57 protein-coding genes (1 of these 57 only partly in view) are annotated in these 55,602 nt (G+C 73.0%); 13 read left to right on the plus strand and 44 right to left on the minus strand.

What is annotated here, in order from left to right; genetic code table 11:
- From AC54T2_RS14480 to carA, 15 genes are all read right to left on the minus strand, one after another.
- Positions 1-474: methionyl-tRNA formyltransferase (locus tag AC54T2_RS14480; protein ID WP_496666537.1), on the minus strand; the 474-nt coding region annotated here is incomplete at its 3' end.
- Entirely contained in the window at positions 474-1,019 is a 546-nt protein-coding gene (def, locus tag AC54T2_RS14485) for a peptide deformylase (protein WP_496666538.1), read from the minus strand. The genes AC54T2_RS14480 and def, both read right to left, overlap by 1 nt.
- A 109-nt stretch (positions 1,020-1,128) precedes the next feature.
- Positions 1,129-3,138 carry a primosomal protein N' gene (locus tag AC54T2_RS14490; protein ID WP_496666539.1) on the minus strand — a complete coding sequence of 670 codons (2,010 nt, stop codon included), beginning with the start codon at positions 3,136-3,138 and terminating at the stop codon, positions 1,129-1,131.
- Between the two features lie 157 nt (positions 3,139-3,295).
- On the minus strand, positions 3,296-4,498 hold the full coding sequence (gene metK / locus AC54T2_RS14495; protein ID WP_186342120.1) for a methionine adenosyltransferase: 1,203 nt from the start codon (positions 4,496-4,498) through the stop codon (positions 3,296-3,298).
- Between the two features lie 70 nt (positions 4,499-4,568).
- Positions 4,569-5,786 (minus strand): bifunctional phosphopantothenoylcysteine decarboxylase/phosphopantothenate--cysteine ligase CoaBC, encoded by a 1,218-nt coding sequence (coaBC, locus tag AC54T2_RS14500; RefSeq protein ID WP_496666540.1) that lies wholly within the window; start codon positions 5,784-5,786, stop codon positions 4,569-4,571.
- 13 nt (positions 5,787-5,799) lie between these two features.
- A complete protein-coding gene (gene rpoZ, locus AC54T2_RS14505; RefSeq protein WP_172261153.1) occupies positions 5,800-6,111 on the minus strand; it encodes a DNA-directed RNA polymerase subunit omega in 312 nt (103 codons plus the stop codon).
- Positions 6,112-6,126: 15 nt separating this feature from the next.
- Positions 6,127-6,759 (minus strand): guanylate kinase, encoded by a 633-nt coding sequence (gene gmk / locus AC54T2_RS14510; RefSeq protein WP_186342118.1) that lies wholly within the window; start codon positions 6,757-6,759, stop codon positions 6,127-6,129.
- Positions 6,756-7,079, minus strand: a complete 324-nt coding sequence (gene mihF / locus AC54T2_RS14515; RefSeq protein ID WP_186342117.1) for an integration host factor, actinobacterial type — start codon at positions 7,077-7,079, stop codon at positions 6,756-6,758. The genes gmk and mihF overlap by 4 nt, the downstream gene beginning before the upstream one ends.
- A 158-nt stretch (positions 7,080-7,237) precedes the next feature.
- Positions 7,238-7,675 carry a hypothetical protein gene (locus AC54T2_RS14520; RefSeq protein WP_186342116.1) on the minus strand — a complete coding sequence of 146 codons (438 nt, stop codon included), beginning with the start codon at positions 7,673-7,675 and terminating at the stop codon, positions 7,238-7,240.
- Entirely contained in the window at positions 7,672-8,496 is an 825-nt protein-coding gene (gene pyrF, locus AC54T2_RS14525; protein WP_186342115.1) for an orotidine-5'-phosphate decarboxylase, read from the minus strand. The genes AC54T2_RS14520 and pyrF overlap by 4 nt, the downstream gene beginning before the upstream one ends.
- Complete coding sequence (locus AC54T2_RS14530; RefSeq protein ID WP_186342114.1) at positions 8,493-9,365, minus strand: tRNA-dihydrouridine synthase; 873 nt, start codon at positions 9,363-9,365, stop codon at positions 8,493-8,495. The genes pyrF and AC54T2_RS14530 overlap by 4 nt, the downstream gene beginning before the upstream one ends.
- Positions 9,362-10,240 (minus strand): iron-sulfur cluster-binding protein, encoded by an 879-nt coding sequence (locus AC54T2_RS14535; RefSeq protein WP_489976021.1) that lies wholly within the window; start codon positions 10,238-10,240, stop codon positions 9,362-9,364. The genes AC54T2_RS14530 and AC54T2_RS14535 overlap by 4 nt, the downstream gene beginning before the upstream one ends.
- Positions 10,233-11,264: a quinone-dependent dihydroorotate dehydrogenase gene (locus tag AC54T2_RS14540; RefSeq protein ID WP_496666541.1), complete on the minus strand. Its 1,032-nt coding sequence runs from the start codon at positions 11,262-11,264 to the stop codon at positions 10,233-10,235. Before AC54T2_RS14540 ends, AC54T2_RS14535 begins: the two co-directional genes overlap by 8 nt.
- A gap of 2 nt (positions 11,265-11,266) precedes the next feature.
- Positions 11,267-14,590: a carbamoyl-phosphate synthase large subunit gene (gene carB / locus AC54T2_RS14545; protein ID WP_186342111.1), complete on the minus strand. Its 3,324-nt coding sequence runs from the start codon at positions 14,588-14,590 to the stop codon at positions 11,267-11,269.
- A gap of 1 nt (position 14,591) precedes the next feature.
- On the minus strand, positions 14,592-15,746 hold the full coding sequence (gene carA / locus AC54T2_RS14550; RefSeq protein WP_186342110.1) for a glutamine-hydrolyzing carbamoyl-phosphate synthase small subunit: 1,155 nt from the start codon (positions 15,744-15,746) through the stop codon (positions 14,592-14,594).
- Between the two features lie 247 nt (positions 15,747-15,993).
- Between carA and AC54T2_RS14555 the strand changes: the two genes are divergently transcribed.
- Positions 15,994-17,229, plus strand: coding sequence for an acetyl-CoA hydrolase/transferase family protein (locus AC54T2_RS14555; RefSeq protein ID WP_496666542.1), 1,236 nt, complete (start codon positions 15,994-15,996; stop codon positions 17,227-17,229).
- Positions 17,230-17,321: 92 nt separating this feature from the next.
- Here the strand turns inward: AC54T2_RS14555 and AC54T2_RS14560 are convergent, their stop codons facing one another.
- Complete coding sequence (locus AC54T2_RS14560; RefSeq protein ID WP_186342108.1) at positions 17,322-17,747, minus strand: VOC family protein; 426 nt, start codon at positions 17,745-17,747, stop codon at positions 17,322-17,324.
- Positions 17,747-18,400: an MSMEG_1061 family FMN-dependent PPOX-type flavoprotein gene (locus AC54T2_RS14565; protein WP_496666543.1), complete on the minus strand. Its 654-nt coding sequence runs from the start codon at positions 18,398-18,400 to the stop codon at positions 17,747-17,749. The genes AC54T2_RS14560 and AC54T2_RS14565 overlap by 1 nt, the downstream gene beginning before the upstream one ends.
- Before the next feature lie 40 nt (positions 18,401-18,440).
- Here AC54T2_RS14565 and AC54T2_RS14570 point away from each other — a divergent pair, with 40 nt between their 5' ends.
- A complete protein-coding gene (locus AC54T2_RS14570; RefSeq protein WP_496666544.1) occupies positions 18,441-19,157 on the plus strand; it encodes a VOC family protein in 717 nt (238 codons plus the stop codon).
- A gap of 9 nt (positions 19,158-19,166) precedes the next feature.
- On the opposite strand, the gene AC54T2_RS14575 is transcribed toward AC54T2_RS14570, so the two are convergent.
- Genes AC54T2_RS14575 through pyrR form a run of 3 tightly spaced genes read right to left on the minus strand, consistent with a single transcriptional unit; the run spans position 19,167 to position 21,966 of the window.
- Positions 19,167-20,435, minus strand: coding sequence for a dihydroorotase (locus AC54T2_RS14575; protein ID WP_496666545.1), 1,269 nt, complete (start codon positions 20,433-20,435; stop codon positions 19,167-19,169).
- Positions 20,435-21,373: an aspartate carbamoyltransferase catalytic subunit gene (locus AC54T2_RS14580; protein ID WP_496666546.1), complete on the minus strand. Its 939-nt coding sequence runs from the start codon at positions 21,371-21,373 to the stop codon at positions 20,435-20,437. Before AC54T2_RS14580 ends, AC54T2_RS14575 begins: the two co-directional genes overlap by 1 nt.
- Positions 21,370-21,966, minus strand: coding sequence for a bifunctional pyr operon transcriptional regulator/uracil phosphoribosyltransferase PyrR (gene pyrR, locus AC54T2_RS14585; RefSeq protein ID WP_489976026.1), 597 nt, complete (start codon positions 21,964-21,966; stop codon positions 21,370-21,372). Before pyrR ends, AC54T2_RS14580 begins: the two co-directional genes overlap by 4 nt.
- A gap of 152 nt (positions 21,967-22,118) precedes the next feature.
- Between pyrR and AC54T2_RS14590 the strand changes: the two genes are divergently transcribed.
- Entirely contained in the window at positions 22,119-22,730 is a 612-nt protein-coding gene (locus tag AC54T2_RS14590; RefSeq protein WP_186342102.1) for a class I SAM-dependent methyltransferase, read from the plus strand.
- Between the two features lie 159 nt (positions 22,731-22,889).
- Here AC54T2_RS14590 and AC54T2_RS14595 read toward each other — a convergent pair whose 3' ends face one another.
- A complete protein-coding gene (locus AC54T2_RS14595) occupies positions 22,890-24,170 on the minus strand; it encodes an acetyl-CoA C-acetyltransferase (protein ID WP_496666547.1) in 1,281 nt (426 codons plus the stop codon).
- A 118-nt stretch (positions 24,171-24,288) separates the two neighbouring features.
- Between AC54T2_RS14595 and AC54T2_RS14600 the strand changes: the two genes are divergently transcribed.
- Both AC54T2_RS14600 and AC54T2_RS14605 read left to right on the plus strand, forming a co-directional pair.
- A complete protein-coding gene (locus tag AC54T2_RS14600; protein ID WP_496666548.1) occupies positions 24,289-25,626 on the plus strand; it encodes a 3-oxoacyl-ACP reductase in 1,338 nt (445 codons plus the stop codon).
- Positions 25,626-26,483, plus strand: coding sequence for a MaoC/PaaZ C-terminal domain-containing protein (locus AC54T2_RS14605; RefSeq protein WP_496666710.1), 858 nt, complete (start codon positions 25,626-25,628; stop codon positions 26,481-26,483). The genes AC54T2_RS14600 and AC54T2_RS14605 overlap by 1 nt, the downstream gene beginning before the upstream one ends.
- Before the next feature lie 119 nt (positions 26,484-26,602).
- Here AC54T2_RS14605 and AC54T2_RS14610 read toward each other — a convergent pair whose 3' ends face one another.
- Both AC54T2_RS14610 and AC54T2_RS14615 read right to left on the minus strand, forming a co-directional pair.
- Positions 26,603-27,469: an acyl-CoA thioesterase gene (locus AC54T2_RS14610; RefSeq protein ID WP_186342099.1), complete on the minus strand. Its 867-nt coding sequence runs from the start codon at positions 27,467-27,469 to the stop codon at positions 26,603-26,605.
- Positions 27,469-28,431, minus strand: a complete 963-nt coding sequence (locus tag AC54T2_RS14615; protein WP_186342098.1) for a PAC2 family protein — start codon at positions 28,429-28,431, stop codon at positions 27,469-27,471. The genes AC54T2_RS14610 and AC54T2_RS14615 overlap by 1 nt, the downstream gene beginning before the upstream one ends.
- A gap of 120 nt (positions 28,432-28,551) precedes the next feature.
- Between AC54T2_RS14615 and AC54T2_RS14620 the strand changes: the two genes are divergently transcribed.
- Both AC54T2_RS14620 and AC54T2_RS14625 read left to right on the plus strand, forming a co-directional pair.
- On the plus strand, positions 28,552-29,781 hold the full coding sequence (locus AC54T2_RS14620; protein ID WP_496666549.1) for a thiolase family protein: 1,230 nt from the start codon (positions 28,552-28,554) through the stop codon (positions 29,779-29,781).
- Positions 29,778-31,862, plus strand: coding sequence for a 3-hydroxyacyl-CoA dehydrogenase NAD-binding domain-containing protein (locus AC54T2_RS14625; protein ID WP_496666550.1), 2,085 nt, complete (start codon positions 29,778-29,780; stop codon positions 31,860-31,862). The genes AC54T2_RS14620 and AC54T2_RS14625 overlap by 4 nt, the downstream gene beginning before the upstream one ends.
- Before the next feature lie 144 nt (positions 31,863-32,006).
- Here the strand turns inward: AC54T2_RS14625 and AC54T2_RS14630 are convergent, their stop codons facing one another.
- The 11 genes from AC54T2_RS14630 to AC54T2_RS14680 form a co-directional block, all read right to left on the minus strand.
- Positions 32,007-33,521, minus strand: coding sequence for an amino acid permease (locus tag AC54T2_RS14630; protein WP_186342095.1), 1,515 nt, complete (start codon positions 33,519-33,521; stop codon positions 32,007-32,009).
- A gap of 80 nt (positions 33,522-33,601) precedes the next feature.
- Positions 33,602-35,506 carry a 1-deoxy-D-xylulose-5-phosphate synthase gene (dxs, locus tag AC54T2_RS14635; protein WP_186342094.1) on the minus strand — a complete coding sequence of 635 codons (1,905 nt, stop codon included), beginning with the start codon at positions 35,504-35,506 and terminating at the stop codon, positions 33,602-33,604.
- Positions 35,507-35,522: 16 nt separating this feature from the next.
- Positions 35,523-36,458, minus strand: coding sequence for an SMP-30/gluconolactonase/LRE family protein (locus AC54T2_RS14640; protein ID WP_496666551.1), 936 nt, complete (start codon positions 36,456-36,458; stop codon positions 35,523-35,525).
- Entirely contained in the window at positions 36,455-37,732 is a 1,278-nt protein-coding gene (locus AC54T2_RS14645; RefSeq protein ID WP_496666552.1) for an NUDIX domain-containing protein, read from the minus strand. The genes AC54T2_RS14640 and AC54T2_RS14645 overlap by 4 nt, the downstream gene beginning before the upstream one ends.
- 20 nt (positions 37,733-37,752) lie before the next feature.
- Positions 37,753-38,169 (minus strand): hypothetical protein, encoded by a 417-nt coding sequence (locus AC54T2_RS14650; RefSeq protein WP_186342092.1) that lies wholly within the window; start codon positions 38,167-38,169, stop codon positions 37,753-37,755.
- A gap of 30 nt (positions 38,170-38,199) precedes the next feature.
- Positions 38,200-38,808: a GNAT family N-acetyltransferase gene (locus AC54T2_RS14655; RefSeq protein ID WP_496666553.1), complete on the minus strand. Its 609-nt coding sequence runs from the start codon at positions 38,806-38,808 to the stop codon at positions 38,200-38,202.
- Between the two features lie 4 nt (positions 38,809-38,812).
- Positions 38,813-39,217, minus strand: a complete 405-nt coding sequence (locus AC54T2_RS14660; RefSeq protein ID WP_186342090.1) for a YjbQ family protein — start codon at positions 39,215-39,217, stop codon at positions 38,813-38,815.
- Positions 39,207-39,512 carry a thiamine-binding protein gene (locus AC54T2_RS14665; protein ID WP_496666554.1) on the minus strand — a complete coding sequence of 102 codons (306 nt, stop codon included), beginning with the start codon at positions 39,510-39,512 and terminating at the stop codon, positions 39,207-39,209. The genes AC54T2_RS14660 and AC54T2_RS14665 overlap by 11 nt, the downstream gene beginning before the upstream one ends.
- Positions 39,513-39,591: 79 nt before the next feature.
- On the minus strand, positions 39,592-40,311 hold the full coding sequence (locus tag AC54T2_RS14670; protein ID WP_186342088.1) for a thioredoxin-like domain-containing protein: 720 nt from the start codon (positions 40,309-40,311) through the stop codon (positions 39,592-39,594).
- Positions 40,308-40,904 carry a hypothetical protein gene (locus AC54T2_RS14675; RefSeq protein WP_496666555.1) on the minus strand — a complete coding sequence of 199 codons (597 nt, stop codon included), beginning with the start codon at positions 40,902-40,904 and terminating at the stop codon, positions 40,308-40,310. Before AC54T2_RS14675 ends, AC54T2_RS14670 begins: the two co-directional genes overlap by 4 nt.
- Entirely contained in the window at positions 40,901-43,729 is a 2,829-nt protein-coding gene (locus tag AC54T2_RS14680; protein ID WP_496666556.1) for an aconitate hydratase, read from the minus strand. Before AC54T2_RS14680 ends, AC54T2_RS14675 begins: the two co-directional genes overlap by 4 nt.
- Before the next feature lie 178 nt (positions 43,730-43,907).
- Between AC54T2_RS14680 and AC54T2_RS14685 the strand changes: the two genes are divergently transcribed.
- Positions 43,908-44,441 carry an AAA family ATPase gene (locus AC54T2_RS14685; RefSeq protein ID WP_496666557.1) on the plus strand — a complete coding sequence of 178 codons (534 nt, stop codon included), beginning with the start codon at positions 43,908-43,910 and terminating at the stop codon, positions 44,439-44,441.
- Positions 44,442-44,445: 4 nt separating this feature from the next.
- Here AC54T2_RS14685 and AC54T2_RS14690 read toward each other — a convergent pair whose 3' ends face one another.
- From AC54T2_RS14690 to AC54T2_RS14700, 3 genes are read right to left on the minus strand one after another with little or no spacing between them, the layout of a single operon-like run.
- Positions 44,446-44,802, minus strand: coding sequence for a hypothetical protein (locus tag AC54T2_RS14690; RefSeq protein ID WP_496666558.1), 357 nt, complete (start codon positions 44,800-44,802; stop codon positions 44,446-44,448).
- Positions 44,803-44,843: 41 nt separating this feature from the next.
- Positions 44,844-46,061, minus strand: coding sequence for a class I SAM-dependent RNA methyltransferase (locus tag AC54T2_RS14695; RefSeq protein ID WP_496666559.1), 1,218 nt, complete (start codon positions 46,059-46,061; stop codon positions 44,844-44,846).
- Positions 46,058-48,106, minus strand: coding sequence for an APC family permease (locus AC54T2_RS14700; RefSeq protein WP_186342079.1), 2,049 nt, complete (start codon positions 48,104-48,106; stop codon positions 46,058-46,060). The genes AC54T2_RS14695 and AC54T2_RS14700 overlap by 4 nt, the downstream gene beginning before the upstream one ends.
- A gap of 54 nt (positions 48,107-48,160) precedes the next feature.
- Here AC54T2_RS14700 and AC54T2_RS14705 point away from each other — a divergent pair, with 54 nt between their 5' ends.
- Together AC54T2_RS14705 and AC54T2_RS14710 are read left to right on the plus strand one after the other, a co-directional pair.
- On the plus strand, positions 48,161-48,823 hold the full coding sequence (locus AC54T2_RS14705; protein WP_186342078.1) for a potassium channel family protein: 663 nt from the start codon (positions 48,161-48,163) through the stop codon (positions 48,821-48,823).
- Between the two features lie 36 nt (positions 48,824-48,859).
- On the plus strand, positions 48,860-49,528 hold the full coding sequence (locus tag AC54T2_RS14710) for an NAD-binding protein (RefSeq protein ID WP_489976041.1): 669 nt from the start codon (positions 48,860-48,862) through the stop codon (positions 49,526-49,528).
- Between the two features lie 53 nt (positions 49,529-49,581).
- Here AC54T2_RS14710 and AC54T2_RS14715 read toward each other — a convergent pair whose 3' ends face one another.
- From AC54T2_RS14715 to dut, 4 genes are read right to left on the minus strand one after another with little or no spacing between them, the layout of a single operon-like run.
- Complete coding sequence (locus AC54T2_RS14715; RefSeq protein ID WP_496666560.1) at positions 49,582-50,328, minus strand: DUF3159 domain-containing protein; 747 nt, start codon at positions 50,326-50,328, stop codon at positions 49,582-49,584.
- Positions 50,325-50,687 carry an OB-fold nucleic acid binding domain-containing protein gene (locus tag AC54T2_RS14720; RefSeq protein ID WP_186342076.1) on the minus strand — a complete coding sequence of 121 codons (363 nt, stop codon included), beginning with the start codon at positions 50,685-50,687 and terminating at the stop codon, positions 50,325-50,327. The genes AC54T2_RS14715 and AC54T2_RS14720 overlap by 4 nt, the downstream gene beginning before the upstream one ends.
- 3 nt (positions 50,688-50,690) lie before the next feature.
- Complete coding sequence (locus AC54T2_RS14725) at positions 50,691-51,323, minus strand: DUF3710 domain-containing protein (RefSeq protein WP_186342075.1); 633 nt, start codon at positions 51,321-51,323, stop codon at positions 50,691-50,693.
- Positions 51,324-51,366: 43 nt separating this feature from the next.
- Positions 51,367-51,822 carry a dUTP diphosphatase gene (gene dut / locus AC54T2_RS14730; RefSeq protein ID WP_186342317.1) on the minus strand — a complete coding sequence of 152 codons (456 nt, stop codon included), beginning with the start codon at positions 51,820-51,822 and terminating at the stop codon, positions 51,367-51,369.
- Between the two features lie 66 nt (positions 51,823-51,888).
- Between dut and AC54T2_RS14735 the strand changes: the two genes are divergently transcribed.
- From AC54T2_RS14735 to AC54T2_RS14745, 3 genes are all read left to right on the plus strand, one after another.
- Positions 51,889-52,347 (plus strand): DUF3093 domain-containing protein, encoded by a 459-nt coding sequence (locus AC54T2_RS14735; RefSeq protein WP_496666561.1) that lies wholly within the window; start codon positions 51,889-51,891, stop codon positions 52,345-52,347.
- A gap of 9 nt (positions 52,348-52,356) precedes the next feature.
- Entirely contained in the window at positions 52,357-52,689 is a 333-nt protein-coding gene (locus AC54T2_RS14740) for a DUF4235 domain-containing protein (RefSeq protein WP_186342073.1), read from the plus strand.
- Between the two features lie 418 nt (positions 52,690-53,107).
- The gene (locus AC54T2_RS14745) at positions 53,108-53,743 is read left to right on the plus strand and encodes a helix-turn-helix domain-containing protein (protein WP_186342072.1); all 636 of its coding nucleotides are present in this window, start codon (positions 53,108-53,110) and stop codon (positions 53,741-53,743) included.
- A gap of 110 nt (positions 53,744-53,853) precedes the next feature.
- Here AC54T2_RS14745 and AC54T2_RS14750 read toward each other — a convergent pair whose 3' ends face one another.
- The 3 genes from AC54T2_RS14750 to AC54T2_RS14760 form a co-directional block, all read right to left on the minus strand.
- The gene (locus AC54T2_RS14750; RefSeq protein WP_056600397.1) at positions 53,854-54,144 is read right to left on the minus strand and encodes a DUF4193 domain-containing protein; all 291 of its coding nucleotides are present in this window, start codon (positions 54,142-54,144) and stop codon (positions 53,854-53,856) included.
- 282 nt (positions 54,145-54,426) lie between these two features.
- The gene (locus AC54T2_RS14755; RefSeq protein ID WP_489976045.1) at positions 54,427-55,236 is read right to left on the minus strand and encodes an inositol monophosphatase family protein; all 810 of its coding nucleotides are present in this window, start codon (positions 55,234-55,236) and stop codon (positions 54,427-54,429) included.
- Positions 55,233-55,602 carry the end of a ferrochelatase gene (locus AC54T2_RS14760; protein ID WP_496666562.1) on the minus strand. Its footprint extends 749 nt past the window's final position, so the window shows 370 of its 1,119 coding nt (coding positions 750-1,119); the start codon falls outside the window, past its right edge — the gene reads right to left on this strand; its stop codon occupies positions 55,233-55,235. Before AC54T2_RS14760 ends, AC54T2_RS14755 begins: the two co-directional genes overlap by 4 nt.

Raw genomic sequence — 55,602 nt, forward strand, 5'->3', positions numbered from 1 at the left:
GAGGGAACTGGGGTGGAGGTTTTGCAACGGCTCGTCTTGGCCCCCCCCCCTCTTCGAAAACCACCTCTTTGGCCCCCTCTCCACCCACACCCCCCCCCCCCGAACTTTCCCCCCCCCCCCCCCCCCCCCCCCCCAGGACGGGAGCACGGAGAAGTGGAGGTTGATCCACCCGTGCGGCACCAGGTCGAGCGCCGACTGCGGCAGCAGGGCACCGTAGGCCACCACGGGGCACGCGTCGGGGCGCAGCGCGGCGAGCGCCTCCTGGAACTCGGGGTCGCGCGGGTGCTCGGGCTTGAGCACGGGGACGCCGAGCTCCTCGGCACGCTGGGCGACCGGGCTGGCGACCAGCCTGCGACCGCGGCCGCTGGGGGCGTCCGGGCGGGTGACGACGCCGACGAGCTCGTGGCGGCTGTCGGCGATCGCGTCGAGCGCGGGCAGGGCGACCTCGGGGGTGCCGGCGAAGACGACGCGCATCAGAGGCCCAGTCCGTGGGTGGCGTGCGGGCTGACCCGGACGGTCGGTCGCTCGAGGCCGAACCAGTCGGACTCGCGGATCTCCTTCATCGCCGCCTTGCGGGCTGCGGTGTCGAGCTTGTCGATGAACAGGATCCCGTCGAGGTGGTCGGTCTCGTGCTGCATCGCGCGGGCGAGCAGGTCGGAGGCCACGATGCGCTGCGGCTCGCCGTACATGTCGAACCCCGTCGCGACCACCGACAGGGCGCGGATGCAGTCGTAGGTCAGCTCGGGCAGCGACAGGCACCCCTCGGCGCCGTCCTGGGTCTCCTCGGAGAGCTCCAGGGTGGGGTTGACCAGGTGGCCGACCTCGCCGTCGACGTTCCAGGTGAAGACGCGCAGGCCCACGCCGATCTGCGGTGCCGCGAGGCCGGCACCGGGCGCGGCGAGCATGGTGTCGGTGAGGTCGGCGACGAGCTGGCGGACCTCGCGGTCGAAGTCGTCGACCTCGATCGCTCGCTGGCGGAGCACGGGGTCACCGAAGAGGCGGATGGGCTGGACGGCCACGGAGCTCCCTTGGACGAGGTGGACGAGGTGGACGGTGGGGCCTGGGCAGGCGGCGTCAAGTCTAGGGACGCGTCCGTGGCCCCGTCATGGCGGCCGGGTCTGCGCCGCCTCAGACCGTGAGCGGATCGACCTGCACCCGGACGGGGTCGAGCTTGCGGGCCGAGCGGATCCGCTGGAGGTCGCCCAGCGAGCGCGAGAGCGCCTCGCCGCTCCCCCGAGGGACCCGGACCAGCACGCGGTGCTCGTCGTCCACCGGGACGGGGCCCAGCACCTCGGCGCCGTCGGGGAGGTCGAGCAGGTGGAGGACGTCGTCGAGGGCGCCGAGGTCGCCGGTCACGGTCGCCAGGCGCGCGGCCGGGGGCAGGTGGGCCTGGGAGCGCTCCTCGGCCTCGCGCCGCGCGAAGCCGGCCGGGTCCCACCGGACCAGCGCCTGGAGCGCGGGATGGGCCGGGTCACCCACGGCGACGACGTGGCCGCCGACCCGGGCCAGCGCGGCGGCGTTGAGCCAGCGGCGCAGCGCCTCCTCCGCGGCGCGCATGTCGTCGCGGGCCAGGCTCAGCCACGTGTCGAGGACGACGACGGCCGCGTAGCCCCCCTCGGCGACCGGCTCTGCCCCGACCGTCGCGACGACGAGGTCGGCGGCCGCGTCGACCCGGTCGACCACGCGCTCGCCACTGGAGGTGCGGACCGTGGTGCCGGGGAACATCCGCCCCAGCTCCTCGGCGGTGCGGGCCCCGCCCCGCACGGGGGCGCGCAGGCCGTGGCCGCCGCACGTCGGGCACGACCACGGCGCCTCGACGTGCCCGCACCAGCGGCACCGCGGCGGCACCACGGGGCCGTCGACCACCAGCGGGCCGGTGCACGCGGTGCACCGGGCCGGCGTACGACACGTGTCGCAGGCCAGCGAGGCGGCATAGCCGGCGCGCGGCGTCTGCACCAGCACCGGCCCGGCGGTCAGTCCCTGCCGGATCGCGTCGTAGGCGGCCCGCGGGATGCGCGTGCCGACGGAGCGGTCCTCGGCCGGCACCGCCTCGACCCGCACCCGGCGGCGCAGCACCTCGCGGGGCACCGCCAGCTCGTGGGCCCAGCCGCTCGCGACCAGCTGCTGCGCCTCGGGCGTACGGGCGACGCCGCCGAGCAGCGCGGCCGTGCCCTGCTGCTCGGCGCGCAGCAGGAGCACCTCGCGGGTGTGGGGGTAGGGCGCGCGGGGCTCGGCGTGCAGGTCGTCGCCGTCGTCCCACAGCGCCACCAGCCCGAGGTCGTGCACCGGGGCGAACGCGGCGGAGCGGGTGCCGACGACGACCCGCCGAGCGCCGCGCGAGACGGCGAGGAAGTCGCGGTAGCGGGCGGCCGGACCGCCGTCGGCGCTCAGGCAGACGTGGTGGCCCTCCCCCAGCAGCTCGGTGAGCGCCGCGTCGACGCGCGCGACGTCACGGCGGTCGGGCACGCAGACCAGCGCGCCCCGGCCTGCGGCGTAGGTCGCGGCGACGGCCTCGGCGATCATCGCCGGCCAGTCGTCGCCCGGGGCGGCCGACCAGACCGCGCGGGGGGCGCCGCCGGTGGCGACGTGGCTCAGGAACGCGTCGGCGTGGGGCACCTCGGCCCAGGCCGCGGGGACCGGCGGTGACGGCGCGGGCGGCGCGGGCGGGGAGGGCAGCTTCTCGGTGGCGGCGTGGCGGGGCGGCACCGCCAGGCGCAGCACGTCGGAGCGCGCGCCGGCGTACCGGTGGGCGATCGTGGCGCTGAGCTCGGCGATCTCCGGCGCCAGCACCGGCTCGGGGCTCACCACCCGGCGCAGCGGCTGGAGGATGCCAGTGTGGTCGGTGCGGCTCGCCCGCTCGACGACGTAGCCGTCGACGTCCTGGCCGGCGAAGCGGACCTTCACCCGCGCTCCGGGCACGGCCGTCTCGGCCATGGCGAGCGGGACGGCGTAGTCGAAGGGGCGGTCGAGGTGGGCCAGGGCGATGTCGACGAGCACCCGCGCGACGGGATCGACGGCGGCCGGCTCCCACGCGGCGGCCTTCCGGCGCCGCGTCGCGGCCGCCTTGGCGCGAGCGTCGTCCACGGCAGCACGAAGCCCCGGGAGCATGTCTGCTTCCGGGGCTTCGCGTGAGGTCATGCGGGCGATTGTGTCAGCGGCCACCGACCGTCGTACCTGGTGGGGAAGTCTGACACCTGGAGGGGGTTGCAACGGCCTCCAGGTGTCGGAGTCCCCGCTCGAGCGGGGACTCCGACAGCGACAGCGACAGCGACGGCGGACGACGCCCGCCGCGGCGTCAGACGCCCGCGGCGGCCTTCAGCTTGTCGGCGCGGTCGGTGTTCTCCCAGGTGAACTCCGGCAGCTCGCGGCCGAAGTGGCCGTAGGCGGAGGTCTCGGCGTAGATCGGGCGGAGCAGGTCGAGGTCGCGGATGATCGCGGCCGGACGCAGGTCGAAGACCTCGAGGACGGCGTCCTGGATCAACTCGTCGGACACGACGCCGGTGCCGAAGGTCTCGATGAACACGCCGACCGGGGCGGCCTTGCCGATCGCGTAGGCGACCTGGGCCTCGCACCGGCGGGCCAGCCCGGCCGCGACGACGTTCTTCGCGACCCAGCGCATGGCGTAGGCGGCGGAGCGGTCGACCTTCGAGGGGTCCTTGCCGGAGAACGCGCCGCCACCGTGGCGGGCCATCCCGCCGTAGGTGTCGACGATGATCTTGCGACCGGTCAGGCCGGCGTCACCCATCGGGCCGCCGATGACGAAGGTGCCGGTCGGGTTGACCAGCATGCGGTAGCCCTCGGAGGGCAGGTCGACGTCGGCGAGCACGGGGTCGATGACGTGCTGCTTGATCTCGGCCTCGAGCTGGGCGTGCTCGACGCCGGGGTCGTGCTGGGTGGACAGCACGACGGTGTCGACGCGCACCGGGCGGTCGTCCTCGTCGTACTCGATCGTCACCTGGGTCTTGCCGTCGGGACGCAGGTAGCCGAGCGTCCCGCTCTTGCGGACCTGCGTCAGGCGCTGGGCGAGCCGCTGCGCGATGGTGATCGGGAGCGGCATCAGCTGCGGGGTGTCGTCGCAGGCGTAGCCGAACATCAGGCCCTGGTCGCCCGCGCCGCGCTTGTCGAGCTCGTCCTCCGACGAGCCGACGCGCGACTCGTGGCCGGCGTCGACGCCGGCGGCGATGTCGGTCGACTGGGCGCCGATGGCGACCTGGACGCCGCACGTGTGGCCGTCGAAGCCCTTCTCCGAGGAGTCGTAGCCGATCTCGAGGATCGCCCTGCGGACGATGTCGGCGACCGGTGCGTAGGCACCCGTGCGCACCTCGCCGGCGACGACCACGAGTCCGGTGGTCAGCAGCGTCTCGACGGCCACCCGCAGGTTGGCCTTGTCGGGGTCGGTGGCCATGAGGTGGTCGAGCACCGAGTCGCTGATGCGGTCGGCGATCTTGTCGGGGTGCCCCTCGGTCACGGACTCGGAGGTGAACAGGCGTCCAGCCACGTTGCTCTCGATTCTTCTCTGGGTCGGTCGGATGAAACGTACCTGCTGGCCGGCAGCTGGGACGCAGGTCTCAGTCGGCGAATCGCCGGACGACCTCGTCCCAGATCACGTGCGCCAGGGCGGTCTTGGTGCCGCGGGGCACCTCGACGGCCGCGCCGTCGGAGCCGAGCACCACGGCCTCGTTGTCGGCGCTGCCGAAGACCGCTCCGCCGCTGACGTCGTTGACGACGAGCAGGTCGCAGCCCTTGCGCGCGAGCTTGGCCCGACCGAGGTCGAGCACGGAGCCGGTGGCGTCGCCGGTCTCGGCGGCGAAGCCGACGATGACGGCGTCCTCGCGGGCCCGGTCGTGGGAGATCTCGGCCAGGATGTCGGGGTTCTGCTCGAGCGCGATGGCGGGCGCCGAGCCGTCGTCGGCCTTCTTGATCTTCGCCTCGCTCGTCGAGGTGGGCCGGAAGTCGGCGGGAGCCGCCGCCATCACGACCGCGTTGGCCGTGGCGGTCGCGGCGACGACCGCCTCGCGCAGCTGCGCGGTGGTCTCGACGCGTACGACGCTGGCGCCGGCCGGGTCGGCGAGGCTGACGTTGGCGCTGACCAGGGTGACGTGCGCGCCCCGCGCGGCGGCGGCCCGGGCGAGGGCGTAGCCCTGCAGGCCCGAGGACCGGTTGCCGAGGAAGCGGACCGGGTCGAGGTACTCGCGGGTGCCCCCGGCGGACACGACGACCTTGCGCCCGGCGAGGTCCTGCGGGGCGTCGGCGCCGCGGTCGAGGACCTCGCGCACGAGCTCGAAGATCGCACCGGGCTCGGGAAGGCGGCCCTTGCCGGTGTCGGCGCCGGTGAGGCGCCCCACGGCGGGCTCGATGACGACCGCTCCCCGCTGGCGCAGCGTCGCGACGTTGGCCTGGGTCGCGGGGTGCTCCCACATCTCGGTGTGCATCGCCGGGGCGAACACCACCGGGCAGCGGGCCGTGAGCAGGGTGTTGGTGAGGAGGTCGTCCGCAAGGCCGTGCGCTGCTCGCGCGAGCAGGTCGGCGGTCGCCGGAGCGACCACGACCACGTCGGCCTGCTGGCCGATGTGGACGTGGGGCACGGCGTGGACGCCGGTCCACACGTCGGTCGCGACCGGCTTGCCCGAGAGCGCGGCCCACGTGGGCGCGCCGACGAACTCCAGCGCGGAGGCCGTGGGCACGACGGTGACGTCGTGCCCCGACTCGGTGAACCGGCGCAGCAGCTCGCAGGACTTGTAGGCCGCGATCCCGCCGGAGACGCCCAGGACGACCCGTGCGGTCATCGGGAGGCTCGCGTCACTCCGTGGCGTCGCCGGCAGCGGCCTCGGCGGCAGCGGCCTCGGCGGCGGGGTCGATGTCCTCGCAGGTCAGGAGGTCGTCGTTGATCTCGCGGAGCGCGATCGACAGCGGCTTCTCCTGCACGTGGGTGTCGACGAGCGGGCCGACGTACTCCAGCAGGCCCTCGCCGAGCTGGGAGTAGTAGGCGTTGATCTGGCGGGCACGCTGGGCGCTGTAGAGCACCAGCTTGTACTTGCTGTCGGTCTTGGTGAGCAGGTCGTCGATCGAGGGGTTGGTGACGCCCTCGGCGGCGATGGTGGGAGAAGCCACGGTGTGAGTGCCTCGCTAGTCGGTGGTGGAGGGGGTGGACGGAGCGGGTCCAACCATCAAGGCTACCAACTCGTCGGCTGCGGCGTGAACTTCGTGGTTGACGATGGTGACGTCGAACTCACTCTCCGCGGCCAGCTCGGCCCTGGCGGTCTCCAGCCGGCGCTCGCGCTGGGCCTCGGTCTCGGTGCCGCGGCCGACCAGGCGGCGGACGAGCTCCTCCCACGACGGCGGCTTGAGGAACACGAACAGCGCCTCGGGCATCGTCTCGCGCACCTGGCGCGCGCCCTGCAGGTCGATCTCCAGCATCGCCGGGCGACCAGCTGCCAGCGCGGCGTCGACGGGCCCGCGGGGGGTGCCGTAGCGGGCGGCGCCGTGGACGACGGCCCACTCGAGCAGCTCGCCCCTGGCGATCATCGCGTCGAACTCCTCGTCGGAGACGAACCAGTAGTGGACGCCGTGCTCCTCACCCGGGCGCGGGGCGCGGGTGGTGGCGGAGACCGAGATCCACACCTCGGGGTGCGTGTCGCGCACCGCGGCGGCGACCGTCCCCTTGCCGACGGCCGTCGGACCGGCGAGGACGATCAGGCGCGAACGGGACGCCCGGGGGCCGGGCTGGTCGTCGGCGGGCGTCGGAGCGGGGTCGGTCACGACGCGTCGGGGCCGAACTCACGCTCGAGCGCGGCGACCTGCTTGACGCCGAGGCCCCGCACGCGTCGGCTCTCGGCGATGCCGAGGCGCTCCATCACCTGGCGGGCGCGCACCCGCCCCAGGCCGGGCACCGACTGGAGCAGCTCCACGACCCGCATCTTGCCGATGACCTCGTTGGTCTGGCCCTCGTGGAGGACGTCGACGACGGAGCCGCCGGAGTTCTTCAGCCGGTTCTTCACCTCGGCCCGCTCACGTCGGGAGGCCGCAGCCTTGTCGAGGGCTGCCTGGCGCTGCTCGGGCGTCAGAGGGGGCAAGGCCACGGAGGAGATCCTTCGGGGGTCGGGCAGGGGTCGGAAGGGGAGTTCCGGCTGGTGCGGATCAATCTAGTCACGTCGCGTCGGGTCGGGCAATCGGGCCCACGGCCCCGCCCGCTCGACGTGATGTTCCCCATGGGCGGCGCTGCGGGACACCGCGACGCTCACCCCGAGAGCGGCGTCCCGCAGACGTCGAGCGTGTGCTGCTCGACCTCGGCCATCGCCTCGACCGTCCGTGCGGAGCCGACGGCGCGGGCGGCAGCCTCGATCTCCGCCCGCGCGTCACCCGACAGTCCGGGCGGCGGGTCCTGGGCGGCGTAGGTCGAGGGGTCGACGTCGTGCTCTGCCAGGGCCCGGTCGAGCCGGTGGAGCGGCCGCAGGACCGTCGACCAGTCGTCGGCGATGCCGCGCGGCGCTCGGTCGGCGAGGTCGTCGTAGGCGTCCAGCGCCTCGAGGACGGCGCCGGGGTCGTCGGAGGACGCCACCTCGGAGAGCTCGGCCTGGTGCTCCTCCACGGCCTCGCAGTAGTCCTGCTCGCGGTCGCCCGAACACCCGCCGGCGGCGAGGCACGCCACCAGCAGCGCCGGGACGAGGAGTCTCACGCCCCGAGGCCCCGCACGGCGTCGTTGCCCCGCCGGGCGGCGTCGCGCAGCGCGGCCACGTCGGGCCCGGCCCGCAGCACCTCGCGCGAGGAGCTCGGCAGCGCCCAGCGCGCCGCGGCGCCGAGGATGCGGGTCAGGTCGTCCACCGTGCCGCCCTGGGCGCCGTAGCCCGGCACCAGCAGCGGCCCGTTGATGTCGAGGTCCTCGTCGGTGTCGCCGATCGTCGCCCCGACCACGGCGCCGAAGGAGCCGACCGGCTCCGCCCCGGCGTTGGCCTCCCGCAGGTGGGCCAGCACCGTGCCCGCGACCGTCGCGTCGCCGCTGCGGGCGTGCTGCACCTCCGGGCCCTCCTTGTTGGAGGTCAGCGCGAGGACGAACACCCCGCCGCCGTGGCGCCGCCCGGCCTCGATCATGGGCGCGAGCGACCCGAACCCGAGGTAGGGGCTCGCCGTGACGGCGTCCGAGCCGAGCGGCGAGGTGGGATCGAGGTAGGCGTCGGCGTAGGCCTGGCTCGTCGAGCCGATGTCACCGCGCTTGGCGTCCATCAGCACGAGCGCCCCCGCAGCCCGCGACTCGGCCACCACCCGCTCGAGCACGGCGATGCCGCGGCTGCCGAAGCGCTCGTAGAACGCGCTCTGCGGCTTGACGACACCGACCACCGGGGCGACCGCCTCGACGACGGTGAGCGCGAAGCGCTCCAACGAGGCGACGTCGTCGTCGAGCCCCCACTCGCGCAGCAGCCCGGAGTGCGGGTCGATGCCCACGCAGAACCTCCCCCGGTCCTCGATGGCGTGGGCCAGGCGGGTGCCGAACGGGGTCATCGGGTCTCCTCGGGTCGGGCATTCGGTCGGGGCGCGGGTCGGGCTGCGAGGTCGGCGCGCAGCCGGGTGACGGTCGTGGGGTCGTGGAGCAGAGCGGTGCCGACCTGCACGGCGCTCGCGCCGGCGTCGAGGTAGGCCTCGGCCGAGCGCAGGTCGTGCACGCCACCACACCCGACGACGGGCACCTCGGGCACGGCGCGGCGCACCTCCGCGACGCAGCGCAGGACGATCGGCGCGATCGCGGGCCCGCTGAGCCCGCCCGCCCGCCCGTCGAGCAGGGCGGCGGGGACGGCGTTGCCGATCACGACGGCCGTCGCGCCCGCCTCGTGGCAGGCGCGGGCGCCCTCGACGACGCGGGACACGTCGGGACGCACCTTGGCCAGGACCGGCCGGTCGGCGGGGAACTCGCGCCGCACCGCCGCGATCACGCTGGCCGCGTGGTAGGGCTCACGCACCGCGAACAGCCCGGCGCCCGCCTCGTCCGGCGCGCCGACGTTGATCTCGAGGCCGGCGACCCCGGGGGCGCGGCTGAGCCGGCGGGCGAGGTCGGCGTACTCCCCCATCGTCGCGCCGGCGATCGAGACGAGGACGGTGGCCCCGGCGCGCACCAGCCACGGCAGCTCGGTGGCGAGGAAGTGCTCGAGGCCGGGGTTGGGCAGGCCCACGGCGTTGACCAGCCCGCCCGGCACCTCGCAGACGCGCGGACCGGGGCCGCCGCTGCGGGGGTCGAGGGTGATCGAGCGGGTGACGAACGCGAGCCCGGCCAGACCGTCGGGACCGGCGTAGGCCTCGAGCTCGCGCCCGGTGCCGCCGCAGCCGGCGGCGACCATGACCGGGCCGGGGATCCCGACGACGGGGGCGGCACTCACAGGGCGTCCCACTGGACGCGGTCGCCGCGCACGACGGGACCCTCGGTGCAGGCACGGACGACGCGCTCGACGCCGTCCTCGCCGACGACGGGGAGCGGGCACCCGTGGCACAGCCCGGTGCCGCAGGGCGTCGGCGCCTCCACGGCGACCTGGCTCCAGGCGCCCGCACGCTCGGCGGCTGCCGCGGCGCTGCGGAGGACGTCGTGGGGGCCGGCGGCGTAGACGACGTCGGCGTCGCTGCGGCGGACGAGGTCGTCGACGTGGTCGGCGACCGGCCCGCGCAGGCCGACCGAGCCGTCGGCGGTGAGCACGGTGACGGACCGGGCGGACCGGCGGGCCTCGAGGGCCGACAGCAGGCGCGACTCGTCGGGGGCGGAGACCACCAGCGACACCGCGCAGCCGCGCTCGCGCAGGCGTTCGGCGAGCGGGAAGAGGGGCGCGGCGGCGTAGCCCTCCCCGACGAGCAGGCACGACACGGCGTCCTTGGGCAGCGCGAAGGGCCGCCCCAGTGGTCCGGTGATCGCGATCCGCGCGCCGACGGGCTGGGCGGCGAGCCACCGGGTGCCGCTCCCCCGGGGCTCCACGACGACGTCGAGGGTGGGGCCGAACGCGCTCGACGCGCGCACCCGGTGGATCCACAGCGCACGCCGCGCGACGTGCCCGGCGACGCTGACGGCCACGAAGTTGCCGGCCCGGAAGCGCTCGGGCACGCCCGGCGCGGTCAGGGTCAGGTGGCGGTAGCGCCCGGCGCGCTTGGTGCCGACGACCGCGCCGTCGACATGGACGCTGGGGGGGACGCTGGGGTGGACGCGGTCCCGGTCCCTGGTCCGGTCGCTCGCCTGCCCGCCGCCCGGCACCGGCCGTGGCTCAGCCATCCGTGGCGAGACCCCGCACGATCCGGCGCGGCCACAGCGGACCCTCGTAGACGAACGCCGTGTAGGCCTGCAGCAGGTCGGCGCCGGCCGCGAGCCGACGCCGCGCGTCGTCGACGGTGGTGATGCCGCCGACCCCGATGAGGGTGAGGCCGGGGCCCACGCGCTCGCGGAGCATCCGCACGACGTCCTCGGAGCGCTGGGTCAGCGGACGCCCGCTCAGCCCGCCGGCGCCGACCTCCTGCACGCGGGCGGCGGGCGTGGCGAGGCCGTCGCGGCTGATCGTGGTGTTGGTGGCGATGATGCCGTCGAGCCCGGTGGCGAGGGCGAGGTCGGCCACGGCCAGCACGTCGTCGTCACTGAGGTCGGGCGCGATCTTCACCAGCAGCGGCACCCGGTCGTCGGGGCGCACCTCGTCGGCGCGACGGCGTACGGCGCCCAGCAGCGGCTCGAGCTTCTCCACCGCCTGGAGGTCGCGCAGGCCGGGCGTGTTGGGCGAGGACACGTTGACGACGAGGTAGTCGGCGTAGGGGGCGAGCAGGCCGGCCGACTTCTCGTAGTCGCGGGCGGCCTCCTCCTCGGGGACGACCTTGGTCTTGCCGATGTTGACGCCGAGGACGGTCGAGCCGCCCTCCGCGCGCCAGGCCGCCAGCCGCCGGGCCACGACCTCCGCGCCGTCGTTGTTGAACCCCATCCGGTTGACGATCGCCCGGTCGTCGGTGAGCCGGAAGAGCCGTGGCGCGGGGTTGCCGGGCTGTGCCTCACCGGTGACGGTGCCGATCTCGGCGTGGCCGAAGCCGAGCGCGGCGAGCCCGTCGATCCCGACGGCGTTCTTGTCGAAGCCGGCGGCCAGGCCGAGGGGATGGGGGAAGCTCAGGCCGAGGGCCTGCACGGGCGCGGACGGGACGCGGAGGGCCCGGGCCGTCACGGGCGTCGCCGCCCGGATCGCCCGGAACGCGGCGTGGTGCGCCCGCTCGGGGTCGATCCGGGTCAGGCCCCGCTCGAAGACGATGTCGTAGGCCCCCACGGTCAGGCGTTCCGCTCGGCGCTCAGCGCCGCCCAGTCCTGCAGCGACCGCACCCCGATGTCGCCGCGCCGCATCGCCTCCAGGCCCTGCACCGCGGCGCCGAGGCCCTGGATGGTGGTGATGCACGGGATGTCGGTGATGACGGCGGCCGTGCGGATGTCGTAGCCGTCGGCGCGCGGCGAGCCGCCGCTGGTGGCGCCGTGGGGCGTGTTGATCACCAGGTCGACCTCACGGTCGCGGATCAGTCCCACGATCGTGCGCTCCCCGCCGGGGCCCTCGCCCTCGGACTGCTTGCGGACCACGGTGGCCTGGACGCCGTTGCGCCGCAGCACCTCGGCCGTGCCGGCGGTGGCGAGGATCTCGAAGCCCATGTCGGCGATCTGCTTGACCGGGAAGATCATGTGCCGCTTGTCGCGGTTGGCGACCGACACGAAGACCTTGCCCGACAGCGGCAGCGACCCGTAGGCGGCGGCCTGCGCCTTGGCGAAGGCAGTGCCGAAGAAGGCGTCGAAGCCCATCACCTCGCCGGTCGAGCGCATCTCGGGGCCGAGGAGCGCGTCGACCGTGCGGCCGTCGGCGGTCTTGAAGCGGTCGAAGGGCATGACCGCCTCCTTGACCGCGATCGGCGACCCGTCGGGCAGGTGGCCGCCGTCGCCCTCGGCCGGCAGCACCCCGGCCGCGCGGAGGTCGGCGATCGACTCCCCCAGCATCACCCGGGCCGCGGCCTTCGCCAGCGGCGTGGCGGTGGCCTTGGAGACGAACGGCACGGTGCGCGAGGCGCGGGGGTTGGCCTCCAGGACGTAGAGCACGTCGGAGGCCAGGGCGAACTGGATGTTGAGCAGCCCGCGCACCCCCAGCCCGCGCGCGATGGCGTCCGTGGAGCGGCGGATGCGCTCGACCTCCTCGCGTCCGAGCGTGATCGGCGGCAGCGCGCACGACGAGTCGCCGGAGTGGATGCCGGCCTCCTCGATGTGCTCCATGACCCCGCCCAGGAAGAGCTCGTCGCCGTCGAAGATCGCGTCGACGTCGATCTCCACCGCGTCGTCGAGGAACCGGTCGACCAGCACCGGCTGGCGCTCGTTGATCAGCCCGTTGGCGACGTACTTCGCCAGGTAGGCCTCCAGCGCGGCGTCGTCGTAGACGATCTCCATGCCGCGCCCGCCGAGGACGTACGACGGCCGCACCAGGACGGGGTAGCCGATCTCGTGGGCGATGCGGTGGGCCTGGGGGTAGGACGTCGCGGTGCCGTGCTTGGGCGCCGGCAGGCCGGCGTCGGCGAGCACCCGGCCGAACGCGCCGCGCTCCTCGGCGAGGTGGATCGCCTCCGGCGTGGTGCCGACGATCGGCACGCCGGCGTCGGCGAGGCCCTGCGCCAGGCCGAGCGGAGTCTGGCCGCCCAGCTGGCACACCACGCCGGCGACCGGGCCCGCCAGCTGCTCGGCGTGGACGATCTCCAGGACGTCCTCCAGCGTGAGCGGCTCGAAGTAGAGCCGGTCGGAGGTGTCGTAGTCGGTGCTCACCGTCTCGGGGTTGCAGTTGACCATGATCGTCTCGTAGCCGGCCTCGGCCAGCGCGAGGGAGGCGTGGACGCAGCTGTAGTCGAACTCGATGCCCTGGCCGATCCGGTTGGGACCCGAGCCGAGGATGATCACCGCCTCCTTGCCCTCCGTGCGGGGCCGCACCTCGGTCTCCTCGTCGTAGGACGAGTAGTGGTAGGGCGTGCGCGCGGCGAACTCGGCGGCGCAGGTGTCCACGGTCTTGAACACGGGCCGGATGCCGAGCGCATGGCGTACGCCGCGCACGACGTCGGCGCTGAGGCCGCGGATCTTGCCGACCTGCTCGTCGGAGAAGCCGTGGCGCTTGGCGAGGCGGAGCAGGCCGGGGGTCAGCTCGGTGGCCTCGATGAGCTCCACCGCGACCTCGTTGATCAGCGCGAGCTGGTCGACGAACCACGGGTCGATGGCGGTGGCCTCGAAGATCTCCTCGGCCGTCGCGCCGGCGCGGATCGCGTCCATCACCTTCTTGAGCCGACCGTCGTGCGGGACCCTGATCTCCTCGAGCAGCGCCGCCTTGTCGAGCTCGACGAACTCCTTGTGCCAGTCGAACGGCGCGTGGCTGCTCTCCAGCGACCGCAGCGCCTTCTGCAGCGCCTCGGTGAAGTTGCGCCCGATGGCCATCGCCTCGCCGACCGACTTCATGTGGGTGGTCAGCGTCGGGTCGGCCTCGGGGAACTTCTCGAAGGCGAAGCGCGGCACCTTGACCACGACGTAGTCGAGCGTGGGCTCGAAGGACGCGGGGGTCTCCTGGGTGATGTCGTTGCGGATCTCGTCGAGGGTGTAGCCGATGGCGACCTTGGCCGCGATCTTGGCGATGGGGAAGCCGGTGGCCTTGGACGCCAGCGCGGAGGACCGCGAGACCCGGGGGTTCATCTCGATGACGATCAGCCGGCCGTCCGCCGGATTGACGGCGTACTGGATGTTGCAGCCGCCGGTGTCGACGCCGACGGCGCGGATGATGCCGATCGCGAGGTCGCGCATCGCCTGGTACTCACGGTCGGTGAGCGTCATCGCCGGCGCGACGGTGATCGAGTCGCCGGTGTGGACCCCCATCGGGTCGAGGTTCTCGATGGAGCAGACGATGACGCTGTTGTCGGCGCCGTCGCGCATCACCTCGAGCTCGTACTCCTTCCAGCCGAGGATCGACTCCTCGAGGAGCACCTCGGTGGTCGGGCTGGCCGCCAGTCCGGCCCCGCCGATGCGGCGCAGGTCGGCCTCGTCGTACGCCATGCCGGAGCCGGTGCCGCCCATGGTGAACGACGGGCGGACCACCATGGGGTAGCCCAGGTCGTCGGCGGCGGCGAGCAGGTCGTCGATCGAGTGGCAGATGACGCTGCGCGCCGACTCGCCGCCGAGCTGCTCGACGATCTTCTTGAACTGCTGGCGGTTCTCCCCGCGCTCGATCGCCTCGATCGAGGCGCCGATCAGCTCCACGCCGTACTTCTCCAGCACGCCGGCCTTGTCGAGGGCCATCGCGCAGTTGAGCGCGGTCTGCCCGCCGAGGGTGGCCAGCAGGGCGTCGGGACGCTCCTTGGCGATCACCTTCTCGACGTAGTCGGGGGTGATCGGCTCGACGTAGGTCGCGTCGGCGAACTCCGGGTCGGTCATGATCGTGGCCGGGTTGGAGTTGACCAGGATGACCCGCAGGCCCTCCTCGCGCAGCACGCGGCAGGCCTGGGTGCCGGAGTAGTCGAACTCCGCCGCCTGGCCGATGATGATCGGCCCGGAGCCGATGACCAGGACGCTCTCGATGTCCGTGCGCTTGGGCATGTCAGGCGTCCTTCCGCTGGGGCCGCTGGGAGCTGACGTCGGCCATCAGGTCGCAGAACCGGTCGAAGAGGTAGGCGGCGTCGTGCGGGCCCGCGGCCGCCTCGGGGTGGTACTGCACGGAGAAGCTGACGAGCCGGCCGTCGGCGTCGCGCAGCTCGAGCCCCTCGACGACGTCGTCGTTGAGGCACACGTGGCTGACCGACGCCTCGCCGAACTCGGTCGTCGTCGAGCCCTCGAGCGGTGCGTCGACCGCGAAGCCGTGGTTGTGGGCGGTGACCTCCACCTTGCCGGTGGTGCGGTCCATCACCGGCTGGTTGATGCCGCGGTGGCCGTACTTCAGCTTGTAGGTGCCGAAGCCGAGCGCGCGGCCGAAGAGCTGGTTGCCGAAGCAGATGCCGAAGTAGGGCACGCCGGCGCGCAGCGCGTCCTGCAGCAGCCGGACCTGGCCGGTGGTGGCGGCCGGGTCACCGGGACCGTTGGAGAAGAAGAGCCCGTCGGGGGCGACGGCGAGGACGTCGTCGATGCCGGCGGTGGCCGGCAGCACGTGCACCTCGATGCCGCGCTCGCTCATCATCCGCGGGGTGTTGGCCTTGATCCCGAGGTCGACGGCGGCGACCGTGAAGCGCTTCTCGCCCACCGCGGGGACGACGTAGGGCTCCGCGGTGGTGACGGCCTCACTGAGGTTGGCGCCGCTCATCTGCGCCGACTCCCGCACCCGGTCGAGCAGGCGCTGCGGGTCGGTCTCTGTCGTCGAGATGCCCACGCGCATCGCGCCCCGCTCGCGCAGGTGGCGGGTCAGCGCGCGGGTGTCGACGCCGCTGATGCCCACCACGCCCTGTGCGCGCAGGTCGTCGTCCAGGGTGCGCACGCTGCGCCAGCTGCTCGGCACCCGGGCGGGGTCGCGCACGACGTAGCCGGCGACCCAGATGCGCGAGGACTCGACGTCCTCGTCGTTCATGCCGGTGTTGCCGACGTGCGGGGCCGTCATCACGACGACCTGGCGGTGGTAGCTGGGGTCGGTCAGCGTCTCCTGGTAGCCGGACATGCCGGTGGAGAAGACCGCCTCGCCGAAGGTCTCGCCCTCGGCTCCGAACGACTCACCGCGAAAGGTGCGCCCGTCCTCGAGGACCAAGAGCGCTGGGGCAGGCAGAGCCATGCCGTACCTCCTTCTCCGCCTCACGGGACGGATCGTTAAAGGATGTTCGAGCCGTCGCCGACCCTACCAGCGAGATCACGTGCCTGCGGCATCGTGCCGGCCTGTCGAGACACCGTGTGCGGGCCAGTCCGACGGCGGGTCGGGAGGCCGGTCGGGAGGCGGGCCGGACCCACCTGATGACCAAGGTCTCACCACGACGGGCCGGTCGGCCCCGTGAGCAGGGGCGCCGGGCTGCCACGCTGTGGCCATGCGCATCGTCGAGATCGACCAGGCCGTCCGCGAGGTGCGGGAGCACTGTGCCCCGCTCGGGAGTCCGCGGGTGGTGACCAGCGGCAACCACGCCACTCCGGTCACCCTCCTCGGCCCGCTGCTGGCGGAGCTGCCGCAGGCCCGCCTCCACGCCCTCAACGCCCAGCCCGACGTCCCGATCCACGACGGCGTGGTGCCCGAGACGACGTTCGTGGGGCCCGGTTTCCGCCGGCACCCTCGGCTGGCCTACGTGCCGTGCCGGCTCTCGATGGTCCCGCGACTCTTCCACGGCCCGCTCGCGCCCGACGTGGTCGTGGTGCACACGACCACGCCCCGCGACGGCCAGGTCTCGCTGGGGCTGGAGGTCAACGTGCTCCCGGCCGCGATCGAGGCGGCCCGCGAGCGCGGCGCCCTGGTCGTCGCCCAGCTCAACCCCCGGATGCCGTGGACCTTCGGCGACGCCGTCGTGTCGGTGGGCGACCTCGACCTCGGCGTCGAGGTCGACGTCGCCCTGACGACCCACGTGGCCCGCCCACCGAGCGAGGACGCCCGCCTGATCGGGTCGCTGGTGGCCGCCGAGATCGGCGACGGCGCGACCCTGCAGGCCGGCATCGGCGAGGTGCCGGACGCCACGATCGCCGGAGTGCTCGAGCGCCGCGGCCTCAAGGTGTGGACCGAGATGTTCAGCGACGGCGTCCTGGTGCTGGAGGAGGCAGGAGCGCTCGACACCGCCACCCCCGTGCGCACGTCGTTCGTGTTCGGCAGCAGCGAGCTGTACGCGTGGGTGGACGACAACCCGCGGGTGTGGATGCTGCGCACCGAGACGACCAACTCCCCCGCCGTCATCGCCCAGCAGCCGGCGATGACGTCGATCAACACCGCTCTGCAGGTCGACCTGTTCGACCAGGCCAACGCGTCGCGGATCGGCGCCCGGATCCACAGCGGGTTCGGCGGCCAGACCGACTTCACCGTCGGCGCCAGCCACTCACCGGGCGGGCGGGCGTTCATGGCGCTGCGCAGCTGGCACCCGCGCGCCGACGTGTCGACGATCGTGCCGCTCGTCGACGAGCCGGTCACCTCGCTGCAGCACGGCGCCGTGGTCACCGAGCAGGGCGTGGCGTGGATGTGGGGGCGCAGCGAGCGCGAGCAGGCGCGCAACCTCATCGAGCACGCCGCCCACCCGAGCGTGCGCGACGACCTCTGGGAGGAGGCGAGGGCGCTCGGCCTGGCCTGACGGGCGGCGCGCCCTCCCACCTCCAAACGTCATGGGAGTCCCCGGTCCCGACCGGGCGTCCTCATGACGTCGGCCGGCGGATCAGGCGTACGTCAGGAGACGAGCACGCAGAACACGTGCCCCGCAGGGCTGGCGTAGGCCCGCAGCGGCTCCTCCTCGTCGTCGGTGCGGTCCAGGCGCGGCTCACCTCCGAGCTCGAGCACCAGGTCGTGCACGGCGTCCAGGGCCGACACCGACGGCACGGTCGTGTCGAGGTGCGACACCGCCGGATGTCCCGGCTCGGGCCAGCGGCTCGGCGGGAGGGCGTCGACCTGCTGGATCGCGAGGGCGCGGTGTCCGTCGGGGTGGGTGAGCACCACCCAGTCGGCGTCGTCGTCCGACCCGTCGTCCGGGGGCTCGTCGCCGGCTCGGTAGGCCAGGCCGAGCAGGCCGCGCCAGAACTCCGACTCCTGGCGAACGTCGACCGCGTCGAGGACGGTGTGCAGCAGGTGCGGCACGACGGGTGGGAAGTCGCTCATCAGTAGAGCCCCTTGTCGTAGTTGGCCGGGCGGTAGTAGTCCTCGAGCTCGGCGAGCCCCTGGCCGGCGACCGGCTCGAGCTCGTGGGCGATGACCGCGCGCGGCGGCACCTGCTCGGGGTCCCACGTGCCGGGCTCCCACAGCTGCGCACGCCGGAACGCCTTGGAGCAGTGGAAGAAGACCGTCTCGATCTCCACGACCAGCGCCAGCACCGGGCGGCGACCCCGCACCGCGAGGGCGTCGAAGAACGGCGCGTCGGACACCAGGCGCGCGCGACCGTTGATGCGCAGCGTGTCGCCGCGCCCGGGCACGACGAACACCAGGCCGACGTGGGGGTTGGCCAGCACGTTGCGGTAGCCGTCGACGCGTCGGTTGCCCGGACGCTCGGCGATCGCGATGGTCGCGTCGTCCACGACGTGCACGAGCGTGCCGGCCGGGTCGCCCTTCGGGCTGGCGTCGCAGCGTCCGTCGGCGTCGGCGGTGGCGAGCACGCAGAACGGCGACGCCGCGAGCCAGGCGCGGTCGATGTCGCTCAGCCGTGCGCGCTCCTTGGTGCGCGCGCGCTCCCCCGGTCGTCCCACCAGGTCTTCGAGCTGATCGGGCGTGGTCACGGCGGGCCAGGCGGCCTCGTCCTCGGTCGTCGACGTGCGCATGACGCCGACGCTACTCGCCCGCGGTGGCAGGATGACCGACATGACGGCGTGGATCCAGGTCTTCCTCGACACGCCCGCGAGCGCGTTCGACGGGACCGTGCGGTTCTGGTCCGCCGTGACCGGGTGGACGCCGTCCGAGCGGCGCGGGGAGGACGGCCAGTTCCTCACCCTGGTGCCTGCGTCGGGTGCGGCGTACGTCAGGGTGCAGGCCGTCGACGCCCCGGCGGGCGTGCACCTCGACCTCGACTCGTCCGACCGGTCGGCGGCCGTGGCCCGCGCGACCTCGCTGGGCGCGACGCCGGCCTGGACCTACCACGACGTGGAGGTGATGCGCTCCCCCGGCGGCCTCGCGTTCTGCCACACGCTCGTGGACGGCGAGCCGCGACTGGTGCGCGACGGCGCCACGATCCTCGACCAGGTGTGCCTCGACGTGCCCTCCCGCCAGTGGGACGCCGAGGTCGCCTTCTGGGCCGACCTCACCGGGCGCGGTCCGCAGCAGGGGCCGTCGCCCGCGTTCGTCCGACTGGTCGAGTACGGCATGCTCCGCCTGCTGCTGCAGCGCCTCGACGAGCCCGACGGGACGGTGCGCGCCCACCCCGACCTCGCGACCGCGGACCGCGCGGCCGACGTCGCGGAGCACGTGCGGCTCGGCGCCCGGCTCGAGGCCGTGCACGACCACTGGACCGTGCTCACCGCGCCGGGCGGGCAGGTCTACTGCCTCACCGACCGCGACCCGGCCACCGGCCGCGCCGGCTGAGGGTGCGGCTCAGACCAGGGCCCCGTCACGCACGGTGACCCGGCCGCCGTAGACCGTATGCACGACCCGCGAGGTGAGGCTGCGGCCGTGCCACGGGTTGTTGCGCGAGAGCGACGCCGAGCTGTCGCGGTCGACGGTGACCTGCGCGTCGGGGTCGACGAGCACGACGTGCGCCGGCGATCCCGCGGCGAGCGGCCTGCCCTGGTCGGCGAGCCCCGCGATCCGCGCCGGCGTCGCCGACATGACCCGCGCGATGTCGCTCCACGACAGCTCGGGCAGCGCGGTGCGTACGACGGCGAGCGCGGTCTCGATGCCGGTCATGCCGAAGGCGGCGTCGACGAACGCGTGCTCCTTGTCGTGGCGGGCGTGCGGCGCGTGGTCGGTGGCGACGGCGTCGATCGTGCCGTCGGCCAGCGCCTCGCGGAGCGCGTCGACGTCCTCCTGCGGGCGCAGGGGCGGGTTGACCTTGAACGTCGGGTCGTAGCCGGTGAGCATGTCGGTGGTCAGCAGCAGGTGGTGGGGCGTGACCTCGGCGGTGACGTCGATGCCCTGGGTCTTGGCCCAGCGGAGCACCTCGACCGAGCCGGCGGTCGAGACGTGCGCGACGTGCACGCGCGAGCCGGTGTGCCGGGCGAGCATCACGTCGCGGGCGACGATGACCTCCTCGGCGATCCCCGGCCAGCCGGGCAGCCCGAGGCGACCGGAGAGCTCGCCCTCGTGGCAGCAGGCAGCGGGCCCGGCGAGGGTCGGGTCCTGGGAGTGCTGCGACACCACGCCGCCGAACGCCTTGACGTACTCCAGCGCCCGGCGCATCACCCGCGCGTCGTGGACGCACTTCCCGTCGTCGGAGAACACCGTCACCGCCGCCCTCGACCGGTGCATCAGCCCCAGCTCGGCCAGCTCCTCGCCGCCCAGTCCGCGGGTCACCGCCCCGACGGGCTGCACGTGCACCAGCCCGGCCTCGCGGCCCAGCTCCCACACCCGCGTGGCCGCCTCGGCGGTGTCGGTCACGGGCGAGGTGTTGGCCATCGCGAGCACGGCCGTGTAGCCGCCCAGCGCCGCGGCCCGCGAGCCGGTCAGGATCGTCTCGGCGTCCTCGCGGCCGGGCTCGCGCAGGTGGGTGTGCAGGTCGACGAGCCCGGGCAGGGCGACCAGGCCGTCGGCGTCGATGGTCTCGGCGCCCGCCGGCGCCTCGTCGACCAGCCGCCCCGCGTCGTCGACGTACAGGTCCCCGGACGCCTCGCCGAGCAGCGCGGCCCCCTTGATCACCAGCGACATCAGGCGGTCCCTCCCCGGGTCGCCCCGGCCAGCAGGTGGTAGAGCACGGCCATCCGGATCGCGAGCCCGCTGGAGACCTGCTCCAGCACCACCGACTGGGCCGCGTCGGCGGCGTCGGCGGCGATCTCGAGGCCGCGGTTCATCGGGCCCGGGTGGCAGATCGGCACGTCGGGCTTGAGCAGCGCGAGCCGGTCGCGGGTGAGCCCGTAGCCGACGGTGTACTCGCGCGGGCTCGGGAAGAACGCGCCCGACATCCGCTCGCGCTGGACCCGCAGCATCATCACGGCGTCGGCGTCGGGAAGCACCGCGTCGAGGTCGTACGACGTCTCGAAGCCCGCCGCGGCCGACCACGCGGCGATCCCGCTCGGCATCAGCGTGGGCGGCGCCACGACCGTGACGCGCGCCCCGAGCCTGGTCAGGCACTGGACGTTGGAGCGGAAGACGCGGCTGTGGGTCAGGTCGCCGACGATCGCGACGTGCCGGCCCTCGAGCGAGCCGAGGTGGCGCCGCAGCGTGTAGGCGTCGAGCAGCGCCTGGGTGGGGTGCTCGTGCATGCCGTCGCCGGCGTTGACGACGGCCGCGTCGACCCACTGGCTGACCTGGAGCGCGGCGCCGCTGGCGGGGTGGCGGATCACCAGGCCGTCCACGCCCATCGCGCAGACGGTCAGCACGGTGTCGCGCAGGCTCTCGCCCTTCGACGTGCTCGAGCCCTTGGCGCTGACGTTGATGACGTCGGCGGAGAGCCACTTGCCGGCGATCTCGAACGACGACCGGGTGCGGGTCGAGTCCTCGAAGAACATGTTGACGACCGTGCGACCACGCAGGGCCGGCAGCTTCTTGACGTCGCGGGTCTGCACGTCGTGCATGTCGGCGGCCGTCTCGAACAGCTGGAGGATCTCGTCGGTCGTCAGGTCGTCGATGGAGAGCAGGTGCTTCACGAGATCGTCACCTCGTCGGCGCCGTCGACCTCGGCCAGCCGCACGCTGACGCGCTCGGCGAGGGCGCTGGGCAGGTTCTTGCCGACGTGGTCGGCGCGGATCGGCAGCTCGCGGTGGCCGCGGTCGACCAGCACGGCGAGGCGTACGGCGCCGGGCCGGCCGAGGTCGGCGAGCGCGTCGAGCGCCGCCCGGATGGTGCGCCCGGAGAACAGCACGTCGTCGACCAGGACGACGACCTTCCCGTCGATGCCACCGGGGGGCAGGGCCGTCTTGTGGGCCCGCCGGGTGGGCTGGGAGCGCAGGTCGTCGCGATACATCGTCACGTCGAGCTCGCCCACCGCGACCGGTGCGCCCTCGACCGCGGCGATCCTCTCGGCGATGCGTCGCGCGAGGGGCACGCCGCGGGTGTGCAGGCCGAGCAGCACCAGGTCGGTGGCGCCCTTGTTGCGCTCGAGCAGCTCGTGCGAGATCCGCGTCAGCGCCCGGGAGATGTCGTGGGCGTCGAGGACGGTGCGCTCGGTGCGGTCCGCGCTCCCGGTCGGTGCGGTCGCGTCGGGGACGGCGTCTGTCGCGGTCTCGTCGGTGGCAGGCATCTGCGCGCCGGACCTCCTTCTCCGCCTCACGGGACGGCTCGTTAAAGGATGTCGATCGGGAGCGACCCTAGCAGTCGGGCCCGCCAGGAGCGCCGGAGTAGTACGCTCGCAGAGCAGCGGTACTCTCCGCGCACGCAGGTCAGGAACTTCATATGGGCATCGGCTACGCCACCGCATATCGCGCCGGGATCACTCCCTGGGAGAAGGCGAGCCGCGAGGACCAGCCCACCCTCCTGCACCTCCTCGATCACGAGGAGACCCTTCGCCCCGACCGGCTCCGTCGCGCGATCGACCTCGGCTGCGGCCGCGGCGCCAACACCAAGCTCCTCGTCGACCGCGGCTGGGACGCCATGGGGATCGACTTCGTCCGCCAGGCCGTCGACGTCGCCGTGCGCCGCAACGGCCTCGACGACGCCCGGTTCGTCATCGGCGACGTGCGCCACCTGGTGCACTCCGGCGTGGGCAACCGGTTCGACCTGTTCCTCGACGTCGGGTGCTTCCAGAGCCTCGACGACGCCGGCCGCACCCTCATGGCCGGCGGTGTCACCGAGCTCGCCGAGCCCGACGCCACCATCCTGATGCGTACGGGCGGCCCGCGGGCGTGGCCCATCCGCGCGCGCAACGCCGTGCGTCACGACATCGAGCGCGCCTACCGCGGCTGGGACGTGACGGCCGTGTCGGGCATCGGCTCGACCGACGCCGCAGCTCCCGCCCGCGCGCCCGGCGGGCGTCGCGGCGAGTGGTTCCGCCTCACCCGCGCCTGATCCTGTCCGGGGGCCCAACTGGCTGCTGTCGGAGTCCCCGCTCGAGCGGGGAGTCTGACACTTGGAGGCCTTTGCAACCGCCTCCAGGTGTCGAAGTCCCCGCTCGAGCGGGGACTTCGACGACGACACGGGACGGCCAGGGACGGGGCCCGCGGGAGCTCAGCGCTCCAGGATGGCGACGACCCCCTGGCCGCCGGCGGCGCAGATCGAGATCAGCGCCCGGCCCGAGCCCTTCTGGGCGAGCAGCTTCGCGGCGACGGGGAGGATCCGGCCGCCGGTGGCGGCGAAGGGGTGGGCCGCGGCGAGCGAGGAGCCGTTGACGTTGAGCCGGTCGTGGTCGATGGCGCCGAGCGGGGCGTCGAGGCCGAGCCGCTCGGTGCAGAACACCGGGTCCTCCCAGGCCGCGAGCGTCGCCAGGACCTGCGAGGCGAACGCCTCGTGGATCTCGTAGTAGTCGAAGTCCTGCAGCGTGAGCCCGTTGCGCGCGAGCATCCGCGGCACGGCGTACGCCGGAGCCATCAGCAGGCCCTCGTGCCCGTTGACGTAGTCGACGGCCGCGGTCTCGGCGTCGACGAGGTGCGCGAGCACCGGCAGGCCGCGCTCCTGCGCCCACTCGTCGCTGGAGAGCAGCACCGCGGACGCACCGTCGGACAGCGGGGTGCTGTTGCCGGCGGTCATCGTGGCCGCTGCGCCCTTGCCGAAGACAGGCGTGAGCGCCGCGAGCCTCTCCACCGACGTGTCGGGGCGCAGGTTGTTGTCGCGCTCGACCCCGCGGAACGGCGTCACGAGGTCGTCGTGGAAGCCCTCGTCGTACGAACGGGCGAGGTGGTGGTGCGAGCGCGCGGCCAGCTCGTCCTGGGCCTCGCGGGTGATCCGCCACTCGAGGGCGGTCAGCGCCGCGTGCTCGCCCATGGAGAGGCCGGTGCGGGGCTCGCCGTTCTGCGGGATGTCGAGGCCGATGTCGCCGGGACGGATCGAGCCGAGGGCCTTGAGCCGGCCGGCGGTGTCCTTGGCGGCGCTGACGCGCATCAGCTTGCGACGGAGCCTGTCGCTGATCGCGACCGGGGCGTCCGAGGTGGTGTCGGTGCCGCCCGCGACCCCGGCGTCGACGACGCCGAGGGCGATCTTGGTGGCCACCTGGATCGCGGCCTGCAGCCCGGTGCCGCAGGCCTGCTGGATGTCGACGGCCGGGGTCTCGGGCGCGAGGCGGGAGCCGAGGACGCACTCGCGGGTCAGGTTGAAGTCGCGCGAGTGCTTGAGCACGGCGCCGGCGACGACCTCGCCGAGCCGCTCGCCCCGCAGGTCGAACCGGTCGACCAGGCCGTCGATCGCCGCGGTGAGCATCTCCTGGTTGGAGACCCCGGCGTAGACGGTGTGGGAGCGCGCGAACGGGATGCGGTTGCCGCCGACGACGGCGACGGGGCGGGTGGTGGGCTGCATGTTCCTATCCTTGCCGCAGCGCCGGCTCCCGCCAACGGCGGGAGGGCCACGCCACCCGAAGCGGACTCCGAGCCGCGCCCGTCCCGTCCCCCACCCCGCGAAGAGGCAGGCACCCACCATGCGTGACCGCTACCAGGGCTTCGTGTCCTCCCCGATCGGCAAGCAGCTCGTCAAGGTCCTCGGCCTGCCCGACCCGACTCCGCTCCAGCGCTGGTCCGAGGGCGCGCCCCTGGTCGACGGGCTCGTGATCCTCGGCGGTGCGGGCCGCCTGGCCGAGACCCTCCCCACCACGCTCGACGGACTCGGCATCGCCTCGGCGACGACCCTCGGGGACGGCGCCCGCGCCAAGGCGCTCGTGTTCGACGCCACCGGCATCACCGACACCACCGCCCTGGTCGCGCTGCAGGAGTTCTTCACCCCGCTCATGCGGCGCCTCGAGCCGTGCCCGCGGGTCGTCGTCCTCGGGACGCCGCCCGAGCAGCGCACCGGCTCCGAGCGGGTCGCCCAGCGCGCGCTCGAGGGGTTCACCCGCTCGCTCGGCAAGGAGATCGGCCGCGGTGGCACCGTGCAGCTCGTCTACGTCGCCCCGGCCGCCGACGGCGCCATCGCCTCGACCCTGGCGTTCCTGCTCTCCCCCAGGTCGGCCTACGTCTCCGGCCAGGTGGTGCGCGTCGGCAGCCACGGCGCCGCGACCACCACCGTGCCGGCCACCGACCCGGGACGCCCGCTGGCCGGCAAGGTCGCGCTGGTGACCGGGGCCAGCCGCGGCATCGGCGAGGAGATCGCGCGCGTCCTGCACCGCGACGGCGCGCGGGTCGTCGGCGTCGACGTGCCGCAGGCGGCCAGCGAGCTGCAGACCCTGATGGCCGAGCTCGACGGTGACCACCTGGTGCTCGACATCACCGTCAAGGACGCGCCGCAGCGCATCGCCCACCACCTGCGCGAGCACCACGGCGGCGTCGACGTGGTCGTGCACAACGCGGGCATCACCCGCGACCGGAGGCTCGCCAACATGGACACCGAGCGCTGGAGCAGCGTCATCGCCGTCAACCTCACCGCGCCCGAGCGGATCACCCGCGAGCTGCTCGACTCGGGGGTCCTCCACGCCGAGGGCCGGATCGTCGGCGTCGCGTCGACGTCGGGCATCGCCGGCAACGTCGGGCAGACCAACTACGCCACGTCGAAGGCGGGCGTGATCGGCCTCGTCGACAGCCTGCGCGACGAGCTCGAGGACGGCACCACCGTCAACGCCGTCGCCCCCGGCTTCATCGTCACGCAGATGACCGCGGCGGTGCCGTTGCTGACCCGCGAGGTCGGCCAGCGCCTCAACGCCATGGCGCAGGGCGGCCTGCCGGTCGACGTCGCCGAGACGGTCGCGTGGCTCGCCGGCCCCGCGTCGGCGGCGGTCAACGGCAACGTCGTGCGGGTGTGCGGCCAGATGATGCTGGGGGCGTGATGGCGGGCGACTCGGTCGCCGCGCTGGTGCGCGCCGCGCTCCCGGCGGTGCCGCTCGTCAACCAGCTGCCCGGCATCCGCAAGGGCGACCCCGCGGGCTTCACCGGGCTGGCTCGCAGCCGCGGGCGGGTCGTCGTCGTGCGTGCCCGCGTCGACGCGTACGCCGACGTGTGCGGCTTCCCCCGCCGCGACGTCGTGCCCGTCACGTACCCGCACCTGTTGGCGTTCCCGCTGCACGTGGCGATCATGACCGACCGGGCGTTCCCCTACGCCGCTATCGGGATGGTGCACGTGGCGAACACCATCACCGCGCACCGCGAGGTCGCGGTGGGTGAGCGCCTCGACGTCGCCACAGCGGTGGGCGGGCCGCGACCGCACGCCCGGGGCGTGCTGCTCGACTTCACCACCACGGTCTCCGGCGACGACGGCACGGCGTGGGAGTCCACCTCCACCTACCTCCGCCGCGGGGCGTCCGTCCCCGGCGAGCCCGCACCCGGCCTGCAGGTCCCGGACCCGCCCAGCGGAGGCGTCGAGTGGCGGCTGCCCGCCGGCCTCGGGCGCACGTACGCCGGGGTGTCGGGCGACGCCAACCCGATCCACCTGTACGCCCTGCCGGCGCGGGCGCTGGGGTTCCCGCGCCAGATCGCCCACGGCATGTGGACGCTGGCCCGGTCGGTGGCCGCGATCGAGAACAGGCTCCCGGCGGCCGTGACGGTCGAGGCGGCGTTCAAGAAGCCGGTGCTGCTGCCCGCCACCGTGGCCTACGCCGCGCGCCAAGACGACCACGGCTGGACCTTCGCGCTGACCGACCCGACCGACGGGTCCCCGCACCTGCTCGGCCGGACCTCCCCCGCCTGACGGTTCATCAAGGTATGCAGGGCAACCCGCACTTCCCGGCCTCAATTGATCGAGGGAAGTGCCGGTTCAGCGACATACCTTGATGAACCATCAGCGACGGCGCGCCGCACCGCGGCCCGCTACGCCCGGTCGTCGCGCAGCCGGATCAGGCCCTCCTGGGCGACGGTCGCGACGAGCTCACCCGTCCGCGAGAACACCCGCGCCAGGGCGAGCCCGCGCGCTCCCCCGGCGAACGGCGCGAACTGGTCGTAGAGCCACCAGTCGTCGGCGCGGAAGGGACGGTGGAACCAGATCGTGTGGTCGAGCGAGGCGGGCTGGAGGCGGGGCGAGCCGATGTGGATGCCGTGCGGGACCAGGGTCGCGCCGAGCAGCGTCAGGTCGCTGGCGTAGGTGAACGCCGCCTGCTGCGTCGTGACGTCGTCGCCGAGGTCGCCGTCGACCTTGATCCAGAGCCGGGCGCGGGCCGGCTGGTCCGGGTCCTCGGGGATCCCCATCCCCGTCATGCCGACGTGGCGGATGTCGAGCGCCGCCCACTCGCGCTCCCACTGCCCGACGGCGCCGGGCGACAGGCCGCGTGCGAGCTCCGACAGCGGCATCCCCTGCTCCGGGGTCGGCACCTCGGGCATCCGGTCCTGGTGCTCGAGGCCGGGCTCGACCACCTGGAAGTCGGCGGTCATGTAGTAGATCGCCCGCCCGTGCTGGCGCGCCGAGACGCGCCGGGTGACGAACGAGCGGCCGTCGCGGATGCGCTCGACGTCGTAGACGATCGGCACCGTGGTGTCGCCGGGGCGCAGGAAGTAGGAGTGCATCGAGTGCATCACGAAGGTGCTCTCGACGCTGCGGGTGGCGGCCACGACGGCCTGGGCCGCGACCTGGCCGCCGAACACCCGCTGCCGCTCGGTGTCGGCCTGGGCACCCCGGTAGAGGTCCACCTCGAGCTGTTCGAGGTCGAGGAGCGCGGTGAGCTCCGCGGCGCTGCCGGCCATCAGCGGCCGTCCCAGCCGGGGTCGTCGTCGCGCGAGCCGGAGTCGTCCTTGGGGTCGCCGTCGAGGTTGGCCAGGAACGCCTCGAACGCGCTGCCGATCTCCTCGCCGGTGGGCAGCGGGCCGTCGCCGGCCAGCAGGGACGACCCGCTCGCCTCGGCCTCGCGGAAGGAGTCGTACTGCTGTTCCAGTCCACGCACCACCTCGCCGACCTCGTCGTGGCTGGCGAGGTAGCGGTCGACCTCGGTCATGGTGATCTCGGCGGCCTCGCGGAGCTCGGTGAGGTCGATGGTGAGGTGGCCGCCGATCTCGAGGTGCTCGAGCAGCACCAGGGCGGCCTGGGGGTACTCCATCTGGGCGAGGTAGTGCGGGATGTGCGCGACGAAGCCGAGCGCGTCGACGCCCCACTCCCCCAGCCGGATCTCCAGCAGCGCCTGCGCGCTGGCCGGGACCCGCAGCTCGCCCTGCCACGGGCTCTCGCCCGGGACGAGGTCGGGGCGGTTGGCGTGCGGCGTGATGGCGATCGGCCGGGTGTGCGGCACCGCCATCGGCACGGCGCCCATGCTGACCACCCGCGAGACGCCGAAGCGCTCCACGACCTCCCGCACGGCGCGCGCGAAGCCCTCCCACCGGATGTCGGGCTCGGGGCCGGCGAGCAGCAGGAACGGCGTGCCGCCGGTGTCGCGCATCGCGCGGACCACCAGCCGGGGCGCCTCGTAGTCGGTGTAGTGGTCGCGGATGAACGTCACGGGCGGGCGGCGCGCGCGGTAGTCGTGCAGCGAGTCGACGTCGAAGGTCGCCACGACCTTGCCCTCCGTCAGCCCGGCGAGGTGGCGCGCGGCGAGCTCGGCGGACTTGCCGGCGTCGAGGAATCCGGTGAGGACGACGACGAGCGTGAGGTCGCCGGCGTCGGCCGGCATCGACAGCTCGGCGTCGTCGACGATGTGCACGAGTCGTTCGGCCATGGGCAGGAGCCTAGTGAGTGCGACCTCGTGACCTGACACACACCCGCCGATGATGGGCAGGCGTTGTTACCCAAGGGTAACGTGGTCTCACCCTGTCCACTGAGAGCCTGGGAGTAGCCAGTGTCCCGACCACAGCGTGAGGTCGTCTTCGTCGACGGCGTACGCACCCCGTTCGGCAAGGCCAAGGGCCAGTACGCCGAGACGCGGGCCGACGACCTCGTCATCAAGTGCATCCGCGAGCTGATGCGCCGCAACCCGTCGCTGCCGCCCGAGCGCGTCGAGGAGGTGGCCGTCGCCGCCACCACCCAGATCGGCGACCAGGGCCTGACGATCGGGCGCACCGCCGCCCTCCTCGCCGGACTGCCGCAGAGCGTGCCCGGCTACTCCATCGACCGCATGTGCGCGGGCGCGATGACCGCCGTCACCAACACCGCGTCCGGCATCGCGTTCGGTGCCTACGACGTCGCGATCGCCGGCGGCGTCGAGCACATGGGCCGCCACCCCATGGGCGAGGGCGTCGACCCCAACCCGCGCATCCTCTCCGAGCGGATCGTCGACCCCGACGCGCTCGTGATGGGCAAGACCGCGGAGAACCTGCACGACCGCTACCCCACGATCACCAGGCAGCGCGTCGACGAGTACGCCGTGCGCAGCCAGCAGAAGACCAAGGCCGCCTACGACGCCGGCAAGATCCAGCCCGACCTGGTGCCGGTCGCGACCCGCTCCGCCGAGGCGGGCTGGGGCCTGGCCACGCTCGACGAGCCGATGCGGCCCGAGACGACCATGGAGTCGCTCGCCGGGCTCAAGACCCCCTTCCGCTCCCACGGCAACGTGACCGCGGGCAACGCCGCCGGCATCAACGACGGCGCCACCGCCGCGCTGCTCGCCGACGAGGAGACCGCGCGCGAGCTCGGCCTCCCGGTGAAGATGCGCCTGGTCACCTACGCCTTCGTCGGCGTCGAGCCCGAGGTGATGGGCGCCGGCCCGATCCCGGCGACCGAGAAGGCGCTCAGGCTCGCCGGTCTCACCATCGACGACATCGACGCGTTCGAGGTCAACGAGGCGTTCGCCGTGCAGGTGCTCGCGTTCCTCGAGCACTACGGCATCGCCGACGACGACCCGCGGGTCAACCCCTACGGCGGCGCGATCGCGATGGGCCACCCGCTGGCCTCCTCCGGCGTACGCCTGATGAACCAGCTGGCGCGCCAGTTCGAGGAGCGTCCCGAGGTCCGCTACGGCCTCACGACCATGTGCATCGGCATCGGCATGGGCGGCACCGTGATCTGGGAGAACCCGCACTGGACCGGCGCCGACTCCACCAGCTCCGACTCGACGGGAGACACCAAGTGAGCACGCACGACACCAGCGTCTACGAGCGCGCGCAGGCGATCGTCTCCGACGCCGAGCGCGTGACCCGCGCCCACCTGCGCACGGTGGCGCTGCCGGGCGTGACGTTCGGGCTGATCACCCTCGACAACGGCGAGGACCACACCAAGCCCAACACGTTCGGGCCGGCGTCGCTGCTCGCCCTCAACGAGGCGATCGACGCGGCCCTGGCCGACGAGACGATCGACGCGATCGCGGTGACGGGCAAGCCGTTCATCCTGGCGGCCGGCGCCGACCTCACCGCCATCCAGGGCGGCGGCCCCGACGCCGTGCGCACCGTCGGCGAGCTCGGCCACGCGGTGTTCCGCAAGCTGCAGGACGGTGGCAAGCCGTCGTTCGGCCTCGTCAACGGCCTCGCCCTCGGCGGCGGCCTCGAGGTGGCCCTGCACTGCACCTACCGCACCGTCATGGACTCCGCGCCGGCCCTCGGCCTGCCCGAGGTCATGCTCGGCCTGGTGCCCGGCTGGGGCGGCGCCTGGCTGGTGCCCAACCTGGTCGGCGCCGACAAGGCAGTGACGCTGATCGTCGAGAACCCGCTCAACCAGGGCAGGACGCTGGGCGGCAAGGCGGCCTACGACTTCGGGCTGGCCGACGCGGTCTTCGGTGGTGCCGACTTCCTGGAGCAGTCGCTGCTGTGGGCCGCGTCCGTCGTACGTGGCGAGACCGTCGTCGAGCGCCCGGAGGTCGACCGGGGCGAGGCCTGGGACGCCGCGATCGAGCGCGCCCGGGGCATCGTCGCGGCCAAGACCGGCGGCGCGTCCCCTGCCGCCGCGAAGGCCGTCGAGCTCATCGCCGCGGCGCGCAACAGCGACCGCGACACCGGCTTCGCGGCCGAGGACGACGCCCTCGAGGAGCTGTCGAGGACCGCCGAGCTGCTCGCCTCGCTCTACTCGTTCGACCTCGTGCAGAAGCGCGCCAAGCGGCCTGCCGGGGCGCCCGACCGGTCGCTCGCCCGTCCGGTGACGAAGGTCGGCATCGTCGGCGCCGGCCTGATGGCCAGCCAGCTCGCGCTGCTGTTCGTCCGTCGCCTGCAGGTGCCGGTCGTGCTGACCGACCTCGACCAGGAGCGCGCCGACAAGGGCGTGGCCTACGTCCACGCCGAGATCGACAAGCTCCTCGCCAAGGGCCGGATCAACCAGGACAAGGCCAACCGCCACAAGGCGCTGGTCACGGGTGAGACCGACAAGCAGGTCGCCTTCGGTGACGCCGACTTCGTGATCGAGGCGGTCTTCGAGGAGATGGCGATCAAGAAGACCGTCTTCGCCGACGTCGAGCAGGTCGTCTCGCCCGAGTGCGTGCTGGCGACCAACACCTCCTCGCTGTCGATCACCGAGATGGCGGCCGACCTCCAGCACCCCGAGCGGGTCGTGGGCTTCCACTTCTTCAACCCGGTCGCGGTCATGCCGCTGCTGGAGATCGTCAAGGGCGACGCCACCGACGACGCGACGCTGGCGACTGCGTTCGCGACCGGCAAGGCGCTGAAGAAGACCTCGATCCTGGTCAAGGACAGCCCGTCGTTCATCGTCAACCGCCTCCTCGGCCGCTTCCTGGGCGAGGTCGCCAAGGCGGTCGACGCCGGCACCCCGATCGAGACCGCGGACGCCGCGTTCGCCGGCATCGCCCCGATGCCGCCGTTCATGCTGCTCGGCCTCGTCGGCCCGGCGATCGCGCTGCACAACAACGAGACCCTGGCCGGAGCGTTCCCCGACCGCTTCTACGTCTCGCCGCTCCTGGAGCGGGTCGTGGCGGAGAGGAAGACCTCGTTCTACCTGCCCGACCTCTCCATCGACCCGGAGATCAAGGCCCTGCAGGAGCAGCCGGCGTCCCCGGTCGAGCTGACCAAGGAGGAGCTGCGCGTGGCGGCCCTCTCCGGGCTCGCCGAGGAGGCGCGCCTGATGCTCGACGAGGGCGTCGTCGCGGCCCCGCAGGACATCGACCTGGCGATGATCACCGGCGCCGGGTTCTCCTTCTGGAACGGCGGGCTCACCTTCATGCTCGACGTCCAGGGCATCTCGGAGAAGGTGACCGGCAAGCGGTTCCACTGAGCGGCATACGCCGAGCACGCCGAGTCGGCGCGTCCTGACCATTGCGAGGTCAGGATGCGCCGACTCGGCGCCATTTCGGGGTCAGGACGCGCCGACTCGGCGCCATTTCGGGGTCAGGATGCGCCGACTCGTGCCTGGGTGGGGTCAGCCGCCGGAGGGTGTGTCGGACGGCCGGGCGTGCTTGTCGTACTCCCCGCGGCCGAGCCGGGAGTGGGTGCGGCCGTACGCGAAGTAGACGACGAGGCCGATCGCCATCCACACCACGAACCGGACCCAGGTGTCGCCCTTGAGGTTGAGCATCAGGTAGCCGCACAGCAGCACCGAGACGCTCGCGACCAGCGGGGCGGCGGGCGTCCGGAAGCCGCGCGGGAGGTCGGGACGCTGGCGGCGCAGCACCACGACGCCCGCGCTGACCAGCACGAACGCGAACAGCGTGCCGATGTTGACCATCTCCACCAGCGTGGCCAGGTCGACGAAGCCGCCGAGGCAGGCCACGGCGACGCCGGTGATGGCGGTGAAGATGTAGGGCGTCCCGAACCTCGGGTGGACCCGCGCCAGGCGTCGGGGCAGGAGACCGTCGCGCGCCATGGCGAACCCCACGCGCGTCTGGCCGAGCATCAGGATCATCACGACCACGATCAGGCCGATGCAGGCGCCGATCGCGATGAGCCGCCCCATCCATTCCATGCCGACCGCGTCGAACGCCGTCGCCAGCGGGGCGGCGTCGTTCTCGTCGATGTCGCGGTAGTTCTGCATGCCGGTGACGACCAGGCTGACGGCCATGTAGAGCACCGTGACGATCGCCAGCGACCCGAGGATGCCGCGCGGGATGTCGCGCTGGGGGTTGCGCGTCTCCTCGGCGGTCGTCGCGACGATGTCGAAGCCGATGAACGCGAAGAAGACCGTGGCCGCGGCGGCGATGACGCCGGCCACGCCGTACACCGCCGGGTCGATGCCGAGGAGGGTGCTGATGAGGGAGGAGTCCATGAAGCCGGCGTCGCCCGCGGGTGCCGGCTCCGAGGGCGGGATGAACGGCGAGTAGTTGGCGGTGTCGATGTGGCTGATGCCGAAGACGATGACGGCCGCGACGACCAGCAGCTTGATGGCGACGACGACCTGGTTGAGCACGCTGGAGAACTTGATGCCGGCGATCAGCACGACCGTCACGAGCAGCGAGATGATGATCGCCGGGAGGTCCATGGTGCCGCCGGCGGCCGAGCCCAGCGAGGCCGGCACCTCCAGGAACGTGCCGTCGAACACCTCCTGGAAGTAGCCGGAGAAGCTGGTCGCGAGCGCCGCCGACCCGATGGTGAACTCCAGCACGAGGTCCCAGCCGATGATCCAGGCGATCAGCTCGCCGAACGTGGCGTAGGAGAACGTGTACGCGCTCCCCGCGACGGGCACCGTCGAGGCGAACTCGGCGTAGCAGAGGGCGGCGAGCGCGCAGGCCAGGCCCGCGATCGCGAAGGCCAGGGTGATCGCCGGGCCGGCGTTGGTCTTGGCCACGGTGCCGGTGATGACGAAGATGCCGGCGCCGATGATGACCCCGACACCGAACACCATCAGGTCGAGGACGCCGAGGTTCTTCTTCAGCCGGTGCTCGGGCTCGTCGGTCTCGGCGATCGACTGCTCGACTGACTTCGTCCGGAAGACGCTCATCACAGCAACCTAGGACCGCCGGGCCCCGACCGTCGACCCCTCCGCCGAGCCTCCCGTCGGCAGGGACACCCGGGTGCTGTTCAGGCGGTGTGGTCGACCTCGACGACGGTGAGCCCCCGGTCGAGGGCGGTGACGTCCTCGACGATCGAGCGGGCGAGGGTCTGCGCGTCGAGCCCTATGCGGGCGAGGATGGCGTCGCGCTTGGCGTGGTCGAGGAACTCCTGCGGGATGCCGTGGAGGCGGAACGGCGTACGCACGCCCGCGTCGGTGAGCGCCTGGAGCAGCGCGGTGCCACACCCGCCGACGCGCCCGTTGTCCTCGACGCTCACCACGAGGCGGTGCTCGCGGGCGAGGTCGATCAGAGCGGGGTCGACCGGCTTCACCCAGCGGGGGTCCACCACCGTGACCCCGATCCCCTGGGCGGTCAGTCGCGACGCCACGTCGACGGCGGTCGTGGCCATCGACCCGACGGCCACGATCAGCACGTCGCGCTCACCCGAGCGCACGAGCACGTCGGCGCCGCCGGCGCGGCCGATGGCGGGGACGTCCTCCGGCGGCGGGCCCTTGGGGAAGCGCACCACCGTCGGGGCGTCGTCGACCTGGACCGCCTCGTCGAGCAGCTCGCCCAGCCGCGTGACGTCGCGCGGTGCCGCCAGCCGCAGGCCCGGGACGACCTGGAGGATCGACATGTCCCACATGCCGTTGTGGCTGGCCCCGTCGTCGCCGGTGACGCCCGAGCGGTCGAGCACGAACGTGACGCCGCAGCGGTGCAGGGCGACGTCCATCAGCACCTGGTCGAAGGCGCGGTTGAGGAAGGTCGCGTAGACGGCGAAGACGGGGTGCAGGCCACCCATCGCCAGGCCGGCGGCCGACGTGACGGCGTGCTGCTCGGCGATGCCGACGTCGAACGTGCGCTCGGGGTACTTCTCGGCGAACACGTCGAGGCCGACCGGGTGCATCATGGCCGCGGTGATCGCCACCACGTCCTCGCGGCGGGCGCCGAGGTCGACGATGGCCTCGGAGAAGTGGTCGGTCCAGATCTTGCCCTTGGGCTTCTCCGCACCGGTCTGCACGTCGAACGGGCCGGGCGCGTGGAACTGGTCGGCCTCGTGGCGCAGCGCCGGGTCGTAGCCCTGGCCCTTGCGGGTCAGGGCGTGGACGATCACGGGGCCGTCGAAGCGCTTGGCGCTGGCCAGCGCCTGCTCCATCGCGGTCCGGTCGTGTCCGTCGACGGGGCCGACGTACTTCAGGCCGAGGTCCTCGAAGAGGCCCTGCGGGGCGATCGCGTCCTTCATCCCCTTCTTGACGGCGTGGAGGGCGTCGTAGGCCGCGTGGCCGACGCCGGGCACGGCGTTGAGCCGCTTCTTCACCAGGTCGAGGACCTGCTCGTAGCGGGGGTTGGTGCGCAGCGAGGTCAGCGCGGTGGCGAGCCCGCCGATGGTCGGCGTGTAGGAGCGCTCGTTGTCGTTGACGACGATCACCAGGCGGCTCTTCTTCGCGATGGCGATGTTGTTGAGGGCCTCCCACGCCATGCCGCCGGTCAGCGCGCCGTCGCCGATGACGGCGACGACGTGGCGCTCGTCACCGCGGATCGCGTAGGCCTTGGCGAGCCCGTCGGCGTAGGACAGGGCGGTCGAGGCGTGCGAGTTCTCGACGATGTCGTGCTCGGACTCGGCCTGGCTCGGGTAGCCGCTGAGGCCGCCCTCCTTGCGCAGGGTGTCGAAGTCGGTGTGGCGCCCGGTGACGAGCTTGTGCACGTACGACTGGTGGCCGGTGTCGAAGACGACGCGGTCGTGGGGAGAGTCGAAGACGCGGTGGATCGCGAGCGTCAGCTCGACCACACCGAGGTTGGGGCCCAGGTGACCCGAGTTGGTCGCGACCGTGCGGATCATCACGTCGCGGATCTCGGCCGCGAGCTCGTCGAGCTGCTCCGCGGTGAGGCCGCGGAGGTCGCGCGGGGAGGCGATCGAGTCGAGGAGAGCCATGGGGCAGGAGTCTATTTCATGGACGGTCGATGACTGCTACCGACGGCTCGTGCAGGCTGCCCAGCCAGACGCGTCCGTCGTGCTCCCGCACCCCGGTCACCATGTGGAAGCCGGGGCCGTCGCCGGGCCGCTCGAGGTCGAGGTCGTGCACCAGCCGCCCGGTGTCGTCGTAGGCCTGCACCCGGATCGTCTGCGCCGGCCTGGGCTGGAGCCTCTCGGGGATCCGCGTGATCGCCCGACGCAGTAGGAGCGGCGCGGACCCCAGGCGCTCGACGAGGCCGTCGACCGGGCTCGCGACGGCCACCCAGATGAGCCCGTCGCTCCCCCGGCTGATGTTGTCGGGGTAGCCCGGGAGGTCGGTGACGAGGTGGTCGCGCTCCCCCGCCCTCGGCCCGGCCAGCCACAGGCGTACGACGGTGCGCCCGCGGCACTCGGCGACCGCGACGTAGGACTCGTCGGCGGCCAGCGCCACGCCGTTGGAGAACGCCAACCCGGTGAGCACCACCTCGACGGAGCCGTCGGGGTCGCGGCGCACCAGCCGGCCGGTGCGGGTGTCCTGGACGAAGTCGTCCTTCCACCGCTCGACGCCGAAGTGCAGCGAGGAGTCGCTGAACCAGATGGTGCCGTCGGCCGCGACGGCCGCGTTGTTGCAGAACATCATCGCCCGGCCCTCGACCCGGTCGACCAGCACCTCCACGGCGCCGGTCCCGAGTGACACCCGCAGCACGCCGCGGCGCGCGTCGCACACCACGAGGTCGCCGTCGGGCAGCAGCTCGAGCCCGAGCGGGCGGCCACCTGTGTCGGCGACCCGCCGGGTGCTGCCGGTGGCCGGGTCGAGCGCCCAGATCACGCCGTCCTCGGTGCCGGTGAGGACGGTGCCGTCCATGGTGACGACCACGTCCTCGGCACCCATCGACGGGACGGGGTGCACGGTCAGGCTGGGGCGGCTCATGGGGTCATCGTGGCGTAGACGTCGCTGCCGAGGAAGGCCGGAACGATGTCGATCGCGGCCGAGGTCAGGTCGAGCCCGCGCGCGACCTCGGGGTCGACGAAGATGATCCGGCGGCCCTCGCGGCAGTCGATGTCGGCGTCGGTCAGGTCGGTGGCGGCGACGAACACCTGCATCACGTCCCAGGTGCCGTAGGCCTCCCGGTGGTCGACGACGAACTCGCGGAAGAGCCGCAGCCCGCCGGGCGGAAGGCGTACGCCGGTCTCCTCCTCCAGCTCGCGGTGGGCAGCGGGCTCGAAGTCCTCCCCGGGCTCGACGTGGCCTCCGGCGAGTCCCCACTTCTCGGGGTCGATGCGCGGGTGCTCGTCGCGCTCCTGCAGCAGGATCCAACCCCTGCGGTCGACCAGGATGACGCCGGCGAAGCGGCGCGGGTCGGGGCCGAGGTCGAAGGGGTGGTCGTCGATCCACCGACCGAGGGACGGCTCGACGAGCCGGGTGGACGGGACGAGGTCGAGGTCGGCCAACCGAGCCGGCGCGACGAACACCATCTGCCGGCCCTCGTGGCACTCCAGGTCGCGGTCGCCGAGCGTCGTACGGGCCACGAAGGCGTGGAACCGGAAGGTCCCGCGGTCGGTGGCGAGCTCGAACCGGCCGAGGTCGGTGAGCTCATCGGGCGCCGCCGCGACGCCCGTCTCCTCGGCGAGCTCGCGCGCGGCTCCGACCACGGGCTCCTCACCCTCCTCGAGACCGCCACCGGGAAAGCACCACATGCCGGGCCAGACCGGGGCGTGCTCGTCGCGCTCCTGCATCAGCACGCGCCCGCGCGGATCGACCAGCGTCACCTGCACGAAGTCGGTCCGGATCGCGCTCGCGCGCCACTGCCGCACCAGATCGAGGGTCAGCTCCGTTGCGCGGTGGAGCGGCCGGCCGGCGAGGTCGTCGAGGTCGACGAAGTCCATCTGCCGGCCCTCGCCGCACACGACGTCCTCGTCGGTGGCCCTCGTCCGCACCGCGAAGAGCTCGAACTCGTCGTCGCCGCCGCACCCGTCGCTGTGGAAGCGTCGTACGCCCAACGACTCGAGGTCGTCGGCCGCGACGACCAGTCCGGTCTCCTCCGCGAGCTCGCGGACGGCCGCCGCCGCGAAGTCCTCGCCGTCCTCGAGGTCGCCGCCGGGATAGCCCCAACGCCCCGGCTCGTGGACGGCGTCGTGCCCGCGCTCCTGCACCAGGACCCGCCCGTGTGGGTCGACGACGGCCACCGCGGCGAATCGATGCATCCGCCGACCCTAGCCAGCCCTCACATCCGCACCCGGTAGCGACGCCCGCGGAGCGCGTCCTCGACGAGACCCACCTCGCGGCGTACGCCGAGCAGGCGGGCGTCCTCGAGCTGGAAGGTCTGCACGGCCGCGAGGACGACCGCCTCGTCGGCCACGTCCTTGAGGTCGCCGCGGATCTCGCTCAGCCCCCGGCGCGTGGCGAGCTGCTGGGCCTCGACGTGCAGCACGGCGAAGCGGGCGAGCACGACGACGTGGCGGCGCAGGCCGGAGAAGCGGCGGTAGTCGGGTGGACAGATGTCGAGCAACCAGCTGGCGGCGGTCGCCTCCCAGTCGGGGGCGTCGGGAGGACGGACCTGCCGGGGCCAGCCGGGCGGGGCCACGCCGGGGTGGCCCGACGGCGGCGTGGGCCGTTGGCGGGGCTGCGGCGCAGGGAACACGGCGGCATCCTATCGAACAGGTGTTCGATCCTACCGACCACCGCCGAGCGCCCGCTCCACCTCCCCGAGCTCCGGGTCGCGCAGGCCGACCAGGTCGAGGCGCCACCACGCGTCCGGGTAGACCAGCCGCCCCGTCATCCACGGTTCGTGGCCCGCGAGCAGCAGGACCTGGCAGGCCTGCTCGGGGATGCGGAACGAGGGCCGCTCGAGGCCGTGTGTCGAGGCCGGGCTCCAGCCGCGGTTGCCGTAGTAGCCGGGCGCACCCTCGAGGAACACCAGTGGCGCGCCGAGACGCTCGGCCACCGGGGGGACCTCGGCGAGCAGCCGGCTCCCGATGCCCCTGCCCTGGCGCTCGGGACCGACCGCCAGCGGGCTGAGCACCAGCACGTCCACCAGCCGCTCGCGGGCGTCGAGCCAGGCACGGGACAGCGCGACGCACCCGACGATCTCGTCGTCGGCGACGGCGACCAGCTCGACCGCCATGTCCTCCTCGACACCGCGCAGCCGCGCCATCACGTCGTTGATGGCCACCCCGTGCTCACCGAACGCGGCCTCCACGATCCTCTCGACCGCGGGGGTGTCCACGTCGCCGGCCTCGCGCACCTCGACCGTGCCGCCGAGCGCCCTGACGTCGCTCACGGCGTCACGCCGCGAGGAACGACCAGCGCACCTGGCGCTCGGCATTGTCGACGTTGAGGTCCACCAGGCAGATGCTCTGCCAGGTGCCGAGGGCGAGCGTCCCGCCGAGCACCGGCACGGTGCAGTGGGGCGGGACGATCGCGGGCATGACGTGGGAGCGCCCGTGGCCGGCAGAGCCGTGGCGGTGCCGCCACCGGTCGTCGGCGGGGAGCAGGTCGCCGAGCGCGGCCAGCAGGTCGTCGTCGGAGCCGGCGCCGGTCTCGATGACCGCGATCCCCGCGGTCGCGTGCGGGACGAAGACCTGGAGGAGCCCGTCGCCGCGCCCCGACACGAAGTCGGCCGCGTCCCGGGTCAGGTCGAGCACGACCTCGTCGCCACCGGTGCGATAGCTGCGCACCTCACTGTCCATCGCGCAACGCCTCCTCGATCCGCTCGACCTTGGCCCTCAGCTGGCCGTCGTAGCCGGGGCGGATGTCGGCCTTCAGCACGAGCCCGACCCGCGGGGACACCTCGGCGACGACGTCGACGGCTCGCTTGACCACCGCCATCACCTCGTCCCACTCCCCCTCGATGTTGGTGAACATGGCGTTGGTCTCGTTCGGCAGGCCGGACTCGCGTACGACGCGCACTGCGGCGGCGACCGCGTCCGTCACCGAGCCGGTCGGGTCGCTGGTCATGGGTGACAGTGAGAAGGCGACGATCATGTCGCCCACGCTAGGCCACTCCCGGCCTCCCCCGGCCCGCTGACCACCGCATCGTGACATCGTGGCGCCGGAGCCGCGGTCAGGCGTTGGTGCCGGCGCCCGGCAGCCCACCCTGCGGGTCGGGCGTGCCGCCGCGACAGCTCACCCCGAACTCCGGGGCGGTGTGCCCGTCGCCGTACTCCTCGAGGAACAGCCCCAACCGGCGGTCGTCGGCGCCGTCCAGGTGCAGCTGGGCGCCCCAGACCGTCACCACGACGGGCGAGGGGAGGTCCTCGCGCGGCGACATGATCCCGTTGGCGGGCAGCTGCTCGGCGAGCAGCGCACGGTCGGAGTCGGACAGGTCCGGGTCGTGGGTGATCCACACGGTGCCGTGCTCGAGGTCGTGCACCGCGTTCTCCTCGCGCACCGGCTCGTCGTAGACGCCGCAGTCCAGCCAGATCGGCGCGTGTGGCCCGCCCGCGGGAGGGTCCTGCGGATAGTCGACGTCGCCCTCCGTGTGGGTGCCGTCGGTGATCTCCCACGTCTCGACCAGGGTGAGGTCGAGGGCGCGCTGCGCGCGCTCGTCGCCCCGGATCGCCCGATCGACGAGGGGTGCCACGAGCGCGGCGCCCAGCACCAGGGCCGACGCGACGCTCGCCAGCACGAGCGGCAGGTTGCGGTGCGGCTGCTGGGCGGCGGGCGGGTACGCCGCCGCAGGCGCGGGCCGTGCGTCCGGCGCGTCGGTCCCCTGGACGGACCCGGGCGCACCCGTGGGACCGGACAGGTGAGGGTCGTCCACGTCGTCGGGCCGGTCGGTCACGACAGGGCCGCGCGCACGGCCTCGGCGCGCTCGTCGTACGCGTCCTGCGGGATGTCGGGCAGCATGTCGGCCCAGACCGGCAGGTTGGAGCCGCGGAGCTCGAGGACGCCGAGGGGCCGGGCCATCACGTTGACCGAGAGGTGCCCGCTGCCGTTCTCCCACTTGGTGAGGTGCACGTTGCCGACGCCGTCGAGCGCGGACACCGCGGCGTAGGTGCGGCCGATGAGCCGGCCGAGCTCGGCGTGGCCGTCGTCGTCCAAGTCGTCGATGAGCACGTGCTGGCGGGCGACGATGTTGGCCACGAAGGGCAGGCTGGTGCCGCCCGGGCGGATCACGGCGAGCCGATCACCGGTGTGCAGGACCTGGGCGGGCACGGTGAGGGCCCGGCAGGTGCGGCAGTCCGCGGCGTCGCGGGACCGATCGGGCTCGGGGACGACCCGCTCCCCCATCGCCTTCGGGGTCAGGCCGTCGCGCTCGAAGGGGAAGACCTCCCAGTCGGCCATGCCGCCGAGCGGCGGCCGGCCGGCCGCGTCCAGGTGGTCCTGGACGCGGCCGCGCCACACGTCTGCCGGGTCGGCAGCGCGGTCGTTCATCCGCGCAGCAGGTTGCGCAGGACGTACTGCATGATCCCGCCGTTGCGGTAGTAGTTGGCCTCGCCCGGGGTGTCGATGCGGACGACGGCCTCGAACTCGCTGGCCTCACCGTGCGCCTGGTCGGTGCCGGGGGCCGGCTCGACCTTGACGGTGACCGTCCTGGGCGTGGTGCCGTCGTTGAGCTCGGTGATGCCGGAGATCGAGATGATCTCGGCACCGGTGAGGCCGAGGTCGTCGGCGGTCTTGCCCTCGGGGAACTGCAGCGGGATGACGCCCATGCCGATGAGGTTGGAGCGGTGGATGCGCTCGTAGGACTCGGCGATGACGGCCTTCACCCCCAGCAGCGCAGTGCCCTTGGCGGCCCAGTCGCGCGAGGAGCCCGAGCCGTACTCCTTGCCGGCCAGGACGACCAGCGGGACGCCGGCCTCCTGGTAGCTCTGGCTGGCCTCGTAGACGCTGGTGACCTCGCCGTTCTTGGTGAAGTCCTTGGTGACGCCACCCTCGGTGCCGGGCGCGATCTGGTTGCGCAGCCGGATGTTGGCGAAGGTGCCGCGGATCATCACCTCGTGGTTGCCGCGCCGCGAGCCGTAGGAGTTGAAGTCGCGCTGCTCCACGCCGTGCTCGGCGAGGTAGGCGCCCGCCGGGCTGTCCTTCTTGATGGCGCCGGCCGGGCTGATGTGGTCGGTCGTGACCGAGTCGCCCAGCTTGAGCAGCACCCGCGCGCCGACGATGTCCTGCACCGGCTCGGGCTCCCGCGGCATGCCGTCGAAGTAGGGAGGACGGCGCACGTAGGTGGAGTCCTCGTCCCACTCGAAGGTGTTGCCCTCCGGGGTGGACAGCGACTGCCAGCGCTCGTCGCCCTTGAACACGTCGGCGTAGGACGAGCCGAACATGTCGGAGGTGATCGCCTGGGCGATCGTCTCCTCGACCTCCTGCGGGCTCGGCCAGATGTCCTTGAGGAACACGTCGTTGCCGTCGGTGTCCTGGCCCAGCGGGTCGTCGAACAGGTCGACGTCCATCGAGCCGGCGAGGGCGTACGCCACCACGAGCGGCGGCGACGCGAGGTAGTTCATCTTCACGTCCGGGTTGATCCGGCCCTCGAAGTTGCGGTTGCCCGAGAGCACCGAGACGACCGCGAGGTCGGCCTCGTTGACCGCGGCGGAGACCTCGGGGATCAGCGGCCCGGAGTTGCCGATGCAGGTGGTGCAGCCGTAGCCGACGAGGTTGAACCCGAGCTTGTCGAGGTAGGGCGTGAGGCCGGCGCGCTCGTAGTAGTCGGAGACGACCTTGGAGCCCGGCGCGAGCGTGGTCTTGACCCACGGCTTGCGCGAGAGGCCCTTCTCGACGGCCTTCTTGGCGAGCAGCGCAGCGCCGATCATCACGCTCGGGTTGGAGGTGTTGGTGCACGAGGTGATCGCGGCGATCACGACGGCGCCGTGGTCGATCTCGAACTCCTGGCCGTCGAGCGAGACACGCGTCGGGCTGCTCGCGCGGCCCTCGGCCTTGCTGGGGTGGACGGGCGCGCCGTTGCCGCCGCTGTGGCTCGGGGCGTCGGAGGCCGGGAACGACTCCTCCACGGCCTCGTCGTAGCCGCTCGCCTCGGCCGCGTCGTCGGGGTCGTTGTCACCCTCGTCGACGTAGTCCTTCAGCGCGCCGCGGAACGACTCCTTGGCGGCGGTGACCTCGACGCGGTCCTGGGGACGCTTCGGACCGGCGAGCGAGGGCACCACGGTCGAGACGTCGAGCTCGAGGCGCTCGCTGAAGCGCGGCTCCGCGCTCGGGTCGTGCCACAGGCCCTGCTCCTTGGCGTACGCCTCGACGAGCGCGAGCTGCTCCTCGGAGCGGCCGGTCATCCGCAGGTAGTCGACGGTCTGGTCGTCGATCGGGAAGACGGCGATGGTCGAGCCGAACTCGGGGCTCATGTTGCCGATCGTGGCGCGGTTGGCCAGCGGCAGCGCGGAGACGCCCTCGCCGTAGAACTCGACGAACTTGCCGACGACGCCGTGCTCGCGCAGCATCTCGGTGATCGTCAGCACGAGGTCGGTGGCGGTCGAGCCCTCGGGGAGCTCGCCGGAGAGCTTGAAGCCCACGACGCGCGGGATCAGCATGGAGACCGGCTGGCCGAGCATCGCGGCCTCGGCCTCGATGCCGCCGACGCCCCAGCCCACCACGCCGATGCCGTTGACCATCGTGGTGTGCGAGTCGGTGCCGACGCAGGTGTCGGGGTAGGCCACGCCGTCGCGCACCATGACCACGCGGGCGAGGTGCTCGATGTTGACCTGGTGGACGATGCCGGTGCCGGGCGGGACGACCTTGAAGTCGTCGAAGGCCCCCTGGCCCCAGCGCAGGAACTGGTAGCGCTCGCGGTTGCGCTCGTACTCGATCTCGACGTTGCGCTGGAAGGCGTCGGCCGAGCCGAAGACGTCGGCGATCACCGAGTGGTCGATGACCATCTCGGCGGGGGCGAGCGGGTTGATCCTGGTGGCGTCGCCGCCGAGCTCGGCCATCGCCTCGCGCATCGTGGCGAGGTCGACGACGCAGGGCACGCCGGTGAAGTCCTGCATGATCACGCGGGCGGGCGTGAACTGGATCTCCTGGTCGGGCGCCGCGCTGGCGTCCCAGCCGGCGATCGCCTTGATGTGGTCGGCCGTGATGTCGGCGCCGTCCTCGGTGCGGAGCAGGTTCTCCAGCAGCACCTTGAGCGAGAAGGGCAGGCTCTCGACGTCGAGGCCCTCGCCCTTGACCGCATCGAGGCGGTAGATCTCGTAGGACTGTCCGTCCACGTCCAGGGTGCCCTTGGCACCGAAGCTGTCCTGACTGGCCATCAGCCGTCTCCTCGGGAGTTCGCGGGTTCGCGTCCATCTTGCCGTCGCACCCTGGGGCGCGGGAAGTCAGGCGACCCTTAGTACCGGTCAAACTATCTCGATATCAAGATACACGAGGTCGAGGAGGGTGCCAACCGGGTACGCCCGCGTGTCGCGGCGCTCGGGCTACAGTCCGCCGGTGCCCACCCTCGTCCACCTCAACGGCCCCTCCGGCGTCGGCAAGACGACCCTGGCGCACGACCTCGCCGCCGCGCGACCCGGCACCCTCGTGTGCGACATCGACGAGCTCCGGTCGTGGGTCTCGGGCTGGGAGGACGACTTCGTCGGCACCGGGGAGGCGGTGCGCTCCTCCGCGCTGGCGCTGCTGACGGCCTACCTGCGCACGGGCCGCGACGTCGTGCTCCCCCAGCTCATCGTCACCCCCGCCCAGGCCGAGCGCTTCGAGGCGGCCGCGGCCGCGGCGGGAGCGGCGTACGTCGGCGTGGTGCTCGACGTGGCACCGGACGTCCTGCTGGCGCGGCTCCGCGGGCGTCCGCGGACCGCGGTCAACGTGGTGGTCTCGCGGATCATCGAGGAGGGCGGCGGCGACGAGCTCGTGCTGGAGGGTCGGCGCCAGCTGCTCGCCCTGGCCCAGGAGCACGGATGGGCGGTCGTGGACGCGACCGAGCGCGAGCCGGCGCTGGCGGAGCTCGCCGCGCTCCTGCAAGGTTGACCGCTCAGTCGATGCCGGCCATCTGGTCGAGGCGCTGGAGCAGGTCGTGGGCGGCGAGCTCGACCGCCTTGTGCCGCCACTCGGCCGCGCGGTAGACGCAGGCGATCAGCCCGGACCGGTGCACGCGCCGCAGGTCGCCGTAGACGAAGGCGTAGCGCGCCTTCGTCCCGTCGTTCGCACCATCCGTGAGGCCGAGGTGCCAGGCGCTGTAGTCGTCCCACGAGTGCCGCTCGAGGTAGGCGTTCTCCGCCTCCGCGTCGGGCTGCACCTGCCCCCACTCGCTGTCGAGGACGTACTGCCGGCCGTCGATGAGGCGGCGCGCGTGGGTGACGGCGGCCGGGTTGACGTCGTAGCTGGCCATGCGACCAGCCTCGCGCCGCACCGCGGACGTGGCAAGCACGCTCAGCGGCGCCGCGGCTCCAGCAGCGCCACGCACTCGACGTGGTGCGTCATCGGGAAGAGGTCGAAGGCCCGGATCGCGGTGAGCTCGTAGTCGTGCTCGGCGAAGATGGCGACGTCGCGGCCGAGCGCGGCCGGGTCGCAGGCGACGTACGCCACCGCACGGGGGTGCCGGTCGACGACCTGCTCGACGACCGCCCGCTTGGCACCCTCGCGGGGCGGGTCGAGCACGACGAGGTCGAACGGCTCGTCGAGCCCGTCGCGCAGCACGCGGTCGGTCGGGCCGCACTCGACGGCGGCAGCAGTGAGGGCCGACAGGTTGGCCTTGGCGTGGCGGCAGGCGGTGCGGTCGGCCTCCACGGCCACCACGCGGGCGCCGGTGGCCTCGCCGACGAACCGGGCGAACAGCCCGACCCCGGCGTAGAGGTCGAGCGCGCGCTCCCCCGGCGCCGGCTGCAACAGGTCGAGCACCGTCTCGACCAGGACGCCGGGGGCCGCGGGGTGGACCTGCCAGAAGCCGTCGGCGGCGACGGAGAACGGGTGGGTGGCGCTCCCCACGGTCACGTCGTGCGACGCCACGTCGGCCTCGGGCTCGCCCGGCGACCACTCGCCGTGCGGCCCCGGCTCGGCGCCGGGACGCGGGCGCGCGTCGTCCGCAGCGATCAGGCAGTCGTCGACGGCGACCAGGCGGTGCGAGCGGTGTGCGCGCATCGCCGGGCGGCCGTCCGGGAGCACGGCGTAGCGCTGCCGGGTGCGCCAGCGCAGCCCGTCGTCGGCGCGACCGGGCACGGGGACCGCCTCGACGGTCAGCCCGCCGACCAGCTCGGAGTCGGGGTCGAGCCGGCCGAGCCGTACGAGCTGCTCGCGGACGACGGCGGTCTTGAGGTCGCGCTGGGCGGGCAGCGCGACGTGCTGGAAGTCGCAGCCGCCGCAGAGGCCCGGCCCGGCGTAGGGGCACGGCGGCTCGACACGGTCCGGGGACGGCTGGTCGACGCGCACCGCGTCGCCGCGCCAGAAGCGGTCGCCGTCGGTGCCCTCGGTGATCTCGACGAGCACCCGCTCGCCGGGAAGCGCGTGGCGTACGAACACCACCCGCGACTCGGGCTCGGGGAGGCGGGCGACGCAGTGGCCGCCGTGGGCGACCGGCCCGACCTCGACCTCGAAGCGTTCCCCCACCCGCGAGCGGCCCCGGGCGCGGCGGGGGCGGTTGGTGCGGCTCACGACTCGTCCTCCTGCCGACCGGGATCGCGCCGGCCCACGCGGCCCCGGCGCAGGTCACCGGCGTGCACGCGTACCTCGTCGCGGCGCCGCTCCTCGGCCACCTGCGACGAGCGCAGCTGGTAGGGCACGGAGATGACCATGACGCCCGGCGTGAACAGTAGGCGGCCCTTGAGCCGCAGCGCGGTCTGGTTGTGGAGCAGCTGCTCCCACCAGCGGCCGACGACGTACTCGGGGATGTAGACCGCGACCACGCCGCGCGGGCTCGCCCGGCGGATCTCCTGGGTGTACTCCACGATCGGGCGCACGACCTCGCGGTAGGGCGAGTACAGCACCTTGAGCGGGATGTCGAGGTTGCGGTCGTCCCACTCCTCCAGCAGCTTGCTGGTGGCGCGGGGGTCGACGCCGACGTAGATCGCCTCGAGGACGTTGGGCCGGGTGGCGCGCGCGAAGGCGAGGGCCCGCAGCGTCGGCTTGTGCAGCTTGGACGCGAGCACGATGGCGTGGACCCGGGTCGGCATCACCTTGTCCTGCTCGTCGGCCGCCAGCTCCAGCTCCACCCGTGCGTAGTGGCGCCCGATCGCCTTCATGAGCAGGAAGAAGAAGCCCATCGCGAGGATCGTGATCCACGCGCCTGCCAGGAACTTGGTCACCAGCACGATCACCAGGACCACCGCGGTCATGCCGAGCCCGAACGTGTTGATCGCGCGCGAGCGGATCATCCGGCGCCGCTCGGCCGGGTCGCGCTCGGTGCGCAGGTGCCGCGACCAGTGCCGGATCATCCCGAGCTGGCTGAGGTTGAAGGAGACGAACACCCCGACGATGTAGAGCTGGATGAGCTTGGTGGTCTCGGCGTCGAAGATCCAGATCAGCAGGATCGACATCGCCGCGAGGAACACGATGCCGTTGCTGTAGGCGAGTCGGTCACCGCGCGAGCCCAGCGAGCGCGGCGCGAGTCCGTCCTGGGCGAGGATCGAGCCGAGCACGGGGAAGCCGTTGAAGGCGGTGTTGGCGGCCAGCACCAGGATGATGCCGGTGACCGTGAGCACGAAGTAGAAGCCCGGCGAGAAGTGGTCGAAGACGCCCGCGGCGATCTGGGCGATCACGGGGTGCTGGTCGTAGCCTGCGGGCAGGGCGTCGCCCGACGCCGTACGCAGCCGGTCGAGCTCGTGCGGGTCGACGTAGCGGATCGCCATCTGCTTGGCGAGCACGATGACGCTCATCATCATCGTGATCGCGATCAGCGCGAGCAGCAGCAGCGTGGTGGCCGCGTTGCTGCTCTTGGGCTTGCGGAACGCCGGCACACCGTTGCTGATCGCCTCGACCCCCGTCAGGGCCGCACAGCCCGACGAGAACGCCCGGGCCAGCAGGAACATCAGCCCGATCTGGGTCAACGGCTCCTCCCAGCCCGGCTGGGGCTGGATGACGAGGTCGGCGCTCTCCGCCTGCGGCAGGTCGCCGGCCACCAGGCGGAGCAGCCCGTAGGCGCACATGCCCAGGATCGCGACCATGAACAGGTAGGTGGGCACGGCGAAGAACGCGCCGGACTCGCGCACGCCACGCAGGTTCATCGCCGTCAGCAGCACGACGGCCACCACACCCACGGTCGCCTCGTGCCCGATGAAGACCGGGATCGCGCCGGCGGCGTACTGCGAGGCCGACGAGATCGACACCGCGACGGTGAGCACGTAGTCCACCAGCAGCGCGCTCGCCACGGTGACGCCGGCGTTGCGGCCGAGGTTGACGGTGGCGACCTCGTAGTCGCCGCCGCCGGACGGGTAGGCGTGCACCGTCTGCCGGTAGCTCGCCACCACCGTGAGCATCACCAGCGCGACGGCGAGGCCGATCTTCCACGACCAGACGTACGTCGACGCGCCGGCCACGGCCAGCATGATGAACACCTCGTCGGGCGCGTAGGCGACCGAGGACAGGGCGTCGCTGGCGAACACCGGCAACGCGATCCGCTTGGGGAGCAGGGTCTCGCCCAGCTGGCTGCTGCGCAGCTTGCGGCCCAGCAGGATCCGCTTGGACACATCCCCGACACTCACGGCGGCAGCCTAGACCCGCAGCGGACCGGGCCCCGGCTGGGATACGGTTCCGGCGTGCACGTCGTGATCATGGGTTGTGGCCGCGTCGGGTCGACGCTCGCCCGCAGCCTCGAGGACCGCAACCACACCGTGTCCATCATCGACAGCGAGCCCGACGCGTTCCGGCGACTCGGCCCCGAGTTCAACGGCGACAAGATCACCGGCTACGGCTTCGACCAGCAGGTGCTGGAGAAGGCGGGCATCCGCCGCGCCGACGCGTTCGCAGCGGTCTCCAGCGGCGACAACTCCAACATCATCGCCGCGCGGGTCGCCCGCGAGACGTTCGGCCTGCAGCAGGTCGTCGCCCGCATCTACGACCCGGGTCGCGCCGAGGTCTACCAGCGCCTCGGCATCACGACGGTGGCCACGGTGAAGTGGACGGCCGACCAGGTCCTGCGGCGCATCCTGCCCGCCGGTGCCGAGCCAGACTTCCGCGACCCGTCCGGCACGATCCGCGTCGACCACGTGCCGGTCCCCGACCCCTGGGTCGGCAACCGGACCGTCGAGTTCCAGATGCAGTCGCTCAGCCGGATCGCCTGGATCGACCGCCTCGGCGAGGGCATGCTGCCGACGCGCGAGACGGTGCTGCAGGAGGGCGACATGCTCCACCTGGTCATCCGCGAGGAGAACGCCGCCCACGCCTACGCCGTGCTCGAGTCCGGCCCCGAAGACGACTGACCCACCCCACGACACCCCGAGCCAGGAGCACTGCACATGCGCGTCGCCATCGCCGGAGCCGGAGCCGTGGGGCGATCGATCGCCCGGGAGCTGATCGAGAACGGCCACCAGATCCTCCTCATCGACAAGAGCCCGTCAGCGATCCGGCCCGAGCGCGTGCCGGACGCCGAGTGGCTGCTCGCCGACTCGTGCGAGCTGTCCTCGCTGACCGAGGCCCAGCTCGGCAAGTGCGACGTGGTCATCGCGGCCACCGGCGACGACAAGGCCAACCTGGTCACCTCGCTCCTGGCCAAGACCGAGTTCGGGGTGCCCCGCACGGTGGGTCGGGTCAACCACCCCAACAACGAGTGGCTCTTCACCGAGGCGTGGGGTGTCGACGTCAACGTCTCGACGCCGCGCATCATGTCCGCGCTGGTCGAGGAGGCCGTCTCCATCGGCGACCTGGTGCGGCTCTTCACCTTCCGCCAGGGCAATGCCAACCTCGTCGAGCTCACCCTGTCGGCCGACTCGCCCTACGTCGGCACGCCTGCCGGCCTGGTGCCGTTCCCCGACAACTGCGCGCTCGTCACGATCCTGCGCGACGGCCAGGTCTACCCGCCCGAGGCCGAGCAGCCGCTGGAGTCCGGCGACGAGCTCCTGTTCGTGGTGCCGGCCGAGGTCGAGGCCGAGCTCGAGCAGCTGCTCTCCCCCAGCCACCACCGCTGATCCGAGCTCGGTCCGCCGAGCTCGTGCGTCGGCTCAGGTGGGCTCAGGTGGGCTCAGGTGGGCGAGGCCTCCGGCGCGACGGGCGTGCGGTTGCGCGAGAGCAGCCAGATCATCGACCCGAGCGCGGCGAGCTGCAGCGGCCAGCCGAGCGCGATCTTGAGCACGCCGAGGGCCGCCACGGCGGCGTCGGCGTCGATCGAGCCGGAGCTGCCGGCGAGCCAGATGGGGGCCTGGATCGCGACCCGGAGGATGCACGGCGCGACCAGCAGCCACGTCAAGCGGCTGCACAGCTTCACGATCTGCTTGTCGGAGTGCCAGGCCGTCGGGTCGCCGGTGATGCTGCCCACCATGAAGCCGACCAGCGGCCAGCCGATCAGGCACGTGAAGGCGAGCACCACGGCGTACCCGCCGTTGTAGAGCAGGCCCGGCAGGAAGTAGGCGAGCGCCTGCTCCTGCTCCGAGCCTCCCGACTGCGCGGCGCGGTGGACGAAGAACCACCCGATGCCGATGCCGACGAGCGCGTTGACGACGAACTGCACCGTCGAGCGCTGCACCAGCCGCACGACCAGCAGCACGAGAGCCGCCCCGACGCTGACCGACAGCGCGAGCCGCAGGTCCTTCATGGTGAGCCAGGTGACGGTGAACAGGATCGTCGGCAGCGCGGCCTCGACCATCCCGCGCCGGCCGCCGAGCGCCTTGGCGAGCTGGCTGCGGACCACCGCCTCGACCGTGTCGGTGGCGACGGTGCGGCCGGTGCTCGCGGTGCTCCCCGTGCTCGCGGGGTGGCTGGGCTCGGTCACGGGCGCAGCTCGTAGCGCGGGTTGAACATGATCGGTACGCCGCCCTGCCGGCCGATGCAGCCGGCGACGCTCAGCGAGCGTCCCGGGTCGACGCCGGTGATGCGGCGACGGCCGAGCCACACGACGGTGATCACGCCGGAGCCGTCGTCGAGCTCGGCCTCGAGGGCCGGGACGCCGCCTCGCGGGCGCAGGGTCACGGTGCGGAGCACGCCGTTGACCACGACGGGCTCACGCTCGGGCGCGTCCGCGATGGCCAGCGCCTCGTCGTTGGTGTGCGACTCCCGCAGCTCGCGCTGGCGGGCCTCCGAGCTGTCGGCCCAGCGTGACAGCGCGTGGCGCAGCCGGCCCTTCTCGCCCACCGCTCACCTGACCCGGCGGGCGTCGTCGGGCAGCTTCACGGGCAGCGGCTCACCCACGGGCATCGCCTGCTCCCCTCGGCGTACGACGACCTGCGCGAGGGCGTCCTCCCACTCGGGCGCCGCGTCGGGGTCGACGGCCGGTCGGCCGAGGAACGAGGCGCGCAGCATCCAGCGGTCGCCGTTGATCCCGACGATGCGCGACGGCTGGGTCGCGGTCGTCCCGTCGGGGCGCTTGACGGGCATCTGGCACACCAGCTCGGTGCCCCAGCGGCCCTCACGCTCGGTGGCCTGGCCGCCTCGGCGGACCATGTCCGCGGCGATCTGCGGGCGCACCTCCGACCACAGGTCGCCGTTGCGGGGGGCGGCGAACGGCTGGAACTCGCACGCGCCGTCCGAGCCGGCGAGCATCACCGCACGCACCTGGCCGCTCTTCTCGTCGACCTGCAGCCGCAGCTCGCGCTCGGCGATGGCCGGCACGAGCACGGAGCCGAGGTCGGCGCGCTCGATGCCGTCGCCCTCGACCTGCGAGGCGTCGAAGGGGCCTCCGGTCGGCGCCTCCCGGGCACCGGTGGCAGCAGTGTCGTCGGTCGCGTCTGCGGTCTCCGAGGACGGGTCGGCCTTACGGCGGAACTTCACGTCAGCACTCCTTCGATCAGCGCTCCTTCGAACAGGCCTCGGCTCATCGACGTGAACCGGTACCTGTAGAACCGTAGCCCCCGGCGCCCCGGACCGACTCCGGCAGCACCCCCACCTCGACGAACCGCGCCCGCTCGAAGCGCTGGATGACGAGCTGGGCGATCCGGTCGCCGCGGGCCAGGCTCACCGGCTCACCGGGGTCGTGGTTGACGAGGAGCACCTTGATCTCGCCGCGGTATCCGGCGTCGATCGTGCCGGGCGTGTTGACGATGGACAGTCCGTGCCGGTGCGCCAGGCCCGAGCGGGGGTGCACCAGGGCGACGAAGCCGTCCGGCAGCGCGATCGAGATCCCGGTCGGCACGAGTGCCCGCTCGCCGGGCGCGAGGGTGAGGTCGACGGTCGTGTGCAGGTCGGCCCCGGCGTCCCCCGGGTGGGCGTACGACGGCAGCGGGAGGTCGGGGTCGAGGCGGACGACCGCGACGTCCAGGTCGGGCTCCAGGTCGGGCGCGGGACGAGGGGTCGGGTCGTGGTCGGGCACGAGAAGTGAATCTATAGGCTCTGCGCCGTGGACTACGCCGAACGCCTCACCGTTCCGCTGCGCTGGTGGGTGCAGGGCACGATGCTCGTGGCCTCGCTGTGGCTGGCCGTCCTCGCCGCCACCCCCGAGGCCATCGCCTGGACGATCACGGCCGTCGCGATGCTGCTGCTGGTCGCCCTGCTGGGGGCCTACGGCCGGCCCCGGGTCTCGGTCGACAGCACGACCTTCCGGGCGGGCCGGGCACACATCCCGCTCGAGCTCATCGGCGACGTCACGCCGCTCGACGCCGAGGGCGTACGCCGTCAGGCGGGCGTCGACGCGGACGCGCGGGCCTACCTGTTGCTGCGTCCCTACATCAAGCGCGGCGTGCGCGTGGACATCGCGGATACCTCCGACCCGACCCCCTACTGGCTGGTCAGCACTCGTCGTCCCGAAGAGCTCGTCTCAGCCCTCGAGGCGGGGCGGGTGCGCCGATCTGCTGGGTAGGGTGACCACATGGCCTCCTCTTCCTCCTCGGACAACAGCAAGCTCTACTCCGCGTTCTCCCTCGTCGCCGCCATCGCCGCCGCGGCGGTTGCCAAGAAGGCCCTCAACACCTCGTGGCGCGCGGCCACCGGCAAGAACCCGCCCGCCAACCCCGCCGACCCCGATGTCAGCGTCGGCGAGGCCGTCCTGTGGGCGGCCGTCAGCGGCACGCTGATCGGCGTCGCGCGCATGTTCGCAGCCCGCCGCACCGCCCAGTACTACGCCAAGTCGACCGGCCACCTCCCCCCGCAGCTCAAGAAGGACGGCCAGGACGCCGACAGGGCCCCCGTCCCCGAGTCCTGAGCCACCACCGGGCCGCCCCGCGCCCGTAGGCATCCCGAGGTCGTCGCGCCCCGCCCGCCCGCCCGCAGGGCACCCCACGCCCGCCCTGGGCCGATCGGGCCCTCTCCGCCCGGGCACACCCGCGGTCTACGCGTGCTGCACCCACCGTCGCCACTGGCCAGTGAGTCGCTCAGCGACTCAATGTCTCTGCCACGCCCCCGACCCCGGCCTTGGCCAGTGAGTCTCCCAGCGACTCACGGGCCAGTGGCCAGCACCGAGGGCGGGGGTGGGCCGGCAGCGCGCCCGGCTGGCCGCTGGGCGTCCACAGAGCGGCCTCGGACGGTGTGAGGGGCTCGCTTGTGGACGGATGGCGCCGGGTGTCGGCGGTGCGCGGTTCGCTCCTCGTACGACGACACGCGATCGCAGAGGAGGACGGCGGATGGGCCACACCGCGACGGCACCCGGGCCACCCGGGGCCCCGATCGAGCTGACTGAGGACGGGCAGGACTGGCTGCTGCTGATGGGGCCGGTCGAGGGGGACGTGCCGGGGCTGGTGCGACGCATCAGGCGGATCCTCGACGTGTCCCAGCGCGGGCTGGCCGAGGTGCTGGGGGTGTCCCAGTCGATGGTCGCCCGCTGGGAGACCGCGCGTACGAGCCCGCGCGCGAACGTCCTGCAGCAGCTGCTGCGGCTCGCCGGCATCGGGGTCGCGCTCCGCGACGAGTGGACCGGCGAACCCGTGGAGCCGATGCGCGAGGACGGCGCGCGCACCCGCGGTGGGAGCCGCTATCCCGCACACGTGGACCTCCGGGTCACCGGGTGGTGGGTGCCACGCGCGCTGAGGACGATGACGAGCGTCGAGTACGCCCGGAGCCGCGACCTGTCGCGCCGGTTCGGCGTGCCCTCGGTCCGCTACCGCGTCGCTCGGTGGATGAGGGCGATCGAGCGCAGGCACCACGGGACGCCCGCGGACCATCCGTCCTTCCGGCAGCTCGTGGCCGAGGCCGAGCACCTCGAGGAGGAGCGTCAGGCGCGCCGCGAGCGCGCCCTGCGAGCCCGGCGCCTCGCAGCCTGAGCAGCCGTCGGGCCGCCGTACGTGCCGCCGGACCGCCGTCACCCGCCGCGCACGACACAGCGCCCGGCCCCCTCGCGAGGACCAGGCGCTGTCGAGTCAGGTGGTGCCGGTCAGATGCAGTCGCGGCAGATGAGCTTCTTCTCATCAGCGAGCTGGGACCGGTGGTGCACCAGGAAGCAGCTCATGCACGTGAACTCGTCGTCCTGTCGAGGCATGACCTCGACCGCGAGCTCCTCGTGCGAGAGATCGGCTCCCGGCAGCTCGAAGGACTCGGCCGCCTCGGTCTCGTCCTCATCGACCTTGCCCGAGTTCTTGTCGTGGCGTCGGGCCTTGAGCTCCTCGATGCTCTCCTCGCTCTGGTCCTCCTCGGACTTGCGCGGTGCGTCGTAGTCGGTGGCCATCGAATTCTCTCCCCAATGCTGTGGACTCGTACCCGACCGGATTGCGGCGGGTCGTCCGAAGGTTTTGTGCGCGTCGTCGGCGCCAGATTGTGCACCATGGACAGGCCCCGTGGTGAGCCGGTCCGGAACGTGTCGCCTGAACAGTGGGCAAGGTCTGGGTATTCCCGCGCTCGCCCCACCTCGTCAGGTGTACCTCGGACCCCCTCAGGGTCCCCGTGGACGGGCCAGGAAGCGGCTCGCGGACGGGCCTGGACGCGCCTGGACGCCCGTCCCGCGCCGCCGTCAGGCGAGGAAGCCGGCCTCGGTGATCGCCGCCACGAAGTCGTCCCACCCGTCGGCGGGCGCGCCCACGACGACGCGGCGCGCGGCGTGCTCCTCGACGTCGAAGGTCCCTTCGAGGAGCGCGAAGCGACCGCCCGCCTCACGCAGCACGAGCCCGCCGGCCGACCAGTCCCACGGCTGGGGCCCCGCCTCGACGTACCCGTCGCCGCTGCCGTCCGCCACGTGGCACAGGTCGAGCGCGCACGAGCCCATCCGGCGGATGTCGCGCACCTCCGGCAGCAGCGCGGCGACACAGCGGGCCTGGTGCTCGCGCACCCGGCGCTCGTAGCCGAAGCCGGTCAGCACCAGCCGCTCGGCCAGCGGCGGCGAGGGGCGTACGCCGATGGGGCGGCCGTCGCGCGTGGCGCCCTGGCCGACGGCGGCGGCGTACTCGACGTCGGTCGGGATGGTCACCACGGCTCCGGCGACGACCTCGCCGTCGACCTCCGCGGCCACCGAGACGGCGCAGTCGGGCAGGCCGTAGAGGTAGTTGACGGTGCCGTCGATCGGGTCGAGGACCCACCGCACGCCGGAGGAGCCGGACCGGTCGTCCCCCTCCTCGCCCAGGACGGCGTCGTCGGGCCGCTGGGCGGCGAGGCGCGAGCGCAGCAGCGTCTCGACCGCACGGTCGGCCTCGGTGACCACGTCGACGGCGCTGGTCTTGGTGTCGGCGACGTCGATCCCGCCCAGCCGCATCTCACGGGCCAGGGCGGCCCCCTCGTGGGCGAGCGTGCGGGCCAGGTCGCGCAGCTCCACGGGCGTGACGGTCACGAGTCGGCACCGCAGAGGGCCGGGCGGGGTCCGCGCGCGTTGGGGCAGCAGCCCGCCCCGCAGATGTCGGGACCGGCGGGCATCGAGCCGATGGCGGGCCGCTCGGGACGCTCCCCGCGCTCGGTCGCCGCCCGCTCCAGCAGGAGGTCGCGGACCATCGCCACGAACCGCGGGTCGGTGCCGGCCGTCGCGGCGCGGACCGCCCGCATGCCCAGGCGCTCGGCCGTCGCCATCGCCTCGGTGTCGAGGTCGTAGATGACCTCCATGTGGTCGGACACGAAGCCGATCGGCACCATCACGACCTGGCTCACGCCGTCGCTGGCCAGCCCTTCGAGGTGGTCGTTGACGTCCGGCTCGAGCCACGGC

This window comes from Nocardioides sp. Z35_8 (assembly GCF_059621125.1).

Bases quoted from the DNA above. Each gene is read 5' to 3' on its own strand.
- AC54T2_RS14600 (WP_496666548.1), top strand. From the start codon at position 24,289: ATGCGTGACCGCTACCAGGGCTTCGTGTCCTCCCCGATCGGCAAGCAG.
- AC54T2_RS14690 (WP_496666558.1), bottom strand. From the start codon at position 44,802: ATGGCCAGCTACGACGTCAACCCGGCCGCCGTCACCCACGCGCGCCGC.
- AC54T2_RS14645 (WP_496666552.1), bottom strand. From the start codon at position 37,732: ATGCATCGATTCGCCGCGGTGGCCGTCGTCGACCCACACGGGCGGGTC.
- AC54T2_RS14740 (WP_186342073.1), top strand. From the start codon at position 52,357: ATGGCCTCCTCTTCCTCCTCGGACAACAGCAAGCTCTACTCCGCGTTC.
- carB (WP_186342111.1), bottom strand. From the start codon at position 14,590: ATGCCCAAGCGCACGGACATCGAGAGCGTCCTGGTCATCGGCTCCGGG.
- AC54T2_RS14660 (WP_186342090.1), bottom strand. From the start codon at position 39,217: ATGGACAGTGAGGTGCGCAGCTATCGCACCGGTGGCGACGAGGTCGTG.
- AC54T2_RS14565 (WP_496666543.1), bottom strand. From the start codon at position 18,400: ATGCGCACGTCGACGACCGAGGACGAGGCCGCCTGGCCCGCCGTGACC.
- pyrR (WP_489976026.1), bottom strand. From the start codon at position 21,966: ATGCCTGCCACCGACGAGACCGCGACAGACGCCGTCCCCGACGCGACC.
- AC54T2_RS14610 (WP_186342099.1), bottom strand. From the start codon at position 27,469: ATGGCCGGCAGCGCCGCGGAGCTCACCGCGCTCCTCGACCTCGAACAG.
- AC54T2_RS14490 (WP_496666539.1), bottom strand. From the start codon at position 3,138: ATGACCTCACGCGAAGCCCCGGAAGCAGACATGCTCCCGGGGCTTCGT.
- carA (WP_186342110.1), bottom strand. From the start codon at position 15,746: ATGGCTCTGCCTGCCCCAGCGCTCTTGGTCCTCGAGGACGGGCGCACC.
- AC54T2_RS14640 (WP_496666551.1), bottom strand. From the start codon at position 36,458: ATGAGCCGCCCCAGCCTGACCGTGCACCCCGTCCCGTCGATGGGTGCC.
- dxs (WP_186342094.1), bottom strand. From the start codon at position 35,506: ATGGCTCTCCTCGACTCGATCGCCTCCCCGCGCGACCTCCGCGGCCTC.
- coaBC (WP_496666540.1), bottom strand. From the start codon at position 5,786: ATGACCGCACGGGTCGTCCTGGGCGTCTCCGGCGGGATCGCGGCCTAC.
- pyrF (WP_186342115.1), bottom strand. From the start codon at position 8,496: ATGACCCCGTTCGGCACCCGCCTGGCCCACGCCATCGAGGACCGGGGG.
- AC54T2_RS14680 (WP_496666556.1), bottom strand. From the start codon at position 43,729: ATGGCCAGTCAGGACAGCTTCGGTGCCAAGGGCACCCTGGACGTGGAC.
- AC54T2_RS14750 (WP_056600397.1), bottom strand. From the start codon at position 54,144: ATGGCCACCGACTACGACGCACCGCGCAAGTCCGAGGAGGACCAGAGC.
- AC54T2_RS14570 (WP_496666544.1), top strand. From the start codon at position 18,441: ATGACGGCGTGGATCCAGGTCTTCCTCGACACGCCCGCGAGCGCGTTC.
- AC54T2_RS14630 (WP_186342095.1), bottom strand. From the start codon at position 33,521: ATGAGCGTCTTCCGGACGAAGTCAGTCGAGCAGTCGATCGCCGAGACC.
- AC54T2_RS14575 (WP_496666545.1), bottom strand. From the start codon at position 20,435: ATGTCGCTGGTGATCAAGGGGGCCGCGCTGCTCGGCGAGGCGTCCGGG.
- AC54T2_RS14595 (WP_496666547.1), bottom strand. From the start codon at position 24,170: ATGCAGCCCACCACCCGCCCCGTCGCCGTCGTCGGCGGCAACCGCATC.
- AC54T2_RS14560 (WP_186342108.1), bottom strand. From the start codon at position 17,747: ATGAGCGACTTCCCACCCGTCGTGCCGCACCTGCTGCACACCGTCCTC.
- AC54T2_RS14535 (WP_489976021.1), bottom strand. From the start codon at position 10,240: ATGGCTGAGCCACGGCCGGTGCCGGGCGGCGGGCAGGCGAGCGACCGG.
- AC54T2_RS14745 (WP_186342072.1), top strand. From the start codon at position 53,108: ATGGGCCACACCGCGACGGCACCCGGGCCACCCGGGGCCCCGATCGAG.
- AC54T2_RS14615 (WP_186342098.1), bottom strand. From the start codon at position 28,431: ATGGCCGAACGACTCGTGCACATCGTCGACGACGCCGAGCTGTCGATG.
- AC54T2_RS14590 (WP_186342102.1), top strand. From the start codon at position 22,119: ATGGGCATCGGCTACGCCACCGCATATCGCGCCGGGATCACTCCCTGG.
- AC54T2_RS14555 (WP_496666542.1), top strand. From the start codon at position 15,994: ATGCGCATCGTCGAGATCGACCAGGCCGTCCGCGAGGTGCGGGAGCAC.
- AC54T2_RS14605 (WP_496666710.1), top strand. From the start codon at position 25,626: ATGGCGGGCGACTCGGTCGCCGCGCTGGTGCGCGCCGCGCTCCCGGCG.
- AC54T2_RS14675 (WP_496666555.1), bottom strand. From the start codon at position 40,904: ATGAACGACCGCGCTGCCGACCCGGCAGACGTGTGGCGCGGCCGCGTC.
- AC54T2_RS14665 (WP_496666554.1), bottom strand. From the start codon at position 39,512: ATGATCGTCGCCTTCTCACTGTCACCCATGACCAGCGACCCGACCGGC.
- AC54T2_RS14710 (WP_489976041.1), top strand. From the start codon at position 48,860: ATGCGCGTCGCCATCGCCGGAGCCGGAGCCGTGGGGCGATCGATCGCC.